Below are 57,671 nucleotides of genomic sequence, written 5' to 3'. Positions count from 1 at the left end.
TCGACGCAGGTGGCCGCATAGACCAGGCACGAGAGCACGCACACGGCGGTGAAGACGTGGGATGCGTAGGCGAGGCCGAGCGAGACGACGGGGTCGACGCCCGTGAGGTGGACGAGGGCGTCCATGGCGGTAAAGAGGAGGAAGACCACGAGCGCATAGCGGAAGACCCTGCGCTGGCGCTCGCGCAGCACGGACCCGTCGCGCGAGGCCACGGCCAGCACGATCATGATGCACGCGGAGATGGCGTCGACGGCCATCCACGTCTCGGGCACGAACATGTCTTCCACCTCCCTCGTCGTCTTCGCTCATGGGCGAGACACAAATACTCAGTTTTTTATTCTCGGCGTGGGTGGGCTTCGAGATGTGCGGCGAAGGTGACCGTTCGTGCCAAAAAGGTGCCGTTCGTGCCAGATTTCGGCACCGCTCGCGCCAGCAGGTCACAAAGATGCCAGAAAAGAACCAGAACCGTGCAGGCGACGCATGCGCAAACGCAAGCTCGAAGAGGGCAAGACGGCGCCTTGCATATAAAAGTTTTCCGTTGTGACGGAGTCCCTACGAGAGCGGCAGCAGGACGAAGGAACGGAAGAGCCCGCCCTCGCTCCCGAAGCGAGCGAAGCCGCCGGCCTGCTCGGCCAGGGCGATGACGCTCGCGGTGCCCACGCCGACGCCCTCATGCTTGGTCGAGAGGAGCCTCCCCTGCCCGTTTCGCAGGATCTTGCCGGCGTACGTGTTCTTCACGTCGAGGGTGAACTGGGAGTTGTCGCGAACGGAGATCACCACCGACATCGCAAGGCGCACGTCGCCCTCCCCCTTGGCATGCTCGAGGGCGGTGACCGCGTTCTCGAGCACGTTGCCGACGACGGTGGTGAGGGCGATCTCGGAGAGCGGGAGATCCTCGGGGACGGAGGCCTCGACCTTGACGTCGGCGCCGAGGGCACGGGCCTTGGAGACGTAGTGCCCGACAATGGCGTTCACGACCTGGTTCTCGCACCAGACCAGGGGGTCGTCGTCCGAGATGGCGTCGAGCTCGCCGAGATACTCCACGAGGCCGTCGAGGTCGCCCTCTCGCGCGTACATGCCGACGACCCCCCTGAAGTGGCGGAGGTCGTGGCGGGCGCGTCGTGCCTGCTCGATGCGGTCCTTCATGATCGAGTTCTGCTGCAGCTGCAGGCTCAGGAGGTGCTGGCGGTTGAGGTTCTCCTCGACGTCGCGGGCGCTGCGCATGAGCCGATACTCGAAGTCGACGATCGTGTAGTAGAGCAGCAGGAGGACGACCTGCAGGAACAGCGTCAACGCGAGCTGGCTGGCGCTCGCGATCTGGTCGGGCGCCGTGTCAAGGGCGAGCACGACGACGAGGTAGCAGGAAAAGGGAAGGAGCCAGCCGAAGCGCCACAGCGTATCGGGGGCGCGGCCGCTCTCGCAGTTCTCGATGATGAAGGAGATGCGCTCGATGAAGACCGGGCGGAACACGAGGGTGAACAGGATCAGCAGGGCCCACATGATGACATGGGCCTCCCACGAGGGGACCCCACCCTGATAGCTCGAGGGCCTCAGGCAGAAGCTTGCGATGCCGGCCAGGATCCTGACGGAGCAGATGAAGAACTCCGCGGTAAAGAAGATGTAGAGGATCGACCGCAGGCGTATCCTGCTCACCCGCACCAGGATGAGAAGCGACACGAGGCTCGACGAGACGAAGAGCGCGAGCCGAACGCTCGGCACGAGGGCGTAGGCGACGCCGCAGCCCACCCCGCCGACGACCGAGAGCGCCATGAGGAACGCGAACGCCTTGCCCGAGATCCACTCCGAGAAGCGCATGGGGGCGAGCGTCAGGTAGGCCGTCGGGACCATGACCAGCTCGGTGCTCACCGAAAGGAGGATGTTCGCAAGGCTCACCATGGCTAGATCGATCGCCCCTCGCGCCTGGCAACCCAGTCGGACCACGCGGCGCGCGCCTGCACGAGGTTGCGTCGGCTCACGGGCACACGCTCTCCTCCCCTAAGGACGAGGTCCGAGCCGTCCAGACGCTCGACCATGTCGAGGTTGACCAGGTAGCCGCGGGCGGGCGAGTAGAACTGCCTCAGACCCGTGAGCTCGCCCTCCGCCTGCGCGAACGTCGCCCTAACACGCTGGGGCTTGCCGTCGGTCGTATGGATGTCGAGGTAGTGCCCCGCCGAGCGGGCCCAGAGAAGCGTGCCCGGGTCGAAGGAGGCGCCGCCGAGCGTCACCTTCCTCCAGGGCGTGCGCTGGGCGAAGTAGCGGTCGAGCACCGCAGACAGCTCGTCGTAGGCGACCGGCTTGAGCAGGTACCCGTGCGCCTGGACCTCGTAGCTCTCGACGGCGAAGTCGCGGCTCGAGGTGATGAAGATGATGGCGCACTCGCCGTCGCGCTCGCGGATGGCACGGGCGGCGTCGAGGCCGGTCTTCGCGTCGGGGTCGGGCACCATCCCCGCCTCGTCGAGGTAGCAGTCGAGAAGAGCGAGGTCATAGCGCTGAGAGTCGAGCGTGGCGATGAAGTCGTCGGCGGTCCGGAACGCGTCGACAGTGGCAGCCACCCCGCGGACCGAAAGGAAGTGATCGAGCAAGGTCCGAAGGTCACGCATGTCGTACAGGTTGTCTTCTGCGATTGCGATTCTCATATCAGAAATGATAGCCAATCGATTGCCAGATGACACGTCGATTGTACGACCCGAAGCCCCACCGTGCACGCACGCAAGCAAACCGGCAACCGAGATGTGCGCTCCCGTACGCCAGGATGAAACAGAACGGTCACGCCACGACACGCGGGACGTGCAGACAGATGCCCGGCGTGGCCCACCCGGGTACTGGGCGAGTTCGCGCCGCAGGCGCGACGTTCGAGCCCAGCGCCCGGGCGGCCACGGCCGCAATGCGCCTACTCGCGCCTGCGCCTGCGCACCCCGATGACCGCGAGCGCGGCCCCCGCTAGCAGGAGCGCGAGCGGAGCGGCCAGCGTCGTGGGGTCGGAGGTCTTGGGCGTGTCGGAGCCGTCCTGCGCGTCGACGTCGGTGGGGACGGCGCGCGCGGGCAGGTTCCAGCGGGCGTAGAGCGTGATCGACTCGTTGGGCTTGGCGAGCATGGCGACGAGCTCGCCGTCGTCGAAGAACTCGCCGGTTCCGTCGGGTGCCGTGTTCCAGCCCTTGAAGGTCGCGCCCTCGAGCGTGAAGGTCGGCGCGTCGAGGTTGACGGCGTCGGCGTACTCGACGGTGCGCGAGTCCATGTGGCCCGAGGCGCCGTTGGGGTCGTAGTTGATGGTGTAGTAGCCGGCGGGCACGACGTCGTCGAGCGATGCCCACTCGGCCAGCGCCGTGGCGCGGGGCGCCTCCTCCACCTGCGGGGTCCAGTCGTGGACGGTCTCGGCGGGGTTGCCCATGCTCCACTTGTCGAAGTAGAAGTCGTCGCGCGTGAAGCCGTTGGGGGCGAGCACGAGCGCCGGCGTGGTGATGTCGCCCGAGACGTTGTAGCGCTGGGTGTCGAGCGAGGGCGCGGTCTCGCCAAAGCTCGCGCCGTTGCCGTCGTAGGCGAGCTCGACCTGGCGGGCGTGGCCGGCGTAGAAGGTCGCGACGTCGGTCGGGACGAAGGTCTCGCCCGCGAGCGCGACGCTCGCCGCGGTGGCCGAGGTCGAGGGCAGCCAACCGGCGGCGTCCCAGCCGTCGATCGCGGCGATCTGGGGCGCGGTGACGGACGTTGATCCGCTCGCGTCGCCGAGCTGGCGGATGGTGACGGCGTCCGTGGCGGCCTGGTCGGCCTGGGTGCGGATGCGACCGGCGTCGCCGGAGGGCGCGGCGGCCGACTCCGACGTGGGCGAAAGCTCGCCCTCGACGCCGCCGACGAAGGTCACGTCACGCTGCCAGAGCGCGTAGAGGTCGACCGTTCCCGCAGGCGCGTCGGTGAGGTTGACGACCTCCTCGGCGGCCTGGTAGGCGACCTCGAAGCCGCCCGGACGGCTCTCCCAGCCCGCGAAGGTCCAGCCCTCGCGCGTGGCGGTGAGCTCGTTGGCCGAGATCGTGCCCGGGCCCTGGCGCACGCCGGTCAGAAGCGGCGCCGCCGAGTCGTAGGTGAGGCTCCTCTCCCCCAGCGTGGCGTCGCCGTCGTGGAAGGCGACCTTGTAGGCGTTGGGCACCCACTTGGCGTAGAGGGTCTCGTTGGCGAGAGGAGCGTAGCGCCCGGCCTCGTCGCCGACGCGCGTGTCGAGGGTCGCGCCGCCGTCGGAGCTCGTGTACCAGCCGTCGAAGGTGTAGCCGGTGCGCGTGGCCTGCGGCAGCTGGACGGCACCCACGGTGTCGGTGACCTTCCACTGGGCGCAGAGCGTCGCCGCGGCGTTGGCCGCATATGCCGCGCCGGGCGCGAACGTGGTGCCGCCGCCCTTGCGCTCGGTGTTCCACGAGACGAAGTCATGGGTGCGCGTGATGACGGTGGCCATGTGGTCGCCGGCGACGCCGGTCGAGGCGCTCTGGCCCTCGCCGGGCGTGCAGTTGACGTCGAAGTCGAGAATCGGGCCCGGGTAGTACTCGAGTCCCCAGGTGGGTGCGTCGGTCGTGACCGCGAGGTCGACGTTGTGGCTCTTGACTCCCGGGGCGGGTGCTCCGACGCCGCCGTTGGCGTCGTAGGTCACCGGGTAGGTCGGCTTGTCCCACTGGGCATAGAGCGGCGTGGGCTCGACAGCCTCGGGATAGAAGGTGTCTCCCGGGAGCAGCGAGTCGCCCGAGCCGTCGGGAGCCGTGTTCCAGCCGATGTGGCGCAGGTACGGCACGCCGTCAATGAGGGGAAGCTTGACGCCCGGGTTCTCCCACTGCGCGAAGATGCGGTGCTCGCCGTCCCCCTCGAAGAGCGTGGTGGCGAAGGCGTCCTGCGCGACCGAGCCGCGATCGTCCACGAGCATGATGCCCGCCTGGGCGCGGTCGAAGTAGCCGAGGAACCGATAGTCGGCCGTGTCGGTCTGGCGCATGGCGCCGCCGTCCATGGTCGCATGCGAGGTGTCCGGCGCGAGCGTCTCGCCGTCGAGGACGGAGTCCAGGCGCCAGGCGACGGAGCGCGACTTGGCGGGGACGGAGACCGTGCCCTTCTCGGCGGTTTCCGTGGCGTGGTGCAGGGGATCCGCATAGGTGTAGGCGCCCTCGGTGCCGCTGCGCGTCTTCCAGACGTTGGTCGCGTACTCCTCGAAGACGGTGCCCGAGCCGCCCGCGCCGCCCGTGTCGTCAAGGGTCACGGGGTAGACCTTGGGCTGCCACAGTGCCGTCATCTTGAGGACGCCGTCGTCCTCGCGCAGGTTGCAAAGGGAGGTACCAGCCGGCGAGAGCCTGCCATTAGCCTTGGTGACCTCGAAGGTCGTGTCATGGGTCTTCTCGCCCTGGATGGTGTGCTCGATGTCGTCCATGTCCTCGATGCGCCACCCGATGAACTCGTAGCCGGGGCGCACGGGGTTGGGGACCGTGAAGGTGACGTTGTACTTGACGCCGGTGTCCTCCTCGCCGGTGGCAACGGCACCGGGCGGGTTGAAGCCGACGGCCTCCTCCACGCCGAAGTAGTCGATGGCGTAGGTGTTGATCTTCCAGTAGGCGTAGAGGGTCGCGTCCCCCGTGCCGCGGGACTCGTCGAAGACGGGCGTGTAGGACTGCCCCTCGCGCAGGAAGGTGAGGCTGCCCGAGGGCTGGGTGCCCCAGCCGGCGAACTTATGACCCTCCCAGTGAGCCATCTCGGGAAGGGTGACGCTGGACTGGTCCCACTGGGCGTGCAGGGTCGTGTCGGAGAGGAAGAGGTCTCCCGCCTTGAGGGCGTCCGTGAGCGCGGCACGGCCGCCGCCCTCGCAGCCGTCGATGAGCTTGGTGCCGCCCGACTCGGCCGTGAAGTAGCCCTTGAACGCATAGGAGGAGGTCTGGGCGGCAGGAAGGGCGGGCGACGGCGTGTCGGTGCCCGTCATGTGCTCGTAGCGCACCTGGTAGACCTGCTTGGGGGCGGTCACGGAGTCTATGGGCGAGCCAAGCGGCGCGCCCGAGGCGTCGCGTCCGTCCGCGTCGAGGATGTTCGTCGCATACTGTTCGAAGACGCTCCCCGTGCCCATGCCCGCGGCGTGTGCGGCGTCGTAGTCGGAGATTGCGCCGGACTGGCTGTCGTAGGCGCCGGCGTTGTCAAGGTCGACGCGATAGATGAGCGGCACCCAGCGGGCGTAGAGCGTGACGTCCGAGGAGGGCGTGTAGGGCTCCCCCGCGCCGCCGATGCGCTCGCCGAGGGTCGCGCCGCCATCGGAACTCGCGTACCACCCCTCGAAGGAGTAGCCGTCGCGCGTGGGTGCCGGCAGCGTGACGGAGCCGGACGTCCAGTCGGCATGCAGGGTCGCGCCCTCGTCGTAGATGGTGGTCACACCGAAGTCGCCCGTGGGGGCGCCCGCTGCGTCGATCATCTTCGTGCCGGCACCGCCCGCCTCGGTGTAGTAACCCTTGAAGGTGTACTCGGCCGTGAGCGAGGTTGAGGGAGTGCGTCCACCCGTGGGCTCGAAGGAGACATTGTAGGCGCGAACGGGCTTCGAGAACGACTCGGGCGCAAGCGCATGCTCGCACGAGGCGTCTGCGAAGAGGCCCGTGTCGAACTTCTCGAAGACCACCGACGTGCCGAGCTGGGTCGCGTCGGCGTTGTCGAGGGCAACCTCGTAGATGTTGGGCTCCCACTGCGCGTAGAGCACGATGTCGGAGGAGATGAGCATCGGCTCGCCCGTGTAGCTCTCTCCCGAGCCGTCGGGGGCCGTGTTCCAACCCGCGAAGGTGTAGCCAGGCCTCGAGTAGCCGCAGGTCTCGGGAGTGTCGCCGGGGATCGTGTAGGCCGCATAGTATGTGGTGCCTTCGTTGGACGTGACGTAGGTCTTGTCGCGGCTCTTGCCCTCACCCGTGGCACGAGTGGTGCCCTGGGAGTCATTGGCGTCGAAGGTCGTGTTCCACGCGAGGTGGGTGATCGTGGCATAGCCGGATCCCGAGCGCTGGCCGACCTTCATGGAGGCACCGATGAGCGCGTAGGAGGGGTCTACCAGGTAGGCGCCGCTCGCGGGGATGAGCTCGCTCATGTCCTGGCCAACGTAGGTGAAGCCGGAGCCTCCGCCACCGGCCGTTGCCTTGTACTTGCCGGCGTTCTTGGTGCCGCCGCCGCCAGAGCCGCCGCCCCACCAGCCGCCACCGCCGCCCGCGCCGGGCTTGCCGACGCTCGTGGGGGCCGCGGCCCCCTGTCCGAAGGTGCCGGCATATCCGTACTTCTTGGAACCCTGGCCACCTGCGCCGCCGGCGTACTGCGTGCCACCGCCGCCGCCCGGGTTTGCCCAGGCCACGGCACGGCCCTGCCCGCCGCTCTCGCCGCCGCCGTCGCCGCCGCGACCCTCGGTGCGACGGTGGTAGCCGCTCCAGTATCCGGCGTAACCGCGGAAGCTGCCGCCGCCTCCGCCTGCGACGATGAGGCGGTTGTAGAGGGTCTCTCCCCCGATGCGGACGTCGGTGGCGCCACCGCCTCCGCAACCGTACTGGTTGTACTTGACCTTGGTGCCGTAGTAGCCCTGTCCCCCGCCGTTCCAGCCGGCGGCGGGCGCGTTGCCCTGGCTTCCGACGTAGACGCTCAGGCCCATGCCGTCCTCGAGGCGCACGACGCCCTCGGCATAGCCGCCGTAGCCGCCCTTGGTGGCGTTCGAGTTGCCGCTGCCACCCTGGGCGCCATAGACCTGGAGCTTCCAGTAGCCGACGTCGTGCTCGGCACCCGTCTGGGCGTCACCCGACCAGTCGGCGGAGGCGTCCGCGACGAAGGGCTGCATCGCACCGGTGTAGCCGAAGTTGGTGACGTCGGAGCCCTCGGCGGCCTGCGGGAGGAGCCCCGAGCCGAACTCGCCCTGCGCAAGCGCCGCCGCAAGGCCAACGAAGTCTCCCTCCTCCTGCTCTGAGAGCTCGTCGGGACCCTCGGCGGCCGCGCCCGCGAGCGCGGGCCCGTCGCCCTCGGAGCCGTCGGCAAGCTCGCCGTTCTCGTCGGGAGCACCCCCCTGCGCAGACGCGACGCCCAGCTTGCTGGCGAGGTCCACCGAGGCGGGCTGAGCCCCGGAATCGGCGGGAGCCGAGGTGGCGTCGCCCTTCTCGGCGGGCTCGTCGAGGATGGGGCGGGCGGCCTCGGGGTCTGACGGCGCCTCCTCGGGGACGTACTCGGGCCCGTCCTCGGCGCCGAAGTGATAGCCCTCCTGGCCATTCTCGACCACGCGCGTCTCGCCCGTGGTCTGGTTGTTCTCGATCACGAAGTCGACGTCGAAGAGGGCCTTCTGCTCGGGCGTGAGTCGGTTCCAGGCGTCGATGTCGATCACGTAGGCGCCGAGCGACTCGTCGTAGCGCAGGATGTAGTCGGGCACCTCGCCGGGGGCGAAGGTGTCGTAGGTGCCTGCGGCGAGAGCCCGCGCGTCGGGCACGAGCGCAGCCGCAAGGACGACCGCGAGCGCACACGCAAGCGCCCGGCGGGCGCGCGCCCTAATCTGACGCACGTTGCGTGATGGAGTCATGCGTATCATTTCTCGCTACCTCCCCTGTCGGGCATCGCCGCGGCGGCGGCGACAACCTGCCCAGATCGAGAGCGTGGCCAGCCCGAGAAGGACGACCTGCACGGACTGCGTGGCGTCACCGGTCTTCGCGAGGGTCCCGCGCGCCATGCGACGAGAACCGTCCGCGTACACGAGGACCGAGCCATCGCCGAGCCCTTCCTCGCCGCGGCCGCCACGCGTGGCGAGGCTGATCGCCGCACGGTAGCGACGACCTCCGCCGTCGACGTTGGCCTGGACCACCACGAAGGTGCCGTCCTCCGTGTAGAACACGATGTCATAGGTGCCGCGCATCGGAGCGAGCGCCCCGACGTTCACGCCCATGGGCGCCACGGAGTTCCCGTTGGCATCGACCGCGCGGACGCCCGCGAGCGCGAGCAGCTTCGCAAACGCCCTGCCGTCACCCGTAAGCAGCGGCGCGACGTCGGCCGACGAAATGTCGAAGTGGTTGCCGTAGATGGCCGTGCCCGTCTCCTCGGACACCGCGCCCGCATCACAGACGACGCAGTCGATCGTGGCCGAGGGGTTGGCGTGGAAGGTGACGGGATAGACGCCCTTCTCGGCGCACAGGCCACCACGGTCGGTGACGCTGACGGGCAGCGCCTCGCCGCTCCAGACGTTGCGGGCGCGCGCATGGACGCGCTCGATGAGGCGCTGGTCCAGCCCCTCGCGCTCGTACTCGACCACCTCGGAGGTCGTGAGGCAGAGGACGTCGTCTGCGCAGATGACGTTGTCCGTCTCGTCGTCGAGCGAGACGGCGTCCATGACCGAGCAGGTGACGGTTGTCGTCGTGCCGCGAGAGGTGGTGAACGTCACCGGGTAGTCGCCCTTGCGCGCCTCAATGGCGCTCGTGTCGCAGGTGAAGGGCACCTCCTCGCCCCTGACGTTGGTGGCGCAAGCGCCGGCGAGATGGAGCACGCGTTCCTCGGAGACGCCCGACGCCTCGGAGAGCGAAAGCTGGAAGTCGAAGGCCCTCATGTCGAAGGTTATGTCCTCGTCGGCCGCGGGCGTCACGACGGGCGTGAGGGTGACGTCACCCATGGGCATCGGGAAGTCGTACTCCTGGTCGAGGCTGTCCGCCAGCAGCGTCGTGTCGGACGACTTCCAACCCTGCCAGACCCAGCCCTCGGCAACCTTCGCCACGACGCGCATGCCGCCGCCGTGTCGATAGGAGCCCGTGGCACTCGATCCGGTGGTGTCGACGCCCGAGGCGGAGCCAAGGGTAAAGGCATAGGGACTCGGCACCCACGTGGCAAAGAGGGTGACGTCGCCCGTCGGCACGTACTCCCCTCCCGCGGGCCAGGTCGCCTGAACGGAGAGGTGCTGGCGCACAGAGCCCGCAGGGGCATCCGACTGCCCGTCAAGGTCATCCTCGGGGGCGAAGCGATCGTTGAAGGACCACAGGGCGACGAGGAGGCCCTGCGTCGCCTCGTCGATCTCGGACTGCGAGGTGGACTGGCGCGAAACGACGTCGCGTGCCGTGGCGAGCGCGTCCTCGAGCGCGGGGCGCTCGTGCTCGGTGGCCGCGCGGTCCTCGGCGCTATCGTGCGCGTCGAGCGCGGCCTGGGCCTCGTCGATCACCTCGGAGAGGTACGCGAGGTCGCCCGCATAGGGGTTCTCGTCGCTCCAGCCGGCGAACTCGTATCCGGCGCGCGTCGGCGCGGGAAGCGTGACCGAGCCGAGGGTCTCCGCACCATAGGTCCACTTTGCGAACAGCGTGAGCGGCGCGTCATCAGAGTAGGTGCCGGAAGGGGTGAACTCCGTTAGGCCCGATCCGTCTGCCTCGGTGTTCCAGCTGTCGAAGGAAACGGAGCGGATCCTGTTGGCAACCAGCGTATCGGGACCGTCCAGCGTGCCCTCGCGCGGGTCGAGCCTGACGCGGTAGCCCGCGATGAGCTCATCGTCGTGAGTCGGCGTCTCGCCCGAGAGCGTGAGGTCGACCCCATGCATCTTGTCCTGCTGGGCGGGACCGCCAACACCGCCGTTGGCGTTGTAGGAGACGGGGTAGGTTATGACGCTCCACTGCGCATACAGCGTCACGTTGGCACTTGGCACGAGCGCGTCGCCAGCCGAGAAGGACGTGCCGCTTCCGTCGGCGGCCGTGTTCCAACCGAGGAAGACGTAACCCTCGCGCGGCTGGCCAGAGTCATCGACGGGCTGCGCCGCGATCGTCACCGACGCGGGCGTCCACCTGACATAGGCCTCGGAGGCGTTGGTGAAGAGGGTGCCGCCCTGAGCCGAAGCCGAGACGGACCCGTCAGGCGCGATGACCTGCGAGCCGCCGTCGCGCGCCGAGTAGAAGCCCTCGAAGGCGGAGGTGGCGGGCTGCGCGTCGGGCGCAACGATGCCCGAGCCAGCACCCGCGTTCACGTCATAGCTAACGGTAAAGACGCGCTCGGGGGGCTGAACCTTGTTTGCCGTGGAGGTCATCTTCGACTCGGGAGCGCACGAGGCGTCGAGATACATTCCGGCGCTATAGCGCTCGAAGACCTGCGTCGTGCCGGGTGTCGTCGCGGTCTGCGCGCCCGAGGCATCGGTCGTCGAGAGCGTGACGGGGTAGGTCTCGGCGGACCAGTGCGCAACGAGCGTCGCAGTATCCCCCGCCGCCGCAAGGTTGGTGAAGGTGGTGTCGCGTGTGAGCTCGCCGGCCCCGTTGACCTGCCAGCCCTCGAAGACGAAGTGGTCCATCACGGGGTTGGGGATGGTGACGGACTCGTCGCGGGCGGCCACGGTCGGGGCCGCGAAGGCCGCCGGGACACCGCTCACACCGTCAAAGGCGGGATAGGCGATCGCGTAGGTTGGCTTGTCGCCTTCCACCCATGCAGCCGTGAGCGTCACGTCGCCGGGCAGCGCATACGTTCCGGTGAGGCCGCTCGCGAGAACCTGCCCCGCGCCATCGGTGGCAGTCCAACCAAGGAACGTGTGGTTGTCCCAAGAAGGAGTCGGCAGCTCGACCGTGGCGGCGCCCCACTGGGCGTAGAGGCTGGCTGGCGCGAGGAACGTTGTCGCGGAGAGCGATGGGGCGGCCGAGCCGTCGGCCCCGACCATCTTCTCACCACCAGCCTCGGCAGTGAAGTAGCCGAGAAAGGCCGGACGCGCCGACCTCTGCTCATCGGTCGGCGAGACTGAGCCACCCGCCGCGTCATAAGACGCGCTCATCGCAGGCTTCTGCGGAATGGCCAGGGTAGCGCCGGCAATCAGGTTCCCCTCGAAGGTGGGTTCGGAGGCGGTTCCGCCCCTCGTGGTGTAGACGCCGTCGCCATAGCGCGCGAAAAGCCCCTCGGTGCGGGCGCCCTCGGCACCTGCGGCCTCGAGCGCCACCTCATAGACGTTCGGCTCCCACTGCGCGAAGAGCCTTACGCCCTTGTCCACGGTCGACCCGGGTGCCAGCAGATCGCCGGAACCGTCCGCCACCTCGCTCCAGCCCACGAGCGTGTAGCCCGTGCGCGCGAAGGCCTCGGGCCCGGGCAGCGTCACGTCGGCGCCGACCCACTGCGCGTGAAGCGTCGCGTTTGCGGTAAAGAAGTTCGCCGCCGCAAGGGCGCTGGAGAACGCGCCACGGTCGCCGATGACCTTCTCCCCCACCCCACCTGGTTCGGTGAAGTAGCCCGCGAACTCCCAAGTAGGCGTAAGCGAGCGCGTGGCGCCGGAGCCGTCGTTGGCATCAAGGGTAACCTCGTAGGTGCGCACGGGGACCTGCGGAAGCGAGCCGAGGCGCTCGGCGTCCTCGCACGAGGCTGCCGAGAAGAGCCCAGTTGCGTACTTCTGATAGATGACCGGGGTGCCAGGCGTGGTAGCCTCTCCGGCGTCAAGGGCGATCGCGAAGACCGCGGGCGTCCACTGGGCGAAGAGCGAGAGGTCTGACGCGGCGTCGAGTGCGTCTCCCGGCTGGTAGGAGTCACCGGTCCCGTCGGGCTTGGTGTTCCAGCCGATGAACGTAAGGCCCTCCTTCTCCGGGGCCTCGCGGACGACGAACTCCTCGCCCGACCAGCCGGCATAGAGCGTTGTCGCCTCGCTGAAGGCCTTTCCGTCGACGAACCCAGCCGTCACGTAGCCCTGGGGGTCGATGACCTGGTGGCCGGATCCGCCCGTCAGGCTGTAGAAGCCCGTGAACTGGAACGTGCGATTCGCGACCTCGAGCACGGCTCCCTGGCCGGCGTCTCCGGTGCCGTCGTTGGCACGATAGGTGACGCGCGCGACGCGCTCGGGAATGCCGATGGGGTTCTTGTCGGTCGTCATGCGCTTGCCGAAGGCCGAGTCGAGGAAGATGCCGAAGTTGCCCTCGTCGGGAGGAACGACCTCGCCCTCGGGGTCCTCGTCGGGCATGGGGTCGACATCGGGCGGCTCGACGTAGCTCGAGCCGTCGTCGTAGGCCTCATAGAGCACGGCCGGCGTCGCCTCGGTGGTCGCGCCCTGACCATCGAGGGTGAGGGGCACGTCGGTCTCGCTCCAGAGGGCCGTGAACGTGACGGTGTTTGCGTCACCCGAGCCCGAACCGTCATGGAGGTTTCTGAACTCGACGGCCTTCGTGGCGATCGTGAGGCCGGCCTCGCCCTCGTCGTCGTTGCCGAACGTGGTGCCCTCGCAGCGCTCGACGTCGTACTGGACCTGCCCGTTGCTGAGGACGCGCTTAGACCAGAGCTCGTGGGTGAGCCCTGCCGTCATGCCGGTGATGACCCAGCCGTCGAAGCGCCCGCCGACGCGCGAGGGGTTTGCGACCTCGAGCGAGCTCTCCGAGCCATCGACATAGACCGTGGAGGGAAGCGTGGAGAGGTAGCTGACGCTGAGCCCCTCGACGCCCTCGAAGCGGACCTGGAAGGAGCGCGAGCCGTTCGGCGCCCACTTGGCGTAGAGCGTGACGTCGTCAGAGGCAGTGTAGGTGCCCTTGAAGCCCGTTCCGTCGACGCCAGGCGACTCAGACCATCCCGCAAAGGTATAGCCAGCGCACGTTGGGGTGGGAAGCTCGATGGAGCCCGGCGTCCAACGGGCGTGAAGCGTGGTGTCCGACTTGAACGTCGTCGCCGAGATCTCGGAGGTCACCGCACCACTCGCGTCGATGGCCTTGATGCCTCCCGTGGGCGAGGTGAAGTAGCCCTCGAAGTCGAGCGGCACGCTCACCTGGGTCGGCTCCGACATCGTGGGCGACGTGGTGTCGGAGGGATCCTGCAGCGCAAAGGTCACCGTGCGGGACTTGGCATCGGGCGCGACGAGACGCGCGCCGTCGGCGATCATCGCCCCAGTATAGGTGGGCGTGGCGCCGTCGGTCCTGCCGGTGTAGACGTCGTCGCCGTAACGCGCGAAGAGCCTCTCGGTGCCCGTATTGGGCTGAGCCCCGTCGCCGCCGTCAAGGGCGACCTGGAAGACCGCGCTCTCCCACTGGGCCTCGAGCCTGAGGTCGCTTGTGGGCGTGATCGTGTCACCAGGCTGGTATAGCGTAGAGCCGCTCCTCCAGCCGACGAAGGTCTCGGCATCGCGCGAAGCGGGGATCGGCGCGCTCACGCTGCCGCCACGCCAGCTCGCGTAGTAAGAGCCGCTCGCACTGGCGGCGGTGCCGTCAGCCGAGACGAAGGTGCCTGTCGCGTCGACCAGCTGGGTGCCGGATCCGTCTCTGCCGCTGAAGTAGCCTCCGAACTCATAGGCGGAGGTGCGGGTCTGCTCAGACGAGCCGTCCGCAAAGGTGACGGCATAGGTCCGCTCGGGCACGACGACGCGAGCGAGGCGAGAAGAGACGGTCTTTTCCGCCGCATCCCCTTCGGCGAAGTAGCCCACGCCGTACTGCTCGAAGACGCGCGTCGTGTAACCGTCCGCCTGCTGCTGGTCGCTCGGTCCCGTGGCTCCATTGCCGTCAAGCGAGAGCTCGTAGACGTCAGGCGTCCACTTGGCGAAGAGCGTGAGGTCGAAGGGAACCGCGGTGCTCGTGAACGCCGTCGTAAGGTGGCCACTCGCATCGATCATCTGCGTGCCGCCTCCGTCGCGCTGCGTGTAGTAGCCACCGAATTCGCGACGGTCGTAGGTGGGCGGCGTGATGCCAGAAAGGGAGACCTCGCTCACGCAGGCACTGTCGGAATAGACGCCGAAGCCATACTTGGCCCAAAGAGCATCTGGACCACCCGTCCCACCACATCCATCGAGTGTGACCTGGGACACATTGGGGGTCCAATACGCGTAGAGGGTCACATCCTCGCCAACGGTCTTATAAAGCGGCACGTCTACGTCACTAGCCGCGACGAAGGACCCATCCCCATTGACGTAGCGGGTTCCCGCACCAGCGGACTCCGTAAAGTAACCCCGGAAGGTGTAGCCGGTGGCCTGAGGCGCGCGCACGCTTGCGAGCGTCGCCCCGTGGGTGGAGTCCGAGAAGTAGGAGGCGACGCCATAGTCCCAGAAGACGTCGGGCGTGCCCTGCGAGACGTCGGCCACGAGGCCGGGGTCGAGATGCGCGTGGTAAGCGCGCGGCGTCCACGTCGCCGTGAAGGTGACCGTGGCCGCGTCGGTTCCCGAGAGGCTCTTGAACGCGGTGGCGAACGTGGGCCCGAGGCTTGCGGCCGTGGTCGTCTGCGTGGGCTCGCCGTCGCCGTAGTAGTGGGTGACGCCCTCGTCCATGCCGCTGATCTGCCAGCCGGCGAAGTCGCACCCCTCGTGGGTGGGGTTGGCCACCGAGAAGGTCGTGCCGTACTCGGCCGACGTGGGCAGATCGCCGTGCGTGGCGCCCTCGAGGCCCTCGAAGGCGAGGATGTAGCTGGCGGGACGCCACTGGGCATAGAGCGTGGTGTCGGCGGCGTCCGCCCATGTGGCCGGCGTGCCCGGCGCGAACGCATGGCCGGACCCGTCAGCCGACGTGTTCCAGCCCGCAAACCCAAAGGTCACGCGCTTGAGGGCGCACGCGGGCGCCACGAAGTCCTGGTCGAAGGTCGCCGTGGCGGGCGCGGTCGGTAGATCGCCCACGGCCGGCTGCTCCGCGCTGTCGTTTCTGGCGTAGGAGACGTTGTAGGTGTTGGGCGTCCACTTCGCGAAGAGCTCGGTGTCCGTGGTCGGCGTGTAGCTTGCGCCGGCGTCGCCGACCTTGTCGGCATCGCCGCAGGCCGCGTCCTTGTACCAGCCCGCGAACGCATAGCCCTCGCGCGTCGGGGACGCGAGGGTGACGGCAGCGCCGTCACCCCACTGCGCGAAGATCGTCGAGGCCTCGGCAAACGTCGTGGGGGTGAACGTCGCCTCGTCGATATAGCCGGACTGCCCGATGTACTGGGTCCCCTCGCTCTCCTGCGAGAAGTACCCCTCGAACGTGGCCGCCGAGGTGGCCGTGGGACTGGCCGGGGCGCCTTCGTAGTTCTGGTTGTAGGTGACGGTGTAGTTGCGCGTCGGGACCGTGATGGGATTGGCACTCGCGGTCATCTTCTGCGTGAGGTCCAAATCGAGGTACACGCCGGCGTCCGTCCCCGCGTTCTTCGCATAGACCGTGTCAGTGCCGCCCGTGCCACCCTTCTTGTCGAGCGAGACGCCGAACGCATCGTTTTCCCATATGGCGTAGAACTTCGGCGCGTAGTAGGTGAAGCTGGGCTTGTCTCCAGGCTGGTAGCCCTTGCCCGTGCCATCGCTCGATGAGTTCCATTCCTTGAAGTGCTTGTGCGCGGGCGCGGTGTACGTGTTGGCCGGCATGGTATAAGGATTGGAATACCCGGCGGTGTACGCAGTCATACCCGGGCCGCTGCCGGAACCGCCGTTTCCATCAAACGCGACAGTTCCCGACTTGCCGACGGTTCCGAGGGAAGCAATGCGAAACGCGTCGGATGTCACCCCGTCGTATCCGCTCTTTGTGAAGGCAAAGCCCGAGCCATCGATGTCGACGTAATCGATGGTCACGTTGTATGAGAGAGTATCACCCGTGCCGCTCATCTTGATGCAGAACTGATGGGCGCCCTCCGAGGATCGTGTAAGGTAGATGTAGTAGTCACGGCCCGCAACACTTCTCTTGAGGCCGCTGGCGTAGTTGCTGGCAAAAGGAATGACCGTGTTTATCGGAATCGTGTCCGTGCTTCCCTTGTATCTGATGTCGCACGTTCCGGTCACCAGTATGTGCGGGTTGTCTGCAGCCGCCTTGAAGCCGTACTCGAGGTCGCGACGGAGTGCGGCGGCACCGCCTCCGCGCTGCGCAAGGCCCTGCGAGCCCTCAACTCCGCCTTCGCCCGCACGGCCATCGGTCGGGCCGCCCTGTCCGGCAGCGGGACCGGCTGGCTTCGCCGCAAACGCCGAACCCTCAGAGAAGGCCCCCTCCGCAACCGCGGACGCAACCCTCCCCTGCCAGTCCGAGCCGACCTCGTTCGCGGAGAGCCAGCCGCTCACGCGCGCGGCGGCCTCGGAGGTCGACCCCGCCTTTGCGAAGACGTCGACCGTCGAGCCATAGTTCGAGCCCGCGATGCGCGCGCCCGACTCGTCGCAGGCGCCGGCCACAAGCGCCTCCCCAACGCCGCCGGGGACGGTGAGCGAGGCATCCACGCCGTTGTTGCCGGCCGCGCCGACCACGATGATGCCGCGCGCCGCGGCGTCCGCGATGGCCGTGGCCACGACCTCGTTCTCGGCCGTGCGCCACGCGGACAGCGACAGGTTGATGACGTCGACGTGCGCCGCGATCGCGTACTCGATGCCGGCGTAGACCGACGAGACCGTGCCCACGCCCGATGCGTCGAGCACCTTGACCGACACGATGCGCGCATCGGCATCGGCCTCGCGCAGATAGGCGGCCATAGAAGAGCCGTGACCGTTGTCGTCCGCGGCGGAGTCGCCGAGCATGCTCGCCGAGTCCGCGACGCCCTCGCCGAGGTAGCCCGTGTCGAGAAGGGCCACGGTGTAGCCCGAGGCACCCATGCCAGAGGACATCTCCCGGTGCAGGTCGGCGAGCGGGTTCTCGTCCTCGCTCATGGGCGCGGCCGCGGATTCGCCGGGCGCCCCGTCGGCGGCGGAGATGGTGACGTCGGGCTCGACGAGGGCCGCCCCGAGGGCGCCCTTGTAGAAGAGGTAGGCGTTTTTGGCCTTGTCCGCGGAGTCGAACTGGGTGAGAAAGAGGCCCTTGTGCTCCGAGAGGACGCGCGTCGCCGGCGTGAGCTGCTCACGGGTGACGCCCGAGATCAGGAGGCGCTGGCTCGAGAAGTCCTTGCCGGCGGCAAGCGACTCGTCGACACCCTCGGGAGCGACCTCGAAGGAGTCACGACGAGCCTGCAGCTCGGCGCGGACGCGCTCCTCGGCCTCCTTGCGCGCACGCTCCTCCTCGGCGGCCTTGGCGGCCGCGTCCTGCGCCTGCGCCGCAGCGTCGACGGGCGCTGCGACCGGATCCTGTGCAGGGGCGGGAGCGGGTTCCTCGGCAGCCTCAGGTTGCGTCGGCGCCTGGCCCTCGAGGGGCTGGGCGGCCGGAGCGGCCTGCTCACCGGGGACCTCGGCAGGCGCGGCAGCCGCATCGCTGGCTGGCTCGGACTCAGCGGCGGGCTCTGCCGCTGCCTCCTGCCCAGGCTCTTCCTGAGACTGGGCCGCGGGCGCCGGCTCGAGGTCGAGCGCGCGGGCGATCTCGCTCGTGTGCAGCATCGAGCAGACCATGGCAACCGCAAGCACCCAGCTCAGGCACGCGCGAGCACGCGGGTTGAAGCCACGCAAGGCGCCGGCGACAAGGCGCGCGGCACTAACGCGCACGTCACGCGCAAGCGAAGCCAGGCGACGGACCGCCTTCGACCACAGCGCAAGGAGGGCCTGAAGAGCGGATCGAAGGAACCCCATGGCCCGCACGACGGCAATGGCAACAAGTTTCAAGATATATGCGAGCGTCCTGCCAACCATAGGACTCCCCCAACCTAGTCAGACATATTTGCATTATTGTACCCGCGAAGGGCACAATATGCCCATCTACCTGCGGACGAGCGGTGCGCAAAGTAGTTTGGCGGTCGCTCTCGCGGGGCGAGCGGCAGGAGACGAGCATGTGCCGACCACGACGCGCCGGGGCGGCACGCGTCGCGCGCACGCACGGGGCACCTGCGAGGCGGGCCCCTCGGGTGCTGGGCGAGTTCGCGCCGCAGGCGCGCTGCTCGAGCCCAGTGCCCGAGGGCCCGCGCCAGCGACGTCGCCCGCATGGTTGCGCGACGGGCGACGACCAGAGCGAGCCGCGCCCGCGGACGTGCTCTTCTCGCCCGCCAGCTGCGCCCCAAAGTCTTCACATCGGGCGAATCGGAGCAGCTATACTTTCGTAAACGAACCATCATGCGAAGCATCAACGCACCTGCGGCACGAAGGGACCAAACATGCCAGAATCGCGTGACAGTGACATGGACGAGCTCGCTCCGATTGCATCGTTTGAGCAGGTCGGTGGCGTGGACGCCGACGGGGCCGAGCAGGCTGGCGAGCCTGAGGCGAGCGCGGCCGGCGCCACGCAGGCCGCGCAGGCCGAAGGGGCCGACGCGAGCGGCGAGCCCGCGGCCGAGGGCGCGCGGGGCCAGCAGGACGAGAAGAGCGAGCCGGGCGAGCAGGGCGAGGGCGTCGCCGCGGCGCTGAGCTCGCTGAAGGAGGGGCTCGACGCAATCGGCGCGGTGCGCGACGCGGCCAAGCGCCACGCGGGCGCGCGCTCGCAGCTCAAGGAGCTCAAGCGCGAGCTCGAGAAGACGCAGGAGGTGCTTGACCACCGCGTCGAGATCGAGGCGTCGTTCGACCAGATCGTGCGCGACGAGACCGCAAACGCCGAGTCCGCGCGCGCCGAGATCGCGCAGGCGGAGGCCGACACCGCGCGCCTCGGCGCCGAGAGGGACGCGCTCGAGGAGCAGCTCAAGGCCATGCGCGAGGCCCACGAGACGGCCATCCGGCCGTACCGCGACCTCATGGAGTCGACGCGCGGGCGCTCCGACGACGCGGCCAAGTCGCTCGCCGAGATCCGCCGCGCCGTGAAGAGCGCCGACCAGCAGGTGGCCGACGCCGCGAAGCGACGCGAGCAGCGCATCGCCGACGCGAACCGATCGGTCGACAACGCCCAGGAGCGCCTGAGGCGCGTGGAGGGCGAGCTCGCGAGCATGCAGTCGAGCGGCGGCTCGCCGGCAGCCCTCTCGAAGATGCAGGCCGAGGTCGTCACCGAGCGCGCGCACCGCGACGCGGCCCGCTCCAACGTGGCGCGCGTGACCGCCGAGGGCCAGCAGCTCGTGGACAACGCGCAGACGCACCTCTGGACGCAGAAGCAGTCGCTCGAGACCATCGAGCGCCAGGCCGAAGAGGCCAAGCGCGAGGCCGACGAGCGCCGCGAGGAGTACGAGCGCCTCTACAACGCCAACCTGGCCGAGGAGAAGGCCCTCGAGGAGCAGGTCAACCAGCGCAAGAAGTCGCTCGAGGAGACCGCGCGCGCGAAGGCCGACGCAGAGGAGCGCGCCGGCGCGGCCGAGGCGGCCCTCGAGGAGGCGCGCGAGATCCACGCGACGCCCGAGGTCACCGAGCAGCTGCGCCACGGCATCCAGGAGGGCGAGAGCGCGCTGGCGCGCCAGCAGAGCGAGGTCGACTCGCTCGCCGACACCGAGCGCCGCCTGCGCGAGTCCACCCGCAGCAAGCGCTTCCTGTTCATTGGCGTGGCCGTCGCGATCGTGGTGATCGTCGTGCTCCTGGTGGTGCTGCTCACGCGCGGCGCATAAGGGAACAGCTTAGAACACGCCGGGAGTCTCTTGAGAGACAGGGCGCCCCGCACCTCGGTGCGGGGCGCCCTTTTGCGTGAGGCATGGCGCGGCCCCGCGCGGGGGCGCGTGCGACGCGAGGACCGCTAGAGGATGAGCATCGCGTCGCCGAACGAGAAGAAGCGGTAGTCGTGCTCGATGGCCTGCTGGTAGGCAGCCATGATCTGGTCGCGCGTGACGAAGGCCGAGACGAGCATCATGAGGGTCGAGCGCGGCACGTGGAAGTTGGTGATCATGGCGTCGACCACGTGGAACGTGGAGCCGGGCATGAGGTAGAGGCTCGTGGTGGCGTCGCGGCGCTCGACGATGTCGCCTGTGTGCGTGGTTGCGGCCGAGTCGGGCGCGGACTCGAAGCGGCGCGCGACGCAGGCGGGGTCGCTCGCGGGCGCGGCGGCGTCGAAGGCGCTCTCGAGCGAGCGGACCGACGTGGTGCCCACGGCGACGACGCGGTGGCCCGCGGCCTTGGTGGCGTGGACGGCGTGGACGACGTCCTGGGAGACGTGGTAGCGCTCGGTGTGCATGACGTGCTCGGTGGGGTCATCCTCCTCAACGAGGCGGAAGGTGTCGATGCCGACCTCGAGCTCGACGGTCTTGAAGGCGACGCCGTGGTCGGCGAGGCGGTCGATGAGCTCGGGCGTGAAGTGGAGGCCCGCCGTGGGGGCCGCGGCGGAATGCTCTTCTCGCATGGCGTAGACGGTCTGGTAGTTCTCGTCGTCACCCTGGTAGTCGGTGATGTAGGGCGGCAGCGGCGCGCGGCCCGCCTCGTGGATGGCCTCGTCGAGGGTGCGGCCCGCCGCCGGTTCGAAGCGCACGAGGCGCCCGCCGCGGTTGTCGTCCACGTAGTCGACGACCTCGCCGGTGAGGCAGACCTCGGAGGTGGGCGCCGCGTGGGCACCGCCGGGGCGGTAGTCGATGCGGGCGCCCTGCTTGAGGCGCTTGCCGGGCTTGACGAGGCACTCCCACACGTGGCCGAGGGGGTCGACGTCCTCGCGGCGGCGCAGCAGCAGGGTCTCGGCGAGGCCGCCGGTTTGGTGCTTGCGGCCGACGAGGCGCGCCGGCATGACGCGGGTCTTGTTGGCGACGAGCAGGTCGCCGGGCTCGAGGTAGTCGATCAGGTCAAAGAAGTGGCGATGTTCGACGGAGCCGTCCTCGCGGTCGAGGACGAGCATGTTGCAGTGGTCGCGCGGCTCGCAGGGGGCCTGCGCGATGAGTCGCTCGGGGAGGTCGTAGTCGAAGTCGTCTGTGCGCATGCTGGGCATTGTGGTCAGTCTTTCTGTCGCGGGGCGGGGCGACCCGCCCGGATTTGGTCCGCGACTGATTGTACGGCAAGGGGTTGGGGGCGCCGCGCCATGCACGCCGTCTCCACCTTGGGACGACGGGACGCGGCTAGCCGGGGAAGAAGTCCGGGCGCGGCGGCAGCTCGCGACCCTCGCGGCGGGCGGCCTTGGCGGCCTTTCGCCAGTCGCGCATGGTCTGGCGCTCGAGCGCGGCCTCGGCGGCGGAGAAGCGGCAGCCGCAGTAGTTCTGGCGATACATGCCAAGCTCGCGGGAGTCGGTGACGGACTCCGGGTAGTGGGGTCGGAAGTCGCGCCACACGGGCGTGAGGCCATTAGCGTTCGCGAGTCGGGCGAGCACGTCTCCGCAGGCGTCGAAGAGCTGGTAGGGCGAGACGGCGAGCGTGGTGGACACGTGGGTGAAGCCGCGCTCGCGCGCGACGCGGCAGCTCTCGGCGAGGCGCAGCGCGTAGCAGACGCGGCAGCGCGCCTCGCGGTCGAGGCCGGCCGGCGCGACCGTGCGCTCCCAGGCGTCGCGGTCGTCCGAGGCGACGATGACGTCGACGTGGGCGACGCGCTCCGCCCAGTCGAGCAGGACCTCGAGGCGTCGGTCGTGCTCGGCGACGGGCGCGATGTTGGGGTTGGTCCAGCAGATGGTGGGCTCGAAGCCCTCGAGCCTGAGGTACTTGACGGGCTCCAACGAGCAGGGCCCGCAGCAGGCATGGAGGAGCAGCGGGGTTCGCGGCGAGGAGGACGAGAGCACGCTCTTCTCGGCGTCGTTTGCCATGTCCCTCCCCCGCTCGCCCGTGTCGTGAATCGAACCATGCCCATGGTAGCAGTGCGCGCGATATCATCGACGGGACGAAAGGCTGCGCGAGGAGGGAGTCACATGGAGATTGGCATCGAGCTGGACGCGGACGGCTACCTGGGAGACCGCTATGCGAAGCACGCGGACGCGGCGCACCTGTACGCGGGGACGCCGACGCGCTCGTTCCCGTTCGAGCTGACGGGGATCCCCGAGGGCGCGGCGTCGATCGCGCTGGCGTTCTACGACCTGGACTCGATTCCCGTGTGCGGGTTCGCGTGGGTGCACTGGACGGCCGCGTGCATCGACGCGGGGCTCGCCGAGGGCGGGCGGCTGCGCTTCGTCGAGGACGCGTCGAACCTGGGCGCGCTCGGGATGGTGCAGGGGCGCAACTCCAGCGCGGGGCGGATGGCGGGCGGATCCGAGGACCCGCTGCTGTGCTGCCGCTACAACGGGCCGCAGCCGCCCGACTGCGACCACGAGTACACGCTGCGCGCGTGGGCGCTGGACTACATGCCCGAGCTCGCGGAGGGGTTCTGGGCGAACGAGCTCGTCTGGGCGACGCGCGGCCACGTGCTCGCGGAGGCGGGCGTCGACATTCCGGCGCGCGTGTAGGCGCGACGGGGACATACGACACGAAGACGCGCCCGTACGCCTGGTGGCATGCGGGCGCGACCCATGTCGGATGCGTCTGTCTGCGCCGGAGGGGCTAGGCGCGAGGGGTGTCGCCGCCCTCGGGCTTGGGGGCGCTGTTGGCGGTGAGCATCTGGTCGAAGATCGAGCTCGTGCGCTGGAAGTCGCTCGGCAGGACGACCGTGGAGGAACCCTTGGCGGCGTACTCCTCCATCATGCCGACCCACTGGGTGAACTCGAAGAGGCGGTTGGCCTCCTCGGAGGTCATCTCGGCACCCTTGATCGTGTCGATCGACTCCTTGATGCCCTTGGCGATCGCGACGCGCTGGTCGGCGATGCCGCGACCCTCGGCGGCCATGGCCTCGGCCTTGGCCTGCGCGGCGATGACCGTCTTGGCGCGGGACGCCTCGGCGTCGTTGCGGGCGCTCTCGAGGTTGTTCTTGGAGGCGATGATGTGGTTCATCGACTCCTGGACCTCCTTGGGCAGGCGGATCGAGGTGATGAGCGTGGTGACGAGCACGTAGCCGTAGCCAAGCATCTTGGAGGCGACGACCTCGTCGATGGCCTGCGCGATGGCGTCCTTCTCGGAGAAGACCTCGTCGAGGCTGCGGTTGGGGATCTGGGAGCGCAGGGCGTCGGCCAGGTAGTCCTTCATCTGGGCGACGGGGTCGGTCAGGGTGTAGAAGCTCTTCCAGACGCCGGACTCCGCGCCCGCGTTCATGTTGGTCGAGTCGACGTGGTACTGGATCGAGACGTCCAGCTCGATGGTCACGTTGTCGGAGGTCTTGGCGTCGAAGGTCATGTGCTGGTCCTCGGTCATGAGGTCGACGTCATGCGTGATGTCGAGGAAGGGGATCTTGACGTGGAAGCCCGCCCCCTTGATGGAGCTGAACTTGCCGAGTCGCTCGACGATGGCGACGTGCTGCTGGCGCACGACGTAACCCGTGGAGATCACCACGGCGCCGATGATGACGAGAAGGATGATGGTTCCGATCATTTAGTATCTCCAATCGTGACTTGACGTAGAGACGATGCTAGCAGAACGCCAAGACCACAATCGTGCGTTGCGAGACCGTCGTCACGCATAGCGTCCATCGGGAGGACGTCCGCTGGTGCCGAGCGCCTCACGCAGGGTCTCCGCAGCATCGCTGACCTCGTCGGGCACGTCCACATGCTCGAGAAAGTCCCTGCCGCAGGGACCGTAACCGCCCTCGTCGTCAGTCAGCCGCGCGACCTCGCCCGAGAGGAGCTCGACGTACCTGTCGACGGGCCAGATTCCCCTCGGCGCGCGCCGCCAGCCCAGGCAGCCGTCGCGCCACTCGAGCTCCGCCTGGTAGGCCGCCCAGCACACGACCTTGGTCCGCGCGAAGCCCTCGCGCTCCCGAGCCTGCCTCCACCAGGTGGCCCCCATCCGGCGCTGCATGACGGCATCCTGGCAAAGGACGACGCTCGCAGGGGTCGCGCCCTCGCCCTCGAGGAGGTCCATGAGGTGGGAGATGTTGTTCCCACAGTTCGTGGAGCGCGTCTCGAGCACGTCGGCGCGCATCCCGTAACGCGAGCGCAGGAGGGCGTCGAGCATTTCGGCCTCGCTGTCCACACCCGCACGAGGTAACGCGGCAGGCGTGCCGCCGGCATCGGGAAGCTCGCACTCGAAGGAGCGGTCGAGCAGGTACGTCGCATGACCGCGACCGCCCACGATGGCATAGCGCCTGGCAAGGCCGGCCTCCATCGCGCGCGCGAGCTCGTCCACGATGCCAGACACCCCGCCACCGAAGAGGACGAAGAGGTCGGACATGCCGCCCTCGAACCCCGCCTCGTCGAGAAGCGCCTCCCGCGAGAGCGAGCTCACATCACGCTCCGCACACCAGCAGGCGATTTCATTGGCGCACCCCGCGATCTTCTCGCCGCGCATGCCCTTCTCCTCTCCCCTCACGACTCTGTCAGGCGATCCTCTGCCGCCTCGCGCACGACCTGGTATGCCTCGACGAGTCGTTCGAGGCTCCAGGCGGCGTTGGCGGGGCTGGGCGACGGGAGGCGCGTCGCGGGCATCCCCAGGCGCTGCTCGTGGAGGCGCCCGTAGAGGCGGTGCGAGGTGGCCCCGGTGCAGAAGACGCGCGCGATGGGCGCGACGTCGAGCACGCGCGAGCGCAGGTCCATGGGCTCGGGGTCGCGGATCGAGGCGTCGGATGCGCCGACGATGGTGCAGCTCGCGAGCACGTCGTCGAGGGCGATGCGGTGGCGCGCGCAGAAGTCGCGGCGGGCGGGCACGTCAGCGGGCAGGTCCTCGTCCCAGAGGGCGGCAAGGATGCGCCAGAAGCGGTTCTGCGGGTTGGCGTAGTGGTAGCCGCGCTCGCGGGAGAGCGGGCTCGGCATGGTGCCGAGGATGAGGACGCGACTCTGGGCGTCGACGACTGGATCGAGCGGGGACTGGACGCGGCGCTGCTCGCCCACGCTACTCGCCCTCGAGGATGGGCTCGTAGAACTCCACCTCGTCGTCGAGGCGGAGCAGCAGGATGTTGCCGAAGCCCGCGCCGCCGGCGGCGCCGCAGTCGATGTCCCAGCGGTCGGCCACGCCGTAGGTCTCCGCACAGGCACCGACCTTGACCATGCGCCCGAGGCCGTTCTCGTCCAGGGGAAGGCGGTCGGGGCGGTCGGCCATGTTGGCCAGGTAGGGCGTGGGCGTGTGCCCCGCGATGACGATGGGGCCCTGGCCGCGCTCGTCGAGGAGGCCCGTGGGCCTGCCCCAGAAGGCGTCGCGGATCCAGAGGAGGTCGTCGGTGTCCTGCACCGCGAGGAGGGCCTGCAGGTCGAGCTCGCTCCAGCCCATGATGAGCGGGGGGCGGTCGGACTCGTCGGCTGTGCCGTCCGCCCCGTCGGGCGCCGGGACGCCGAGCACGGCGGTCTCGTCGGGAGAGGCACCCTCCCCCGCTCCCGCGGGCTCGGCCTGAGCCGTGGCCTCGGGCGCGGTCGCGTCGGCCGAGTCGCGAACGCCTGCGGCGTCGGCGCCGTCGCCGGCAGCGGCGTCGGAGGCGTTGTCGGTCGCCTCGGGCGCGGGCGCCGAGGGGACGGTGGCCGCGGTCGAGCGCTCCCCTGCCGAGGAGGCGTCCGGCGCGCCGGCGACGCCGGCGCGGATGCCGGCGTGGACCATGATGTAGGGACGGCCCTCCGCCACGGCGTAGGCATACAGGGGAAGGTTGTCCACCCAGTCGAGGAGGTCGATCTTCTCGGCGGCGGGAAGGGCGTCGAGGCCCTCGAGCGTCGTGGAGCCACCGTTCATGAGCCAGGTGCCCGCGGCCACGCCCGTGAGGTCCTTGGAGGTCTCGTAGAAGTCGAGCATGAGGTCCTCGTGGTTGCCGAGCAGGACGCAGCCGCCCGCCTCGGAGAGGGCGCGGCAGGTCTTAAGGACCGAGACCGGGTCGGGGCCGCGGTCGATCATGTCGCCGAGCATGAAGATGCGGTCGTCGGCGCCGGGGGACACGCGCTCGAGCAGCCTGTCCAGGGTCACGGCGTGACCATGCACATCTGAGAACACGTAGGTTGCCATGCAGTCCTCCAACGACGGGGCGCGGCGCGACGGGCGCGGGGCGCGTATGAACCTAGTCTAGCGTCGGGCGCGGGCGCGTGCGCGAGTTCTCGACACACGGAGCTTCCAGGGGGCGGCCGAGCCGACCTCGACGACGCGGCCGCCAAGGGACCCGCCGAGCGCCTCGGCGCGGCGGATCTCGCGGACGAGGGAGGCCATCGTGGCGTCGAAGGAGTCGCGGGCGAGCGCGCACTCCCACACGACGAGCACGGTCCAGCCGTCGGTGGCGAGCAGGCGCTGATCGCGCTCGTCCCGGGCGCGGTTGCGGGCGAACTTCGCCTGCCAGAAGTCGACGTTGGACTTGGGCAGCGGCAGCGCGCAGTGGGGACAGCGGTGCCAGAAGCAGCCGTTGACGAAGATCGCGACGCGGCGGCCCGGGTAGCAGATGTCGGGCTTGCCGGGCGCCTTCTTCCAGTGCAGGCGGTAGCCGACGAGGCCCGCGTCGCGCAGGGCGGCACGGACGCGCAGCTCGGGCTTGGTGTTCTTGCTCTTGTTGGCCTGCATGACGTGGCGGGTCGCCACGCTGACCGCAGGCGCCTCGGGTGCGGCCACTAGGCCTGCTCCCCCGCGTCAGGCGTGGCGCCGGGCGCGGCCTCCTCGGGCATGGCCTCGGGGTTGACCGTGCGGCCGCTGAAGTTGAGGTTGGCGGTGAGCGCCTCGGCCGCGGCCTCGTCGAAGTCGTCGGCGAGCACGGCGCGGACGTAGTCGGAGGCGTTGCCGAGCGCGTCCTCGTAGAGGTCCCAGAAGGACTCGGTCGAGGGCTCGTCGGTGAAGGGGTTCGTCCATTCACGGTGGTCGTGGTTGGCGAAGGGCGAGCTCTTCTCGGCACGAACGCGGTGGGTCATGGCGAGAAGCAGCGAGAAGCGTCGGTGGCCGACGGTGCGCTCGACGGTGCCGAGGACGCGGGCCTTGACGAGGCGCGGGCTGTAGAAGAGCCACTGGACGCGGCGGAAGGAGCGGACGGCACGGGTGGCGACGTCGACGTCGATCGTGCGGCCGTAGGCGCGCAGCGCCATGTAGAAGAAGAGCTTGTCGACGACGGCGAGGGTCTGGGGCGTGGCGCCAAGGACCTCGCGGTAGGGTCGGTAGCGCTCGACGGTCTTGCCGGTCTTGGTGAAGAGGACCATCTCGTCGAGGTCGCGCTCGATCTCGGCGTGGACCTCGGAGCCGACGGACATGTCGAGCCCCTCGACGCCGGCGGAGCAGAGCGCGTACTCGTTCGCGTACACGAGCGGGTGGACGGCGCGGTCGAGCAGGTAGTGGCAGACGAAGCCCGCGGCGTAGGCCTCGCCCAGGCGGCGCTCGCGCGGCGAGAGCATGTCGAGCGCGTCGTGCAGCGCATGGAGCAGGCGGGCCGGGCGCGCGTCGTGCATGAGCTCGCCGACGCGGTCGCGGGCGGGCGCGAGCGGGTCTGCGATGAGGTAGAACAGCGGGTCGGGACCCTGGTTGCCGAGAAGGAAGGCATCGAGGTCATCGAGGGTGGTGAAGCCGAAGGCCGACGCCACCTCGGGGTAGGCGTCGCGGCCGAAGAAGTCGTGGGTCAGAATTGCGGGCATGGTCTCTCCTTTGGGTGAGCGTGGCTCAGAGTATGGCAGAAATTGCCAGCGCGGGCTCGCATTGGCGCGCCCGTGGTTTCAGCCGTGCAACGAACGCGCGCGAGGCGGCCGCCGTGCGTACAATCGAAGGGTCGAACAAGGGAGGACGCATGGCAGACGAGCAGGCGGCGCAGAAGAAGGCGACGCGCACGAAGATGACCAAGGCCGAGAAGAGCTGGATTGCCTATGACGTGGGCAACTCGGCTTTGGTGCTGCTTGCCACCAGCGTGATCCCCATCTACTTCAACTCGCTCGCCAGCGGGTCGGCGCTCACGGCGTGGAGCTTCGCCGAGACCATCGCGTCCCTCGTGATCGCGCTGCTCATGCCCATCCTCGGCAGCATCGCCGACATGCAGGGCATGAAGAAGAAGTTCGTGCTCGGCACCGTGTGCACCGGCGTCGTGGCCACGGTCGCGATGGGATTCCCCACGAGCGCAATGGCCTTCCTCGTGATCTACGTCATCTCCGAGATCGCGCTCGACGCGTCGATGGTCTTCTACGACGCGCTGCTCGTGGACGCGACCACCGACGAGCGCATGGACGAGGTCTCGAGCGCGGGATTTGCCTGGGGCTACATCGGCAGCTGTGTGCCCTTCATCGCATGCCTCGCCGTGGTGCTCGTCAGGCCCTTCGGCATCACGATGCAGACCGCCATGCAGATCGCCTTCGTGATCACCGCGGCCTGGTGGGCCCTGTTCACGATCCCCCTGATGAAGAACGTCCAGCAGACCCACTACAAGCCGCTCGAGCGCCACGCGGTCTCGAAGGCCATCCGCGGCATCGGCTCCACGGTCAAGGCCATCTGGGCAGACAAGACGCTGCGCTACTTCCTCATCGCATACTTCTTCTACATCGACGGCGTCCACTCCGTCATCAAGCTCTCTACGAGCTATGGCGCGGACCTGGGGATCGAGGGCACCCAGCTCGTGCTCGCTCTTCTCGTCACGCAGTTCGTGGCCTTCCCCGCCGCCATCGCCTACGGCAAGCTCGGCCGCAGGTTCGGCACGAGGCCGATGCTGCTGGTGGGCATCGCGGCCTACACGTTCATCACGTTCTTCGCGGCGTTCTTCCTCAAGAGCGCCACGGAGTTCTGGTTCCTGGCGATCATGGTCGGCCTCTTCCAGGGCGGCATCCAGGCGCTCTCGCGCTCGCAGTTCGGCAAGCTCTGCCCCAAGGACCACGCCAACGAGTACTTCGGGTTCTTCAGCATCTTCGGCAAGTACGCCGCGATCATCGGCACCTTCCTCGTGGGCACCACCACGGCGCTCACGGGATCGGGCTCGCTCGGCGTCCTGTCGCTCGTAATCCTCTTCGCGCTCGGCTTCGCAGTGATGCTCAAGGTGCCGAAGGAGGGCGCGGCGCGCTAGGCCAGCAGGCCGTCCAGCGCGGCGAGGTCGCCCGACGCGGCCGCAAGCGCCTCCATCACGCGGGCCGGGGCGTCGTCCTCGGCGCTGCCGATGACGTAGCGAGCCGCGCGGCGTGCCGCCTCGCTTCCGCTCGAGACGGCAAACGAGCAGGGAATCGCCTCGAGCATGGCGAGGTCATTCTCGGAGTCGCCAAAATAGGCGATCTCGCTACGGTCGATCCCAAGCTCGCGCTCGACGATCGGCAGCGCACTCGCCTTGGTCCAGCCGCTCGGCAGGATGTCGAGGAAGCTCGGCGCGGGCTGCGCGAAGTCCAGGTCGGGACAGATGCGCTCGAGGGCGGCACGCACCTGGGCGATTCGAGTCGCGTCGATGCAGGCGAACCCCGCCGTGATGATCTGCGCATCGGGAACGCACCCACGCTCCATGGGCGGAAGCATTCCCCGGGAGAGCCTCATGAGCCGCTCGGCCTTCGCCTCGTCGACGCCCGAGACGAGAACGCGCGTCGTCGCTCCCTCGCGCACGTAGGTGATGAGGGCGCAGTCGGCGTCCTCGGCCGCGAACGCCTCGACGCGCCTCAGCGCGTCCACGTCGAGCGCGACGGTCTTCACGCGCCGGCCGTCGACGTCGACGATCTTCCCGTTGGCCATGATGCCGGTCTCATAGAGCGACTCGTCGCCGGAGAAGAAGGTCTTGAGGTCGATGGGCTCGCGACCCGAGGCCGGCCCGAAGCGTACGCCCGCATGCACGAGCGAGCGAATCGCCGCAAGTGTGCGGTCGGAGACGCGCTCGGCACCGAACGGCACGAGCGTACCGTCCATGTCGCATAGGACAAGCTTGATCATGTGGCCTCCGACCTCTGCTTCCTCAAGCGGCGACTAGCTCAGCGAGCCGCCGCGGAGAAGAGCATAGGCCATACTCCCCTGCCGTATCAGAGGCGCGGTCCAATTCGCAGAAACTCACGACCGCGTGGCCGCGAGCGCGAACGCCGTCGGGAGCGCTAACCAGCAGCACCAGGGGGCCTCGGGCGACCTAGCCGATGGCGTACCAGCCGACGCCCTCGTCCCTCCAGCCGATGTCCACGAGGCTGTCGCGCTCGTAGGCCGAGGTGGTGTAGTTGTGGGTTCCGACATCGGCATAGGGGTTGTACTGGCGATACACCGGCACCGAGTGGGTGTCGTCGGAGTACCACCCAATCCCCTCGTCATTCCAGCCGACCTCGATCAGGTGGTCGCGCTCGAGGGGGCTCGTCGTGTAGTGGTGGTCGCCGGCATAGGGGTTGTACAGGCGATAGACCGGGGTCAGCGAGACCATCGGGGCGACCCAGCCGAGCCCCTCGTACTCCCATCCCTCAACGACGAGCATGCAGACCTCGGCGACGTGACCCGTGTAGAAGTGCTCGCCCGAGTAGGGGTTGTACAGGCGATACATCGAGCCGTCCTCGGCAAGCTCCTCAGCAAGCTCGTCGGCATACGCCTCGCGCTCGGCGCGGGCCTGCGCCGCCTCGGCAGCGGCGACCTCCTCGTAGGTCATGCCGCCGCCCGACAGATAGATGTAGGTGACCTCGCCCTCGAAGGCGTAGCTCAGCGGGATGTAGTTGAAGACGACGCCCTCGGCGCCCGGCCACTCGTCGGCGATCGTGTAGCCCGACTGCGAGACGTACGGGACGGAACCGCTCGTGTCCTCGACGACAGCCACGTGCCGGGAGCCCGTCCAGCTCGTCCCGACCGCCAGCGCGCCCACGGCGGGCACGGGACCCGTGGGGATCCCGTTGGCCTGGGCGACCGCGACCATGTCGTCGGGCCCACCCGAGCCGATGGCGGGCGCATGCCCCAGGAGCTCGGCAGCACGGCCCCAGGCGTACCAGGTGCAGTTGCCGATCACGTACTTGCCGTCCTCGAGCGGGGTGCCCGTGGGCGCCAGCGAGGGGTAGTTGAAATACGGGTTCGCACCCGAGTAGAACCAGGGGTTCGAGGCGCTCGGCGCCGTCGTGCGCGACGAGAAGTACGACTGCTCCTCCAGGTAGTAGCCCTCGTCCTCCTCGTCTTCCAGGGCCAGGGCGCTCGTGGCGGGCAGCGCGCCGGAGAGCGCCAGCGCAAAGGCGAGGCCGGCGGACACTACCGCAGCGGCGCGACGGCCGCGGGAAAGGGGCCGGCTCTTCTCCGCCGCCTCATTCATGCGTGAGTCGAGGTTCTGCATCATTATCACTCCGTAAGTTATACCGACACCTCGTCGGGTCCGTGTCAGAGCGTGCTGCGAACTCGCACGTTCGTGCATTGTTCCACTAAACGCCACCGGACGCATGCCACATCGCGAGACAAATGGGCCGTACGGGCGCTATGACGCTGTGGGCGCGACCCGAAGGCCCCGCAGATGCGCCTCAACGCAAAAAAGGGGCCGGCCCGAAGGCCAGCCCCAAGAGGTCGGTCTGTGTGAGCGACGACGCTCGGCTTACTCCCAGCCCTTGCCGGTGGAGCCGAAGTCAGCCATGAGCTCCTTGGTGCGCTCGACGATGGCCTCGCGACCAGGCTTGAGGAGCTTGCGCGGGTCGTAGCCCTTGCCCTGCTCGTCGGCGCCGGACTCGATGTAGGCGCGGGTGGCCTTGGCGAAGGCGACCTGAAGGTCGGTGTTGACGTTGATCTTGGAGATGCCCAGGGAGATGGCCTTCTGGACCTGCTCCAGAGGAATGCCGGTGCCGCCGTGGAGGACGAGGGGCAGGTCGCCGGTGAGGTCCTTGATCTCCTGGAGACGATCGAAGGAGAGGCCAGCCCAGTTGTCGGGGTAGAGGCCGTGGATGTTGCCGATGCCGCACGCGAGGAAGTCGACGCCCAGGTCGGCGATGGCCTTGCACTCCTGGGGATCGGCGAGCTCGCCGTTGGAGGCAACGCCGTCCTCGACGCCGCCGATGCCGCCGACCTCGGCCTCGATGGAGATGCCGCGATTGTGGGCGATCTTCACGAGCTCAGCCGTGCGGTCGAGGTTGATCTGGAAGGTCTCCTCGTGGGAGCCGTCGTACATGATGGAGGTGAAGCCAGCCTCCATGGCCGCGAAGCAGTCCTCGTAGGTGCCGTGGTCGAGGTGAAGGGCCACGGGCACGGTGATGTCCTTGACCTCGAGGAGGTTGCGGACGATGTCAGCGCAGACCTTGAAGCCGCCCTGCCACTTTGCGGCGCCGGCGGTGCACTGGATGATCAGCGGCGACTGAACCTCCTCGGCGGCATCGAGGATGGAGTGTGCCCACTCCAGGTTGTTGGTGTTGAAGGCACCAATGCCGTAGTGACCCTTGGCAGCGGACTGGAGCATAGCGGTTGCGTTGACTAGCATGAAGACCTCCATATGGTTGAGATTAGCCTCAACAAGCAATTCTAACGCGACTGTTTACACTTTGTTCGGAATACGCCGAGATGTATGGAGATTGTGGTTTACACACATAGTTGAGAGGCGCTCCCGCCCGTCGACCGCCCCATCGATGGCACGCACAGCGAAGGCGAGGAGAAGAGCGTGCCTCTCGGCTTGCGCCCCTCCCCTCGCCTCTGATCTCTCGTGCCTGCACCCGCGCGATCGGGCGCGCACGTCAGGCCTAGGCCTTGGTGGCGACCCCGTACCAGGCGATGCCCTCGTCGGACCAGCCGAGGCTCACGAGCGTGTCCCTCTCGAACCCGCTGGTCGTGTAGTTGTGGGCGCCGGCCTGGGCGTTCGGGTTGTACTGGCGGTACAGCGGCACGCCCTCGGCGTCATCGGAGTACCAGCCGATGCCCTCGTCGGACCAGCCGAGCGAGACGAGGTGGTCGCGCTCAACCTCGCTCGTCGTGTAGTGATGGTCACCGGCATAGGGGTTGTACACGCGGTAGACGGGCGTGTTGGAGAAGCTGGGAGCCGTCCAGCCGCTGCCCTCGTAGAGCCAGCCGAGCTGCACGTTGGCCATCATCTCGTCGAAGCTGGCCGTGTAGAAGTGCTCGCCGGTGTAGGGGTTGTACAGGCGGTACATCGTGCCCGTCTCCAGCGGCTCGGGCTTCTCCGACACGGTGACGACCGCCGCGTCGGAGGTGACGGAGTAGCCAAGCTCGTTGGTCACCACGACGCGGTAGCTCGTGGCGCCGACCTCGCTCGTCTGCGGGACGTAGGTGTTGTTGGTGCCGCAGTCGACCCACTTCTCGCCGTCGGTTGACATCTGCCAGACGTAGGTCGCGCCGTCGGTCGCGCCCTTGACGGAGACGGAGAGCGCCGCGGTGGGCTCGCCGGCGAAGGCCGTGGTCGAGGCCGGCTGGCGGTCGATCGCGGGCTCGAAGGCGTGGTCGTAGCCCAGCGGCTCGACGAGCGTGCCCTCCTCGGAGAGGTCGGACGCGGCGAACGGCGTCGAGAAGTCACCGGCGCGCAGGTAGGCGCGGACCTCCTCGAGCAGCGCGTGGCACTTCTCGAACGTGGCCCTCGACGCGACGGCATGCGCCCTGTTGGCGAGCTTGGTGCGCGTCGCCGTGTCGGGCGTGGCGGCCATGACCTCGTCGATGGCGGCCTGCTCGGAGATGAGGTCCTTCTGCACCACGTCGAGGTAGGCACGGGCGCCCGTGGCCACGGTGTCGCGGTGGTTGTAGCAGAGGGTGTTGAGATCCATCAGCGTGCTGTCGAGCGTGACCTCCTCGCCGTCGGCCATGGCGACCTTCTCGTTGTTGGCGATCTTCTCGGGGTCGTTGCGCTCGCTCTGGATGCCCACGTGCGTGATGTCGAACTCGTGCTCGAGCGGGTAGATGTCCTGGTCGACCTCGGTCAGCAGGTTGGAATAGGACGGTACGAAGACGCTGAACTCGCTGCGGGACAGCCCCTCCCACTGGAGGGTCGCGATCTCGGGGTCATCCGCAGCGTACTCGTCACGCACCTGGAACATGTGGCTCTCGGTGTTGCGGTTGGTGCCGATGGCGTAGAAGAAGGGGTTGACGTTCGCGTCGACGTCGGTTCCCTCGCCGCGGGCAGCAAGGGCGCGCAGGGCCGTGAACGTGTCGATCTGGGTGTTGGTCGGCGAGAAGAACAGGCGGTTGTTCTCGATGGACGTCACGCCCCTCGCCTCGTCGACGACGTAGCTGCCCAGTGCCTCGTCGCCGAAGTACTTGTGGCCCTGGACGTAGCGGATGTTGCAGCTACCGCCCTGCGCCTCGGACGTGCCACCATAGGACGCGGCGACGTTGAAGCGCCCTTCGGTCACGACGTCAGATCCGGCCTCCTCGGCCTTGCTCACGAGGCCCTCGGAGTGGATGCAGCTATCGGGATCGTTGATGTCGACGTCGAACTGGAGGTTGTCCATGTTGGGGTTGACGGAGACCATGTCAGCCGGCGCCTTGACGGCGCACCACTGGTGGCCGGAGAGCTGCATGAAGACCCAGGTCTCGGTGGCGTCGCCGATGAGGATCTGGTTGCAGTCCTGCGAGCCCTTCTCGTCGATGACGGCACCCAGGAGCCGGACGCCCTCGCGGGCGGTGGAGGCCTGCGAGAGGACGAAGTCAGCGATCGAGTACTCGCCGATGCCCGTGGCGACGGTGTCGTCAACGGTCCTGATCTTCCCGTTCATGTCGGTGGTGAGGGTGGACGAGACGCTCACGCCCTTCTCGTTGGTGCCCGCCTCGGAGTAGGCCTTGGCGGCGGGGTCGTAGTCGTGCGTCCAGTTGTCAGGCGTGTCGCGGACGTAGGTGTAACGGAACGTGGGACCCTCGATCGTGTAGCTGAACGACGCCGTGGGGTCCTCGCCGTTCTCGTAGCTCTGGATGACCTTGCCGCTGGTCGTGGCGGGCTCGATGCCAAAGCACTTGCCGTAGCGGTTGGCGTAGTCCTCCGAGCGACCGAAGTAGGTGTCGCCCGTGGAGGTGAGCTCAGAGCCGATGGTGACCTGCGTGCAGGCGAGCGCCTGGACGGCGGGCAGGCCCGCCATGACCGCCGCGAGAGCCGTCGAGGTGACGACGCGCGCGACCGTTCCCTTCTTCAACATTCCGATCTCCTTTCGGCGAATAAAGTATTCGCCACCGTGCATAGCAGAAACGTTCGGAATCGTAGTGGAGGGAATCTGGCAGCGCGTTGCGAATCTTGCAAGCGTGCGGTTCGCGTCGCCAGGCGTAACAAGATAGTCTTCGTTGCGAAACACAACGTCAATGTCTATATTTAGATATTTATTCGCGCGATGCGGCCATGGGAGGAAGCGTTGTCGCAGCTAGATTGCACGCTCCAGAAAACGCATGGCGCCAGGGATGGTCGACATTGGACACAATTGGATATTTGTCGCAATTGATACCATTCTATAAGCATATTGGGACGACGACCGGAGGGCCGCGCTCCCCTTCAGCTTGTTTTGTCTTCGTGGAGTTGCCGTCGCCGCGACAGGCGCGCCTATAGTGGGGTACCCGATAGGCAGGAGGACTCCTCACGCATGGCCTCGCCATGCGCAGACCCAAGGGAGAGATTCGTTCGTGTCACCTCAGCCCAACCAGGGCGCGCCGAGCACCGACGAGCCCATGACCCAACAGCAGACCAGCGTCATCGACGCGCAGCCGACCGTTGCCGCACACGCGGACGCGACGACGATGCGCACGCAGCACCCCAACCCCAACCCCGCGGCGCAAGCCCCGACCCGGCAGACCCAGGCCCGGCCGCAGGCCGCACAGGGCCAGGCCCCGCGGGCCACAACGACACCTGGCGAAACGGGCGAGCCGCAGGAGAGGCGCGGGATCTTCTCGGAGGTCTCCGTCACCTCCGCCATCGCGAGCGCGCTTGCCGCAGCGACGTCGTTCGCCCTGCAGAGCCAGATCGGACTCGCCGGCTCGATCATCGGCGTGTTCGTGGCCGGCGCCGCGACCGCCATCGCGACGCAGGTCTACAAGGGCATGCTCGCCGCCTCCGCCGAGAAGATCCGCGCCATTCCTGACCAGGAGCTCTTCTCCCCCGCCACCACGCGCCCGAGCGACGGTGCCCGGCAGGCGGACCCCTTCGGCGGCGACGCCTGCGTGCCGGCCGAGACCGCGCGCGGCGAGGCGTCCTACGTCGACCCCGTCACCGGACGAAGCGTCTCCGCGCAGGACGTCGACGCCGACCACACCTTCGTCCGGAGGTTCCCGGACGCGCCCCAGGCCGTGGACGCGCAGGGCGCGGGCGACCAGGCGGAGGGCGGCGCCGCGCAGGCCGAAGGCGGCACGCGCATCGCGCCCGAGTACATGACGCGCGCCGCGGCCAAGCGCAGGCACGCGCGCATCAAGCGCAACGCGGCCATCGCGGTGTTCGCGATCGTGCTCGGCGCGGTGCTCGCCTATGCGGGCATCGTGACCTGGGCGACGGCCGGCCGCGGCATCGGGCCGACTACGACCGAGACGCAGACGCAGCAGGAGGAGGCGGACGAGGCCGCAAGCACGGGGACGTCCACGCACGGCACGCGCGTGAGGGGCACCCAGACCGAGTCCGGCAGCGAGGCCGAGGGCGACTCCGCGCAGACGACCACCACCGAGGCCACGCCTACCGCCACGCCGACCACGACGCAGACGCCGAGCCAGACGACGTCGGGCACCACGGGCGGCAGCGCCACGGGAACCACGGGAGGCGCGAGCGGCTCGGGCTCCGGCGGCTCCGGGCAGTCGGGCTCGGCGTCCGGCTCGGGCTCGTCCACGGGCAGCGGCACGTCCTCCGGCGAGTCGTCTTCGTCCAGCTCGTCGGGCACGTCGTCAGGCTCTACCTCCAGCTCACAGACCACGGGAGGCACCTCGGGCTCGACTAGCTCCACAGGGTCAACATCTGGCACGGCCCAAGCCCCTCGCCACACCTCAAGTTAAGTAGACTTAACTCATACCAAACCAAGGGCGCGGCCGGCACTCGTCGGCCGCGCCGAACGTTGCAGGCGAGTCGGGCACGCCCCGACGACGCCGATACGAGAAGGGAAGTTCGCATGGAACGTCCGAACGCTTGGAAGGACTACTCTCCCGAGAAGGTCGACGAGCTTAACGAGTTCGCCGAGAACTACCGCCAGTTCATCTCCGAGAACAAGATCGAGCGCGAGATCTGCGCCGCCTCCATCGAGATGGCGCGCGAGGCGGGCTACCGCGACCTCGCCGAGCTCGTCGCCGCAGGCGAGAAGCTCTCCGCCGGCGACAAGGTCTATGCCTCCAACCACGGCAAGGCTCTTCTCCTCGTGGAGCTGGGCAAGAAGCCGCTCGCCGAGGGTCTCAACATCCTGGGCGCGCACATCGACTCGCCGCGCCTCGACGTCAAGCAGAACCCGCTGGACGAGAAGAACGAGATCGTCACCCTCGACACGCACTACTACGGCGGCGTGAAGAAGTACCAGTGGGTTACCATCCCGCTGGCCATCCACGGCGTGGTGTGCAAGAAGGATGGCACGACGGTGCCCGTCACGATCGGCGAGGCGGCCGACGACCCCGTCTTCTGCGTCTCCGACCTGCTTATCCACCTCTCCAAGGAGCAGCTGACCAAGACCGCCTCCGACGTCATCGAGGGCGAGCTGCTCGACGTCATCGTGGGCAACCGCCCCGTCACGTTCGACGACGAGAAGAAGGACAAGACGCCCGTGAAGTCCGCGATCGTCGACCTTCTCGCCAGCGAGCTGGGCATCGAGGAGGAGGACCTGCTCTCCGCCGAGCTCGAGGTCGTTCCCGCCGGCCCCGCCCGTGACCTCGGCCTCGACCGCTCGATGATCCTGGGCTACGGCCACGACGACAGCTCCTGCGCCTACCCGAGCCTCGTCGCGCAGCTCGAGTGCGAGGCGCCCGAGAAGACCGCCGTCACGATCCTGGTCGACAAGGAGGAGATCGGCTCCGTCGGCGCCACGGGCATGACGAGCCGCTTCTTCGAGGACGTCATGGCCGAGATCCTCGCGCTTGCCGGCGAGGAGGGCCAGCTCGCCCTCAGGCGCTGCCTCAGGAACTCGCGCATGCTCTCGAGCGACGTCTCCGCAGGCTTCGACCCGAGCTACGCGTCGGTCTTCGAGCCCAAGAACTCCTGCTACCTCGGCCACGGCCTGACCTTCAACAAGTACACCGGCTCGAGGGGCAAGAGCGGCTCCAACGACGCCGACGCCGAGTACGTCGCCGAGATCCGCGCGTGCATGGACGGCGCGGGCGTGCACTTCCAGACCGCCGAGCTCGGCAAGGTCGACGCCGGTGGCGGCGGCACCATCGCCTACATCCTCGCGGAGTACGGCATGAACGTCATCGACTGCGGCGTGCCCGTGCTCAGCATGCACGCGCCGTGGGAGGTCATCAGCAAGGCCGACGTCTATGAGGCGTACCGCGGCTACAAGGCCTTCCTGAAGCTCGCGTAGGCCTCGCGCCCGCACGAACTCACACCTGACGAGGGGCGTCGCCCGCACGGGCGGCGCCCCTCTTTCGCATGGACTACAATGGAGCGTCGCGAACACTGAACGAACGGCGGCACGGGCGTGCTGCCCGCACCCAGCACGGAGGATTGACCACATGGACCTTGGACGGACGGCCTGCGCCCTCGCGCCCCTCGCGGGGGCCGCTCTTCTCGTCTTCTGCATTGTCAGGCAGGCGCGACGCGCCGACGGACGCGGGCTTGCCGCGCGACTGGGAACCGGCGCGTGGGTGGGCGTCTTCGCCCTGCTCGAGGTCGTGGTGCTGGCGCTCGTGGCAAGCGGCATCTATCGCGGGCAGGCGGGCTCGGTCGTGGCGTTCTCCGCGGTGTGCGCCGCGGCGGGCGTCGCGGCCTCGCAGCGCGACCGCGTCTTCTCGCGCGTGCTCGCGGCCGGCGGTCGCGGCCTGCCCATGGGCGCGCTCGTGTTCGCAGTCGACCTCGTGCTCGTGCTTGTGGCCTCCTACCTCGCGTTCTTCTCGGTCGAGCTTCCCTGGAACGATGCCCTGGCTGACATCGCGCCGCTCTCGGCAGCCAGCGAGCAAGCCGTAATCGCGCTCGCGATGCTCGCCGCGTGGTTCGTGGTCTGCCGTCGCAACTGGGCCTGCTCCGTCCTTCTGGTCGTGCTGCAGGTCATCGGCCTCGCCCAGTACTTCGTGGTCGTGCTCAAGGGCAGCGTCATCATGCCGGGCGACCTCCTGGCCCTCGGCACGGCAGCCGCGGTCGGGTCGAACCTGCGCTTCCAGATGGCTGCGCCCGCGCTCGACGCAATGACGATCACCTGCGTCGGGCTCGCTCTTCTCGCCTACGTGATGCCCGTGCGCGCGCAGCTGCGCTGCGTCGACGAGGCGGCGAGGGCCAAGGCGGACGCCGTCGAGGGCGGGAGCGGCGGCCGGCTCGCGACGCGCGTGCCCGGCTGGATTGCGAAGGCCCTCGAGATCGCGTGCTGCGCGGCGTTGGCGTGCGCCTACGTCGGCGTGGCGCGCGACACGTCCGTGCGGTGCGCCGAGCGCCTCGCGGAGGAGGAGGTCAAGTTCTGGGAGCCCACGAGCACCTATCGCGAGCACGGATTCCTGACGAGCTTCCTCACGATCGCCCACGACATGCCGATCGACGCGCCCGCGGGCTACAGCGAGGGCGCGGCGCGCGAGGTCGAGCGCACGTGGGGCGAGCACGCCGAGGGCTCGGGCGAGTGGGCCAACCACCAGGCGGCGCGGGCGCAGTTCGACGAGGTGCGCCCCTCCGTCGTCTGCATCATGAACGAGACCTTCGCCGACCTGCGCGTCCTTGGTGACTTTGGCTACCCGGGACCGAGGTTCTTCTCGTCCGTCGACGACTGCCTCTCGCGCGGCCACCTCTTCGTCTCGGTGCTCGGCGGCAGCACCTGCAACAGCGAGTTCGAGTTCCTCACGGGCAACTCGATGGCGTTCGTGGGGCCAGGCAAGTACCCGTACAACCTCTACGACCTCAGCCGCTGCGCCGCGCTGCCGCAGCAGATGCGACAGCTGGGCTACGCGACCCACGCGATCCACCCCAACCTCGCGAGCAACTGGAAGCGCGACAAGGTCTACGAGCAGTTCGGCTTCGACGAGTTCCTGGACATCGAGGACTTCGAGGGGGCGCCGGAGTTCCACTCCGGCGTGACCGACGCCGCGACCTACGACAGGGTGCTCGAGCTGCTCGAGGGCGACCGCCCGCAGTTCGTGTTCGACGTGACGATGCAGAACCACACGGGCTACGACCAGTTCAACATCCCCGAGGACAAGCTGGAGCACTACGACATCAAGGGCCAGAGCGACTACGACAACGCGCAGCTCAGCGAGTACGTCAGCTGCATCGAGGAGTCGGACCGCGCGCTCGAGGCGTTCCTGGGGAGGCTGCGGGCGCTCGACCGGCCCGTGATCGTGGTCTTCTTCGGCGACCACCAGCCCAACATCTCGCCGTGGGAGAACGACCGCCTCTCCCCCGAGGCCGACCACGCGAGCCTCGACCACATCATGAAGACCTACCAGACGAACTACCTCGTATGGGCCAACTACGACGTGGCGGGCAGCGATCAGGTCAGCGAGGAGCGCGACCTGAGCCTCAACTACCTCGGCACGCTCATGGGGCTCGAGGCGGGCCTGCCGCTGACGGACTACCAGCGCGCCCAGGCGGGCCTCATGCAGGCGCTCCCCGTCGTGACGCCGATCGCGTCGCGCGAGCAGGGCGGCCCCTGGCACAAGACGGACGATGCGGCCGCACCCTTCGCAGGCACGGTTCGCGACCTCTCGTACCTCAACTACCTTGAGTTCGGCTCCAGGGTCTAGCCGCACGGGGCTCAACGCGCGCAAAAGCACCCCTTCGTGGAAAGATTTTCAATTTCGACGTGCAGTTTTGCTGCTGCGTGGCAAGATGTTTTGCCGCGTGAGGGAGCCCGAGGCGCTGGTTCTGCATCAGAAAAGACAAATCCCCAGTTGCGTGTTCTACTCTATTCACATAAGAGATGCAACCGAAGGCAGTGGGCCGCCAAGACCTTGCCACAGGGGCTCGTTTTTGCGATCGACTCGGCGCATCTTGTACACGGAGGGTGGGTTTTGCGCAAACGGTGGCCGCCGAGGCAGATCGCAACCGTCAGCGCAGAATGGCCTCGACGGCATTTCACGCTGAGCGGTCGCGCCCTCGAGGCCAGTTTGAGCTGCAAGCGTGCTAGAGCGTGCGGAGCGCGTCCACCAGCGCCGTCTTGTCGGCGGTCTTCTCGTCCTTCATCTTGATGACCTTGGCGGGGCATCCCGCGACGACCGCGCCGGCGGGAACGTCGTCGACCACGACGGCGCCGGCCGCGACCACGGCCCCCTTGCCCACGCGGACGCCCTCGATGACCACGGCGTTCGCGCCGAGCATGACGTCGTCCTCGATGACGACGGGCGTCGCGCTGGCGGGCTCGACCACGCCGGCGAGCACGGTGCCCGCGCCGACGTGGCACCTCTTGCCGACGATGGCGCGCCCTCCCAGGACCGCGCCCATGTCGATCATGGTGCCCTCGCCGATGACGGCGCCGATGTTGATGACCGCACCCATCATGATGACGGCGTTGTCGCCGATCTCAACCTTCTCGCGAATGAGGGCGCCGGGCTCGATGCGCGCGTTGACGCCCTTGAGGTCGAGCAGCGGCACGCCGGAGTTGCGGCGGTCGTTCTCGATCACGATGTCGTCGATGGCGTCGGCGTTCGCGGAGACGATGGGCCCGAGCTCGTCCCAGTTGCCGAACACGACCACGTCGCCGTCGCCGAACACGTGCGCGTCGCCCCAGTCGACGGTCGCTCCCACGGCCAGCTTGACGTACAGCTTGACCGGGGTCTTCTTGGGGGCGGTGGCGATGTAGTTGATGATCTCCTGTGCGTCCACGGTTCCTCCTTTGCGTCTGGCGAGAGGAGCGTGCCCCTCCGCCCGGTCCGTGCCTGGGTCCCGGCCGGGTCGCTGCCCCGGCCGCATCGGTGCGTGCCTAGCCCTCGCCGAACATGAGCTCGTCGAAGGTGTAGAAGCCGGGCTTGGCGCCCGCGATGCGCCGCGCGCAGGCGACCGCGCCGTTCACGAAGATCTGCCTGCTGGTGGCGCGGTGCGTGAGGCAGACCTCCTCGTCGGGGCCGAAGAAGTGCACGTCGTGCGTGCCGGCGACGGTGCCGCCGCGCAGGCTGTGCATGCCGATCTCGCGAGCGGGCCGGGCCCCGACCATGCCCTCGCGCCCGTAGGTCACGCTCTTCTCGCCCGCGGGATCCACCGCCGAGAGCAGGATGTTGGCGGTGCCGGACGGGGCGTCGGCCTTCTGGTTGTGGTGCGTCTCGACGATCTCGATGTCGAAGTCGGCGAGGGCGCGCGCGGCCTGCGCGGCCAGGCGGCGCAGGACCGCAACGCCGAGCGAGTAGTTGGCCGAGTGGATGACGGCGCTGGCGTCGCCGAGGGCCCGGAGCTCGCCAATCTCGTCGGCGGTGTAGCCGGTCGTGCCGCTCACGAGGGCGCAGCCGCTGCGGCGAACGTAGGCGCAGACGTGGGGCAGCGCGGCCTTGTTGGAGAAGTCGACGGCGAGGTCCGCGGCGGGCGCGGCGGCGTCCAGCTCGTCGATGTTGTTCTCGTCGTAGACGCCCATGATGTCGAATCCGCCCTGCGCCTCCATCGTGGACGCGATGAGGGCGCCCATGCGGCCGCCGCCCACGAGGACGACGGAGATGGCTGAGCCGCTTGCGTTCGCGTTCGTGTCAGTCATGCACATCCCTCCTATCCGACGAGGCCGGCCGCGCGCATCGCGTCCACCAGGCGGACGCGCGTGGCGTCGGCCATGGGCCAGAGCGGCTGGCGGTACTTCTCCTGGATGAGGCCCATCTCGGCGAGGGCCGCCTTGACCGGAATGGGGTTGACCTCCGAGAAGAGCGCGTGCACGAGGTCGAGGTTCTTGAGCTGGGTCGCGAGCGCCGCGTCGTGGTCGCCCGCGAGCCAGGAGGCGACCATGCCGTGCACGTCGGCCGGGGCGACGTTGGCCCAGACCGAGATCACGCCCGAGCCGCCGAGCGACAGGATCGGCACGACCATGTCGTCGTTTCCGGAGTACATGCGGAAGTCGTCGGAGAGGTAGCGCGCGACGGTCGTCGCGTAGGAGATGTTGCCCGAGGCCTCCTTGATGCCGCAGACGTTGGGGTGCGTCGAGAGGCGCGCCACGTTCCTCTCGCTGATCGAGCAGCCCGTGCGACCGGGGATGTTGTAGAGGATGCAGGGCACGTCGACCTTGTCGAGCACGCTCGTGAAGTGGCGGTAGATGCCCTCCTCGTTGCTCTTGTTGTAGTACGGCGTGATGAGGAGGAGCCCGTCGATGCCGCGACGCTGCAGGCCGAGGCTCTTCTTGAGCGACTCCTCGGTGCAGTTCGAGCCCGCGCCGCCGATGACGGGGATGCGCCCGGCCACGCGGCTGATGACGCACTCGGCGACGGCGTAGTCCTCGCCGTCGGTCATGGTCGACGACTCGCCGGTGGTGCCGAGCACGAGGATCGCGTCGGTGCCGCCCTCGAGGTGGAAGTCGACGAGGCGCTCGAGCGCGTCGAAGTCGACCTTGCCGTCGGCGTCGAACGGGGTGACGAGGGCGACGACCGATCCCGTGAGATTCGTGATGTCCATGCTATCCAGCTCCCTTCGGGCTGATGCCCGTTTGCGCGCATGCTCGCCTGCGAGCATGCGCGCGTTCGTGTCTGCAACAACCAGGTGCCGGCCGCGCACGGACGGCACGCGCCCCTTACGGACGCCCGGGCTTGTGACGGCGGCCCGGCGAGCCGCCAGGCACGCTCTTCTCGCCCGATGGCGCTTCGTGCTCCTCGGAGAGCTCCGCGAGCCGGCCCGACACGCCCAGCACGTCGAGGGTCGCGAAGTAGTCGCTCGGCCGCTCGGCGCGGCGGATGACGTCGCAGGTGCCGTCCTCGCGCAGCAGCAGCTCCGCCGAGCGCAGACGACCGTTGTAGTTGTAGCCCATGGAGTGGCCGTGGGCACCCACGTCGTGGATGAACAGCAGGTCGCCGACGTGGGTCTCGGGCAGGGCGCGCGCCGTGGCCAGGCGGTCGCTGTTCTCGCACAGCATGCCGACGACGTCGTAGGTGTGGTCGGCGGGCGCGTCCTCGCGGCCCATGACCGTGATGTGGTGGTAGGCGTCGTAGAGCATCGGCCGCATGAGGTTGGCCGCGCAGGCGTCAACGCCCAGGTAGTCGCGGTAGGTGTGCTTCTCGTGCGTGACGCGGCAGACGAGGCCCGCGAACGGCGCCAGCATGAAGCGGCCCAGCTCGCAGGCGATGTCCACGTCGCCCATGCCCGCGGGCACGAGGACCTCCTCGAACGCGCGGCGCACGCCCTCGCCGATGGCGGCGATGTCGTTGGGCGTCTCCTCCGGCCGGTACGCCACGCCCACGCCACCCGACAGGTTCACGAGGCTCACGCGCACGCCGCACTCGCGCCGGATGCGCACGGCGAGGCCGAACAGCAGCCGCGCGAGCGCCGGGAAGTACTCGTTGGTCACGGTGTTGCTGGCGAGAAGAGCGTGGATTCCCAGCTCGCGGACGCCTCGGCGCGACAGCTCGCGCGCGGCCTCGAGCATCTGGGGCTCGGTGAGGCCGAACTTGGCGCGCTCCGGCGAGTCGAAAATGCCGTTGGTGAAGTCGAAGTCTCCGCCGGGGTTGAAGCGCAGGCTCATGAAGGAGGGGAACTCCCCCACGGAACGCTCCCAGGCGTCGATGTGGGTGATGTCGTCGAGGTTGACGCGCGCGCCCAGGCGCGCGGCGTAGGCGAACTCGGAGTCGGGCGTGTCGTTGGAGGAGAACATGATCTCCTCTCCCCTAAAGCCGAGCGCCTCGGCGAGCATGAGCTCGCACTCGCTGGAGCAGTCGAGGCCGAAGCCGTACTCGCGCAGGATGGAGAGGATGGCGGGGTTGGGCGTTGCCTTGACGGCGAAGTACTCCTTGAAGCCGGGGCACCACGCGAAGGCGTCGACGAGCTGCTGGGCGCGCTCGCGGATGCCGCGCTCGTCGTAGAGGTAGAACGGGGTCGGGTGCTCGGCGCAGATGGCCTCGAGCTCGTCGAGGCTGACGAACGGTCGCTTCTGCTGGGCCACGGGACCTCCCCTCCCTCGCATGCCGGCATGGTATCCGAACCTTTGGGCTAGTGTACGGGGGCGCGCGAGGGGCGGGCGAAGGTCGCCGCCCAACGTAACAGAATGGATTCAAAGCACGGCGTCGTGCCGCGCCTCGGCGTGCGTTGGCTAGAATCGCGCTAACGACAGGCGTCGCGCGAGGCGGCGCCGGCGATTCGGCGAGGAGTTGGCATGACTGACGGCGAGCAGACGGTCTCTGCAGGCGAGCTGGACGAGGCGGGAGAGCCCACGCTGGCCTACCTCACGCGCGTGAGGCGCGACCTGCACCGCATCCCCGAGATCGACTTCGACCTGCCGAAGACCGTGGCCTACGTGACGCGCGAGCTCGAGCAGGTGAGGGCCGCTTTGAATCGGCGCGGCCAGGCCTGCGAGATCCTCACGCCCTGCAAGTCCACCGTGTGCCTGTGGGTCGACCGCAAAAGCGAGCACGCGACGGCGTTTCGCTCCGACATGGACGCCCTGCCCGTGAGCGAGCAGACCGGCCGCGAGTTCGCCTCGACCCACGAGAGGCGCATGCACGCCTGCGGGCACGACGGCCACATGGCGATGGCGCTCGGCCTCGCCTGGCACGTGGCGGCGCACGCCGACGAGCTGCCGCGCTCGGTCCTGATCGTGTTCCAGCCCGCCGAGGAGACCACGGGAGGAGCGCGCATCGTCTGCGAGACGGGGCTCTTCGAGCGACTCCGCGTCGATCGGATCTTTGGCTTCCACCTGTGGCCGGACCTCGAAGAGGGCGTGGTCGCGAGCCGCGCCGGCGCTCTTCTCGCCGCCTCGTTCGAGACCGAGGTCGAGATCAGCGGCCTGGCATCGCACGTCGCCAAGGCCGACGAGGGGCACGACTCGCTCGCCGCCGGCTGCCGCTTCCTCTGCGACGCCTACGACCTCATGCGCGAGGCCGAGCGCGAGGAGCCGTGCCTGCTCAAGTTCGGCAAGATGGCCTCGGGCGACGTGCGCAACCAGATCTCGGCGCACACGCTGCTGCAGGGCAGCCTGAGGACCTTCTCCGACAAGATGTGCGACCACCTGCGCGGCGAGGTCAGGCGCATCGCCGACGAGGCCGCGGCGCGCGAGGGCTGCACGGCGAGCGTCGCCTTCTCCGACGGCTACCCGCCCGTCACCAACGACGCCGGCCTGCTCGAGCTCGCGCGCGAGGCGGTGCCCGAGATGGGCCGCATCGACGAGCCGCTGCTCATCACCGAGGACTTCGCCTGGTACCAGCAGTACCTGCCCGGCGTCTTCATGCTGCTGGGGACGGGTACGCCCGCCCCGCTGCACGCGTCGACCTTCGACTTCGACGAGCGCGTGCTCATGGTCGGCCTCGACTGCTACCGCCGCCTCGTCCGCATCCCCTAGCGCGGCCAGGCCGGCCCCGGGAGCGGCCGGCCCGCGCGACGGCTACCCGCGCCTGAGCGCCCCGACGAAGCGGCCCAGCCTCACGAGGGCCTCCTCCAGCTCGGCGTCCGCGCAGGCATAGCTCAGGCGCACGTGGCCCTCCCCGCCGAAGAGCGCCCCGGGCACCATCGCCACGCCCGCCTCGCGGATCGCGCGGGTGCAGAACTCCTCGGAGCTCATGCCGAACTCCTCGATCGACGGGAACGCGTAGAACGCGCCGCCGGGCTCGGGCGTGGGCAGCCCCGTCGCGGCGAGCGCCTGCGTCACCAGGTCGCGGCGCGCACGGTAGCGCTCGCGCATGGGCACCACGTCGCTCGCCAGCGCGCGAACGGCCGCGCGCTGCGTGAACGACACCGCGCTCGACACGGCATACTGGTGGACCTTGGCGACCTGCTCTACGAGCTCGGCCGGCGCCGCGAGCCAGCCCAGGCGCCACCCGGTCATCGCATACGGCTTCGAGAAGCTGTTCACCACGATGGTGCGGTCGCGCAGCTCGGGATGCCTCTGCGCGAACCCCTCGTACCCGTCGACGTAGACCAGCTGGTCGTACACGTCGTCGCAGATCACGTAGAAGTCGCGCTCGGCCGCAAGCTCCGCCACGGCGTCGAGGCTCTCGGCGGACAGCACGCAGCCCGTGGGGTTGTTGGGCGACGTCAGCACGATGGCCTTGGTCCGCTCGCCCACGACCTCGCCCAGCGCGTCGGGCGCGATCTGGTAGCCGTGCGGCGCCGTGTCAAGCTCGACCACGCTCCCGCGGTTCAGCGTCACGAGCGACTGGTACAGCAAAAACGCCGGCATCGGCACGATGACCTCGTCACCGGGGTTGAGCAGGGCCTCCATCGCCGAGAAGAGCGCCTCCGTGGCCCCGCTCGTCACGATGACCTCGTCGGCGCCAAACGAGAGGCCCCGCCCCGACAGGTGCGACGCGATGGCGTCTCGAAGCGCCTCCGTGCCCGCGTTGGGCGGGTAGTGGGTCTCCCCGTCCGCCAGGGCGCGCGCCACCTCGGCACAGATGTCCTGCGGCGTGTCCTCACCAGGCTCGCCCAGCGTGAGCGAGATGCAGCCCTCCGTCTCGCGCGCGAGCGCGGCAAACCGACGGATCCCCGACGGCTTGAGGCCGGAGAGTGCTTCGTTGAGGTCAAGCGGCATGGCGACTCCTTGGACGCGGCGTTTTCCGTGTCCATTCTAGCGTCCGGAGCGACGACCGCGCCCGACGCCGCCCGTCCGCCGCGACCTCCGCGCCCGACGCCGCCCGCTACCCCACGCCCAGCGCCGAGAGCACCTCGCGCTTCGCCGTCAAAAACTCCGGCGTGAGCCCAAAGTCTCCCGCGTCCGCGCCCGCCGCGCGCCCGACCTCGACCTCGTCCGAGATCCGCGCCGGCTCGCCCGGACCCTCGCCCGCCGACAGCACGTAGATGCGACTCGCCATGGACACGGCCTCGTCCACGTCGTGCGTGATCATGAGCGTCGACAGCCCCAGCTCGCGCGCGGCGCCCAGGTACCAGTCGCGCAGGTCCGCCCGCGTCAGCGCGTCGAGCGCCGAGAACGGCTCGTCCAGCAGCACCACGTCGTTGCCCATGAGGTACGTCCGCAGGAACGCCGCGCGCTGGCGCATGCCGCCCGAGAGCTCGCTGGGCCACTTCCCCTCGCAGCCCGCAAGCCCAAAGCGGCCGAGAAGAGCCTGCGCCCTCTCTCGCGCCTCCGCCTTGGGAACGCCCGCCAGCGTGAGCGGCAGGCAGACGTTGTCGACGACGCGCTTGTTGGGCAGCAGCAGGTCCTTCTGGAACATGTAGCTGACCTGCCCCGCGAGCCCCGTCACGTCGCGGCCGCGCAGGAGCACCTGGCCCGAAAGCGGTCGCGTGAGCCCCGCCAGCGCGTGCAAAAGCGTCGTCTTCCCGCAGCCCGAGCGCCCCACCAGGCACACGAGCTCGCCCTCGCGCACCTCGAGCGCGTCCACCCGCACGCACGTGCTCGCACCCTCGTCCCACGAGAGCGCGAGCCCGCGCGCCTCGAGCACGACGCCGCCTGCTCCGCCCGCGCCGACGCCGGCCGCGTCGACGCCCGCCATCGCCTCATCCTCCCCCACGCTAGCGCTCCAGGTAGTCCATGGTCCAGCCGGCGTTCACGTCGAGCTTCGACGACACGAGGCCGCCGTCGTTCAGCCACTGGAAGAAGCGGCTCCAGCGCGCGCCGTCGATCACGCCCCAGCTCGGCGCGTCGGCCGTGTACTGCCCCGCGAGGAACTGCTGGCTCTGGAGGGCGAGTGCGCGGTCGAGCTCCGGCACGGCCGAGCAGAGCACGTCCGCGGCCGCCGCCGGGTCGTCGATCGCGAACTGGTACCCCCTCTTGGCCGCGCGCAGGAACGCGCGCACCTGCTCAGGGTGCTCCTTGGCAAAGGTCGTGTTCGCCGCGATGACCGGCGTGTAGTAGTCGAACACGTCATCCATCGAGATGAAGCTGAAGTAGTTCACGTCGTAGCCCTGTACCGCGGCGTTCTGCACGGCCCATCCCTCGTAGACCCACACCGTGTCGAAGAGGTTGCCCTTGAGGCCCGCCACCTCGTCGTCCACGTTGTACGGCACGAGCCTCACCTTCGAAAAGTCGCCGCCGTCGGACTCGACCACGCGCTTGATCGTCGCCTGCTCGATGGGCATGTCCCACGTGGCGTAGGTGTGGTCCTGCATGTGGCTCGCCGAGGTGATGCCGTCGCCCTTGCGGCTCATGATGCCCGACGTGTTGTGCTGGATGATCGCCGCGACCGCCGCGATCGGCATAGTCGCGTCGGCGGCCAGGGCGTTGGCGATGTAGTCCTGGTACGAGACGCCCAGCTGCGCCTGGCCCGATCCGATCAGCGCCTCGGCGGAGTCCTCCGCGGGCTGCACGATCTCGACCTCGAGCCCCTCCTCGGCGAAGTAGCCCTTGTCGCGTGCCACGTAGATGCCCGTGTGGTTCGTGTTGGGCGTGTAGTCCAGGCAGAACGTGAGCTTGGTCTTGCCCGTGCCGCCCGCGCCCTGGCCGGCGCGCGAGGCGTCGTACGCGCCGCAGCCGGATAGCGCGAGGCCGGCCGTCGCGGCGGCACCCATGGCCGCGCCCACGAAGGCACGGCGCGAGATCGAGGCGTCAAAGGCGTTGGAGTTGCTAGTCATGGTTGGAGTTCCCTTCTGCCCTCTTCCAGGGCATGGCGATGTGTTGAATGAGGTCCACGAGGCCCATCAGCGCCAGCGACAGCACCGAGATGAGCACGATGACCGCGAACATGCGGTCGTAGGAGAAGGACTTGCGCACGCGCGTCATGTACACGCCCAGGCCGGCAAACCCGCCCAGCCACTCGGCAATCACGGCGCCCACGATGGCGTAGGTCGCCGAGATCCTCAGCCCGCTGAAGAACTGGTCGAGCGCGGCCGGCATCTTCGCCTGCCAGAAGATCTGCCAGCGCGAGGCGCCCATGGTGCGCATCAGGTCGATCAGGTCGGAATCGACGGAGCTCAGCCCCGCATACAGCGACACGGTGATCGGGAAGAACGTGGAGATGATCACGAGCACCACCTTCGGCAGCAGCCCGTAGCCAAACCACAGCACCAGAAGCGGCGCGATGGCGATCGTGGGAATCGTCTGCGACACGGTCACGAGCGGCCGCAGCGCCAGCGCGACGCCCTCGAAGCGGTCCATCGCGACGGCCACGAGCGAGCCCACCACGACCCCGATCACGAGGCCGAGAAGAGCCTCGACCACGGTCGACGCGCTGTGCTGGGCGAGAAGTCCGGCGTCCTCCACGATGGCGGACACCACCTGCGTGGGGCTCGGCAGCAGGAAGTTCGGCACGATGCCGAACACCACCACGAGCTGCCATGCCACCAGCACGAGCGCGGCCGTGGCGAGCGGCACAAGCACGTCCCGCCGGCGCAGCCTCACGCCCCACTCCGCCTTTCCCGTGCGCGCCACGCTAGGCCACCGCGCCCGCGCGGCCGGAAAGCCCCGAGTCCGAAAACTCCGAGTCCGTGGGGTGGTACTTGCCGATCTTGTGGTCGGTCGACATGACGTCGCCGCCGGGCCTGAAGTCGATCTTGGCGTACGTCATCATGTGGGCGCACCCGGCCTCGGCGGCCACAAGCTGGCAGCCCTTGAGGCACTCCATGCAGGCGTCGTAGTCGCCCTCGATCGCGGTCTCGAAGGGGCCGACGAAGTAGTCGAGCCCCGTCGAGTCGATGTAGTCGATCACGCGGTCGACCGCGTCGCAGGTCTCCGCGTCATCCTTCGCGTCCAGGGGCAAAAACTGGATTGCAACCGAACAGTTCAAGCTTCCTCTCTCTCCGCGGGACAAAAAAAGTCCCGCCATCGGCGGGACTACACAGGCGAGAAAAGCGCTTGTCATGGTCCCTACGCTGGCATTACCCAGATCAGGTTCTCGGGTCAGGGCCGCGATGGGCCCAATCTCAGCCGGCGTGCGCCAGCTCCCCTATCGACTTGAAATGGTAGCGCAACGCGGCGTTGACGTCCATGTGCGTCAACCTCGCGCGCGAGAGCCGCAAAGCGGCTCCGCGTGTGAGCACTCATCCTCTCTGCCACGGCCTCACTTGCATGGTGGAAACGATATTGCCGCAAAGGTCGTACGCACGACGTCGTGGGCGCCCCAACAACTTGCGCTAAGTTGCTCTAAGCCGCTCGTCCACAAATCCTTCATGAAGCAGCAGAGACGAACTGGGGTCCGCCCATCTCAAGCGCACACAGATGGCCTGAAGAGGCGAGCAGAAACCCGACATGCGCCCATCATCGCATTGCCAAGCACGTCGATAGGCAGCGTTGGACTCTATTTGTCCCGCGCAGCCTACGCGCCCTTCGAGTAGTGCACGTGCGCGAGCTTCCAGCCGCGTTCGGTGCGCCGCATGACCTGCGTCTCGGTGCCCTTGATACCGTAGGGCTCGCCGGTCTCGGCGCGCACACACTCGGTATGATATCGGAAGACCACCACGCACACGTCGTCGGCGAGCGGTCGCACGCTCGGCTCGTCGTCAGCAACGAGCGCGATGTAACGGTACATGCGGTGCAGGCCGTTCGTGTAGAAGTCCTTGCAGATGGCCTCCTGCCCGCGGTAGTCCTTGTTGATGGAGATCATCGTGTCGTCGTCGCGTCCGCACCACAGCGCCGCGAAGCGCTCCTCGTCTGCCGCATGGATGGACTCCACATAGGCGTTGACCAGCGCCAATACCTCAATTCTGTCCCGCTCGTTCATGTGTTACTCCTCCTCGACGAAAGTCCCGTTGGTGGCAATGATGCGCCGGTAGGCGTAGGAGCTGTCCTTGCGCGTGCGCGCCAACGGGCCGCGCCCCTCGTCATCCTTGTCCACGCATATGAAACCAAAGCGCTTGACGAGCTGCCCGTGCCAGCGATGGCGATGTCGATGAACTTATGGGAGGTCCAACCGTCCTAGCGGGCATGAGGTTGCAGAACGTCTCAGATTCTGCGTAAAGTCATTATGGTGTTTTGGTAGCATTACAGCAGCTCAAACCTAGGATGAGGCGGTGGCGCATGGTAGGCAAGGAGAACATTCGAAGTGCGTTCTTGTCGCTTCTGGAGACCGAGCCGTACGCAAGGATTACCGTCAAGGAGATTACGGCCAAGGCCGGAATTAGCCGTACGACCTTCTATCGTCACTACGAGACGCGCGAGGACGTGCTCGTGGACATCATCGATTCCGTCACTGCCGGAATCGAGCAGATAAGGCCCCGATTCGCCTCGACTCCCGCTGGCGACGAACTTGACCGGCGCGCCCTGATGTATCAGGTACTTCAGTACGTGGAAGAGAACAAGGACGCCATCAAGGTCATAATGGATAATCCCGGAGCTTGCGATTACCTCTTCAGTCGGGTCCAGCGCTACCTGCTTGACACCCTAACCACAGATGACGCCGAACCCTCATCGCGGAGGGAGAGGAAGCTGCAGGCGCGCGTGCGGCACTACCACGCTGACGGCATCATTGCGGTCGTGACCGACTGGGTGGGCCATGGCTGCGACGATTCCATCTCCGACCTGGTCGACTTCATCCTTTCGTGTGGCCGCGGAGAGGCGTTGCGCGTCAAGATGTAGGGCGGCCGCGGAAAGCAATTCCGCAGTCGCCCGTCGTAGAAGCTAAACGAACCTGACGCGAGCTACGCGAGATTCTCGCCGTTGCTTGCGATGACCTTCTTGTACCACTCGAAGGAGTCCTTCTTCCTGCGCTCGAAGGTGCCGTTGCCCTCGTCATCGCAGTCCACGTAGATCATGCCGTAGCGCTTGGACATCTGGATAGTGCCGCTGGAGACCACGTCGATGATGCCCCACATGGTGTAGCCGAGCAGGTCCACGCCGTCCTTGATGGCCTCCTTCATGGCCAGGAAGTGGTCGCGCAGGTAGTCGACGCGGTACGGGTCGTGGATGGAGCCGTCCTCCTCGACCACATCCTTGGCGCCGAGGCCGTTCTCGGCGATGAAGAGCGGCTTCTGGTAGCGGTCCCACAGCAGGTTGAGGGAGATGCGCAGCCCGATGGGGTCCTTCTGCCAGCCCCACTCGCTCTTCTCCAGATAGGGGTTAGCCTTGGCGGCAGTCAGGTTGCCGTCGGTGGTCTCCCAGGTGTCATCGGTTGCGCTGATGGACGAGAAGTAGTAGCTGAACGAGACCACGTCCACGGGGTAGGCAGCGATGAGGTCGAGGTCGCCGTCCTCCATACGCACCTCGATGCCGTTCTCGGTGAAGTAACGGTCCATGTAGCCGGGGTAGGTGCCACGTGCCATCACGTCGGTGAAGAAGAAGTTATCACGCTGCTGGTCCTGCAGGGCGAGCAGGACGTTCTCGGGATGGCAGGTGCCAGGATAGGGCATGAACCGGGCGATCATGCAGCTCACCTTGATGGAGGGATCGATCTCGTGGGCCATCTTCACCGTGAGCGCGTTGGCCACGAACTGGTTGTGGATGCCCGTGTAGATGTCGCTCTTCACGTTGCGGAAGGGGTCGTCCCAGGTGGCGCACTCGTCGTCCACCACGATTCCGACGCCGTTATAGGGATGGAACACGCCGGAGTTGACCTCGTTGAAGGGGAGCCAGATTTCTACGTCGTCGTGGAACTCCTCGAGCAGGACCTTCGCGTAGCGACAGAAGAGCTCGATGACGTGACGGTCTTTCCATCCGCCGTACTTGTTGACGAGGTTCACCGGCATGGAGTAGTGCACCATGGTGCCATAGATCTTGATGCCGTGAGCGCGGCAGGCGCCGATAACCTTGCGGTAGTAATCAAGACCTGCCTGGTTGGGCTCGGTTTCCTCACCGGTCGGGAAGATGCGGCTCCAGGCGAAGGACAGGCGGTAGATCTTGAGTCCCATCTCGGCGAACAGCTCGACGTCCTCCTCCCAGTGGTGATACTCGTCAGCACCCCAGCGGAAGGGGTAGTCGCCCAGGCCCTCGGTGGCCAGCGCCTGCTCGTACATGGAGCGAGTCTCAATCTTCATGAAGCGGTTCGCTTGCTCGGGACCATACTTGGTGGAGGTGAGGCGGCAGTCCGAGGTGTCCATGCCCTTGCCGTCCTCCATGAAGCCGCCCTCTACCTGATGCGCTGCCGTTGCGCCGCCCCAGAGGAAGTCAGTGGGAAACGTGGTCTTCATTGTCGTTCTCCTTATCTGCGCTCTGCGCGTCGTCTCGCTTTGATGAGTCTTGAGTCTTGCGAGGTTCGGCGCGGGGCACGTTCGCCCCGCGCCAGGGAAGGAAGGGCCTACTGCTTCTGCTCGGCGTCGTCGAAGCCGAGGATGTAGGAGACCGCGACTGTGACCACGAGTGCTACCGCCACGCTGATCAGCATCTTAACGCCGGTGTCACCGAACGCGGGGAACGAGATCCAGCTCGGCATGGCCGGGGCATAGAGGCGCACGTCGAGGACGGAGGCCACCGCACCACCCGCGGCGCCGCCGGCGCACAGGGCTATGAGCTGCTTGCGGAAGCGGAACGCGAGACCGTAGAGCGCAGGCTCGGTGATTCCGATGAAGGCAGACACGAAGAAGGAGAAGTAGCTTTCCTTGCTGTCGCGGTCCTTGGTCCTGAGGAAGGCGCCGAGGCACATGCCGGCGGCAGCCATGGTGGCGGCAGTGTGCACCGAGGAGAGGTAGTCGTATCCGAGCACGGCGAGGTTGTTCATCATGATGGGTGTGAAGACGGACTGCATGCCGGTGAAGATCACGAAGGGGCGAATGGCGCCGAGGATAGCGCCGCCGAGCGCGGGTGCGAAGTCGAACACGGTCTGGATCACCTGGGCAAGCACGAGGCCGAAGTAGTAGCCCAGGGGTCCGACCACGCCCAGGCAGACGAGCGTCATGACCAGCAGGGTGATGGAGGGCGTGAGGATGATCTTGAGCACGTCGGGCACGAACTTGTCGACGAAGCGGTACACCTTGGACATGATCCAGATCGAGATGACGACGGGGAACACGGTGGAGGAGTAGTTGAGGATGTGCATCGGAAGCCCGAGCACGCTGATGTCGGTGCCAGCCAGCGCAACGATGGTGGGATGGATGAACAGGCAGCCGATGACAGCGCCAAGGACCTGGTCCACGTTGAACTTCTTGGAAGCACCGATGGCCGCGAGAACGGGCAGGAAGTAGAACGGGGCATCGGAGATCGCGCTGAGGACCGTATAGATGCCAGTGTCGGTGGCGAGGACGCCGCAGGAGGACAGGGCAAGCAGGGTGCCCTTAATGATGCCGGCGCCGCACATTGCGGGGATGATGGGCACGATGCAGGCAGAGAGCGTCGCGAAGAGGTTGTTGATGCTGAAGCCCTTCTTCTCGTCTTCGGCTGGCGCGTCGGCTTCCTCTTCCTCGACGGCGGGCCTGCTCTCGATGCCCGAGCGCTCCACGATGGTGTCGTACACGTTCCCCACGGCCGGTCCGATGATCACCTGCAGCTGGTCGCCCGACCAAAGGGCACCAATCGTCCCCGGGAGGTCTGCCAGCGCGTCCACCTCGGCAAGGTTCTTGTCCTTGAGGTTGAAACGCAGCCTCGTGATGCAGTGCGTGAAGTAGGTGACGTTCTCTGCGCCGCCCACGAGCTCGACCACCTGGTCAGCAAGCTCCGAGTAGTCCTTTGCCATTTCCTTTGTCTCCTTCGCTCTTGACCCTCTGATACTGCTCGGGTGGCCAGCTCACCCTCTTGACGATTACAAGTCTATGGGGCAACGGCTGAACTGGGCAGGTATCAAAAACGCAAAGACGTAGACCAGGGGCGTGACACTTCTTTGATTGTGTCGCGGTCTTATCGAAAGCTTGAGGCAGTGCCATCGTGGCATAGGAAATGGGCCGTGCATCCACTGGATGGCACGGCCCAAGAGTCAGAGTTGCCACAGGTCAGAAAGACTAGTCCAAGCATTTGCCGTTCGAAGCAATGATGCGCTGGTAGGCGTAGAAGCTGTCCTTGCGCGTGCGCGCCAGCGTGCCGTGTCCCTCGTCGTCCTTGTCCACATAAATGAAACCATAGCGCTTGGACATCTGGAAGGTGCCCGCGCCGACGATGTCGATCAGCCCCCACCAGGTATAGCCCATCACGTCCACACCGTCGCGGATGGCCTCGCGCATGGCCGCCACGTGCCTGTGCAGGTAGTCGATGCGGTACGGGTCGTGGATGGAGCCGTCCGCCTCCACGGTGTCGTGTGCGCCCAACCCGTTCTCCACCGGGAACAGCGGCACCTCGTAGCGGTCCCAGAGCTCGTTGAGGGTGAAGCGCAGGCCCATCGGGTCAATCTGCCAGCCCCAGGCGCTCGTCTCCAGGTAGGGGTTGGGAGCGGTGGTGACTAAGGACGTGCCACCCATGACCGTGGTCGCGGGCGTCCCCGCGCGCGTCATCAAGGAGATCGAAGACGACCTCGAGGGCTGGGTCGAGGGCGACCTGCTGCGATAGGGCATGCCGGGGCTCCTCGGCCCTGGGCGCCTCGTCCCTCTGCTGCCGCGACTGATGAATCCCGCCGCCTGGACAAATCGCAAACGCATCTCTCAATGCACCGTTCGCCGATTCGCCGCCCCGGGAGCCGGGGCGGCGAAGGCCGTCAGTACCGTTTTGGTCCCCGATTTGGGAGTCGTCTGGATTGGGCACAAAAAACGCCGCTCTACCTGCGGCTCGTTTACATCTATGGGTAACGCTCGTTACCCAGATCAGGTTCTCGGGTCAGGGCCGCGGTGGGCCCAGTCTCAGCCAGCGTGCGCCAGCTCCCCGTTTCGGACGCAATTGTAGCGCAAATCTAGAGAACGAAAGCGACCCTGAGACCAAAACGTTCGACACGATGCCCCAGCCGCGGACCGCCGCCTTACCCTCAACCAGATGCCGTCCCCACCCCGGCCACGCGCCTCCATGTCCGCACGACCTCCGCCTTGAGAAAGGCCTTCAGGGGCTCGAGGTCGCGCTCGGCATCCCATGCCTCCAGGGCACCAAAGTAGGCGGCCCTGTCGTCCTCGAACACCACAACGGGAGGGTGGTTGTGCATGAGCAGCAGGTAGTTCATGAGCTCCCTGCCACAACGACCGTTCCCGTCGGAAAAGGGGTGGATGTTCTCAAAGACCGCATGAAAGTACGCCGCGACGGTGAGCGCCTTGCCCTGGGGGGCTCGAGTGACCTCCGATACCAGGGATGCCATTTCCCCGCGAACCTCGGCTGGAGTCGCGCCCACGTCTCCCACGCCGACTATGTAGTCCCCCAGCTTATACGTTCCGGGACGCTCGCCCGCAGCCCATCTCCTGTTGTCATAGGTGCCTTGG

The 57,671-nt window shown here is 67.9% G+C and carries 38 protein-coding genes, 1 pseudogene and 1 riboswitch (2 of these 40 cut by a window edge); of the genes and pseudogenes, 8 read left to right on the top strand and 31 right to left on the bottom strand.

From position 1 onward, the window contains the following. The 5 genes from M5D76_RS05290 to M5D76_RS05270 form a co-directional block, all read right to left on the bottom strand. A protein-coding gene (locus tag M5D76_RS05290; protein WP_248922332.1) for a GGDEF domain-containing protein crosses the window boundary here: on the bottom strand, window positions 1-278 show its beginning. The gene continues 880 nt to the left of window position 1, outside the view; the window shows 278 of its 1,158 coding nt (coding positions 1-278); it begins with the start codon at window positions 276-278; its stop codon lies beyond the left edge, outside the window. A 274-nt stretch (window positions 279-552) separates the two neighbouring features. Beyond that, window positions 553-1,896, bottom strand: coding sequence for a sensor histidine kinase (locus tag M5D76_RS05285; protein WP_248922331.1), 1,344 nt, complete (start codon window positions 1,894-1,896; stop codon window positions 553-555). Window positions 1,897-1,898: 2 nt separating this feature from the next. After that, complete coding sequence (locus M5D76_RS05280; protein WP_248922330.1) at window positions 1,899-2,600, bottom strand: LytR/AlgR family response regulator transcription factor; 702 nt, start codon at window positions 2,598-2,600, stop codon at window positions 1,899-1,901. Between the two features lie 290 nt (window positions 2,601-2,890). Next, on the bottom strand, window positions 2,891-8,527 hold the full coding sequence (locus M5D76_RS05275; protein WP_248922329.1) for an InlB B-repeat-containing protein: 5,637 nt from the start codon (window positions 8,525-8,527) through the stop codon (window positions 2,891-2,893). 15 nt (window positions 8,528-8,542) lie between these two features. Beyond that, the gene (locus M5D76_RS05270) at window positions 8,543-18,325 is read right to left on the bottom strand and encodes an InlB B-repeat-containing protein (RefSeq protein WP_248922328.1); all 9,783 of its coding nucleotides are present in this window, start codon (window positions 18,323-18,325) and stop codon (window positions 8,543-8,545) included. 518 nt (window positions 18,326-18,843) lie between these two features. Here M5D76_RS05270 and M5D76_RS05265 point away from each other — a divergent pair. Beyond that, on the top strand, window positions 18,844-20,208 hold the full coding sequence (locus M5D76_RS05265; protein ID WP_248922327.1) for a coiled-coil domain-containing protein: 1,365 nt from the start codon (window positions 18,844-18,846) through the stop codon (window positions 20,206-20,208). 125 nt (window positions 20,209-20,333) lie between these two features. Here the strand turns inward: M5D76_RS05265 and queA are convergent, their stop codons facing one another. Continuing rightward, the gene (queA, locus tag M5D76_RS05260) at window positions 20,334-21,497 is read right to left on the bottom strand and encodes a tRNA preQ1(34) S-adenosylmethionine ribosyltransferase-isomerase QueA (protein WP_248922363.1); all 1,164 of its coding nucleotides are present in this window, start codon (window positions 21,495-21,497) and stop codon (window positions 20,334-20,336) included. Between the two features lie 136 nt (window positions 21,498-21,633). Then, window positions 21,634-22,308: an epoxyqueuosine reductase QueH gene (locus tag M5D76_RS05255; protein WP_248922326.1), complete on the bottom strand. Its 675-nt coding sequence runs from the start codon at window positions 22,306-22,308 to the stop codon at window positions 21,634-21,636. A 102-nt stretch (window positions 22,309-22,410) separates the two neighbouring features. Between M5D76_RS05255 and M5D76_RS05250 the strand changes: the two genes are divergently transcribed. After that, a complete protein-coding gene (locus tag M5D76_RS05250) occupies window positions 22,411-22,941 on the top strand; it encodes a YbhB/YbcL family Raf kinase inhibitor-like protein (protein WP_248922325.1) in 531 nt (176 codons plus the stop codon). 94 nt (window positions 22,942-23,035) lie between these two features. On the opposite strand, the gene M5D76_RS05245 is transcribed toward M5D76_RS05250, so the two are convergent. From M5D76_RS05245 to M5D76_RS05220, 6 genes are all read right to left on the bottom strand, one after another. Beyond that, window positions 23,036-23,956, bottom strand: coding sequence for an SPFH domain-containing protein (locus M5D76_RS05245; RefSeq protein ID WP_248922324.1), 921 nt, complete (start codon window positions 23,954-23,956; stop codon window positions 23,036-23,038). Window positions 23,957-24,037: 81 nt separating this feature from the next. Next, window positions 24,038-24,871: a hypothetical protein gene (locus tag M5D76_RS05240; RefSeq protein WP_248922323.1), complete on the bottom strand. Its 834-nt coding sequence runs from the start codon at window positions 24,869-24,871 to the stop codon at window positions 24,038-24,040. A 17-nt stretch (window positions 24,872-24,888) separates the two neighbouring features. Continuing rightward, on the bottom strand, window positions 24,889-25,410 hold the full coding sequence (locus tag M5D76_RS05235; protein ID WP_248922322.1) for a DNA-deoxyinosine glycosylase: 522 nt from the start codon (window positions 25,408-25,410) through the stop codon (window positions 24,889-24,891). A 1-nt stretch (window position 25,411) separates the two neighbouring features. Next, window positions 25,412-26,503, bottom strand: a complete 1,092-nt coding sequence (locus M5D76_RS05230) for a metallophosphoesterase (RefSeq protein WP_248922321.1) — start codon at window positions 26,501-26,503, stop codon at window positions 25,412-25,414. Window positions 26,504-26,560: 57 nt separating this feature from the next. Continuing rightward, window positions 26,561-27,094 carry a very short patch repair endonuclease gene (locus M5D76_RS05225; protein WP_248922320.1) on the bottom strand — a complete coding sequence of 178 codons (534 nt, stop codon included), beginning with the start codon at window positions 27,092-27,094 and terminating at the stop codon, window positions 26,561-26,563. Next, a complete protein-coding gene (locus tag M5D76_RS05220; RefSeq protein ID WP_248922319.1) occupies window positions 27,094-28,098 on the bottom strand; it encodes a hypothetical protein in 1,005 nt (334 codons plus the stop codon). Before M5D76_RS05220 ends, M5D76_RS05225 begins: the two co-directional genes overlap by 1 nt. 149 nt (window positions 28,099-28,247) lie before the next feature. On the opposite strand from M5D76_RS05220, the gene M5D76_RS05215 reads away from it, so the two are divergent. Further along, complete coding sequence (locus M5D76_RS05215) at window positions 28,248-29,504, top strand: MFS transporter (protein ID WP_248922318.1); 1,257 nt, start codon at window positions 28,248-28,250, stop codon at window positions 29,502-29,504. On the opposite strand, the gene M5D76_RS05210 is transcribed toward M5D76_RS05215, so the two are convergent. From M5D76_RS05210 to M5D76_RS05195, 4 genes are all read right to left on the bottom strand, one after another. Then, a complete protein-coding gene (locus M5D76_RS05210) occupies window positions 29,501-30,346 on the bottom strand; it encodes an HAD family hydrolase (protein ID WP_248922317.1) in 846 nt (281 codons plus the stop codon). The two genes, M5D76_RS05215 and M5D76_RS05210, sit on opposite strands and share 4 nt — an antisense overlap. Window positions 30,347-30,533: 187 nt before the next feature. After that, window positions 30,534-31,703, bottom strand: coding sequence for a CHAP domain-containing protein (locus M5D76_RS05205; RefSeq protein WP_248922316.1), 1,170 nt, complete (start codon window positions 31,701-31,703; stop codon window positions 30,534-30,536). 249 nt (window positions 31,704-31,952) lie between these two features. Next, entirely contained in the window at window positions 31,953-32,825 is an 873-nt protein-coding gene (gene fba / locus M5D76_RS05200; RefSeq protein ID WP_248922315.1) for a class II fructose-1,6-bisphosphate aldolase, read from the bottom strand. Between the two features lie 256 nt (window positions 32,826-33,081). Continuing rightward, entirely contained in the window at window positions 33,082-35,475 is a 2,394-nt protein-coding gene (locus tag M5D76_RS05195; protein ID WP_248922314.1) for a C69 family dipeptidase, read from the bottom strand. 475 nt (window positions 35,476-35,950) lie between these two features. Between M5D76_RS05195 and M5D76_RS05190 the strand changes: the two genes are divergently transcribed. The 3 genes from M5D76_RS05190 (at window position 35,951) to M5D76_RS05180 (ending at window position 41,164) form a co-directional block, all read left to right on the top strand. Then, a complete protein-coding gene (locus M5D76_RS05190) occupies window positions 35,951-37,300 on the top strand; it encodes a hypothetical protein (protein WP_248922313.1) in 1,350 nt (449 codons plus the stop codon). A gap of 113 nt (window positions 37,301-37,413) precedes the next feature. Beyond that, a complete protein-coding gene (locus tag M5D76_RS05185) occupies window positions 37,414-38,805 on the top strand; it encodes an aminopeptidase (protein WP_248922312.1) in 1,392 nt (463 codons plus the stop codon). Between the two features lie 151 nt (window positions 38,806-38,956). Beyond that, window positions 38,957-41,164, top strand: coding sequence for an LTA synthase family protein (locus M5D76_RS05180; protein WP_248922311.1), 2,208 nt, complete (start codon window positions 38,957-38,959; stop codon window positions 41,162-41,164). Between the two features lie 379 nt (window positions 41,165-41,543). On the opposite strand, the gene dapD is transcribed toward M5D76_RS05180, so the two are convergent. The 4 genes from dapD to M5D76_RS05160 all read right to left on the bottom strand — a co-directional run bounded on the left by dapD (window position 41,544) and on the right by M5D76_RS05160 (window position 45,477). Continuing rightward, window positions 41,544-42,242, bottom strand: a complete 699-nt coding sequence (dapD, locus tag M5D76_RS05175) for a 2,3,4,5-tetrahydropyridine-2,6-dicarboxylate N-acetyltransferase (protein WP_248922310.1) — start codon at window positions 42,240-42,242, stop codon at window positions 41,544-41,546. 97 nt (window positions 42,243-42,339) lie between these two features. Further along, window positions 42,340-43,098, bottom strand: a complete 759-nt coding sequence (gene dapB, locus M5D76_RS05170) for a 4-hydroxy-tetrahydrodipicolinate reductase (RefSeq protein WP_248922309.1) — start codon at window positions 43,096-43,098, stop codon at window positions 42,340-42,342. Window positions 43,099-43,109: 11 nt separating this feature from the next. Continuing rightward, complete coding sequence (gene dapA, locus M5D76_RS05165; protein ID WP_248922308.1) at window positions 43,110-44,000, bottom strand: 4-hydroxy-tetrahydrodipicolinate synthase; 891 nt, start codon at window positions 43,998-44,000, stop codon at window positions 43,110-43,112. 115 nt (window positions 44,001-44,115) lie between these two features. Next, on the bottom strand, window positions 44,116-45,477 hold the full coding sequence (locus M5D76_RS05160) for a diaminopimelate decarboxylase (protein WP_248922307.1): 1,362 nt from the start codon (window positions 45,475-45,477) through the stop codon (window positions 44,116-44,118). Between the two features lie 210 nt (window positions 45,478-45,687). On the opposite strand from M5D76_RS05160, the gene M5D76_RS05155 reads away from it, so the two are divergent. Beyond that, entirely contained in the window at window positions 45,688-46,869 is a 1,182-nt protein-coding gene (locus M5D76_RS05155; RefSeq protein ID WP_248922306.1) for an amidohydrolase, read from the top strand. 42 nt (window positions 46,870-46,911) lie between these two features. On the opposite strand, the gene M5D76_RS05150 is transcribed toward M5D76_RS05155, so the two are convergent. The 6 genes from M5D76_RS05150 to M5D76_RS05125 form a co-directional block, all read right to left on the bottom strand. Then, entirely contained in the window at window positions 46,912-48,057 is a 1,146-nt protein-coding gene (locus M5D76_RS05150; RefSeq protein WP_248922305.1) for a pyridoxal phosphate-dependent aminotransferase, read from the bottom strand. A gap of 106 nt (window positions 48,058-48,163) precedes the next feature. Beyond that, entirely contained in the window at window positions 48,164-48,994 is an 831-nt protein-coding gene (locus M5D76_RS05145) for an ABC transporter ATP-binding protein (RefSeq protein WP_346348397.1), read from the bottom strand. Between the two features lies 1 nt (window position 48,995). Beyond that, on the bottom strand, window positions 48,996-50,054 hold the full coding sequence (locus M5D76_RS05140) for an ABC transporter substrate-binding protein (RefSeq protein WP_248922304.1): 1,059 nt from the start codon (window positions 50,052-50,054) through the stop codon (window positions 48,996-48,998). Then, window positions 50,047-50,850 (bottom strand): ABC transporter permease, encoded by an 804-nt coding sequence (locus tag M5D76_RS05135; RefSeq protein WP_428847220.1) that lies wholly within the window; start codon window positions 50,848-50,850, stop codon window positions 50,047-50,049. Before M5D76_RS05135 ends, M5D76_RS05140 begins: the two co-directional genes overlap by 8 nt. Window position 50,851: 1 nt before the next feature. After that, the gene (locus M5D76_RS05130; protein ID WP_248922303.1) at window positions 50,852-51,205 is read right to left on the bottom strand and encodes a thiamine-binding protein; all 354 of its coding nucleotides are present in this window, start codon (window positions 51,203-51,205) and stop codon (window positions 50,852-50,854) included. A 59-nt stretch (window positions 51,206-51,264) separates the two neighbouring features. Then, window positions 51,265-51,376, bottom strand: a riboswitch (TPP riboswitch). 357 nt (window positions 51,377-51,733) lie between these two features. Beyond that, on the bottom strand, window positions 51,734-52,138 hold the full coding sequence (locus M5D76_RS05125; RefSeq protein ID WP_248922302.1) for a YybH family protein: 405 nt from the start codon (window positions 52,136-52,138) through the stop codon (window positions 51,734-51,736). A gap of 296 nt (window positions 52,139-52,434) precedes the next feature. Between M5D76_RS05125 and M5D76_RS05120 the strand changes: the two genes are divergently transcribed. Continuing rightward, window positions 52,435-52,992, top strand: coding sequence for a TetR/AcrR family transcriptional regulator (locus M5D76_RS05120; protein ID WP_248922301.1), 558 nt, complete (start codon window positions 52,435-52,437; stop codon window positions 52,990-52,992). Between the two features lie 62 nt (window positions 52,993-53,054). Here M5D76_RS05120 and M5D76_RS05115 read toward each other — a convergent pair whose 3' ends face one another. The 4 genes and pseudogenes from M5D76_RS05115 to M5D76_RS05100 form a co-directional block, all read right to left on the bottom strand. After that, entirely contained in the window at window positions 53,055-54,539 is a 1,485-nt protein-coding gene (locus M5D76_RS05115; RefSeq protein ID WP_248922300.1) for a glycoside hydrolase family 1 protein, read from the bottom strand. A gap of 107 nt (window positions 54,540-54,646) precedes the next feature. Beyond that, the gene (locus tag M5D76_RS05110; RefSeq protein WP_248922299.1) at window positions 54,647-56,017 is read right to left on the bottom strand and encodes a PTS transporter subunit EIIC; all 1,371 of its coding nucleotides are present in this window, start codon (window positions 56,015-56,017) and stop codon (window positions 54,647-54,649) included. 262 nt (window positions 56,018-56,279) lie between these two features. Continuing rightward, window positions 56,280-56,705, bottom strand: a pseudogene (locus M5D76_RS05105) (family 1 glycosylhydrolase); the annotation flags it as partial. Between the two features lie 524 nt (window positions 56,706-57,229). Continuing rightward, window positions 57,230-57,671, bottom strand: the 3' portion of a protein-coding gene (locus tag M5D76_RS05100; RefSeq protein WP_248922298.1) for a Fic family protein. The gene runs 338 nt beyond the window's last position; 442 of the gene's 780 nt are visible here — the last part of the coding sequence; its start codon lies beyond the right edge, outside the window; the stop codon is at window positions 57,230-57,232.

Source organism: Olsenella intestinalis, from assembly GCF_023276655.1.
In the GTDB taxonomy this organism is placed as follows: domain Bacteria; phylum Actinomycetota; class Coriobacteriia; order Coriobacteriales; family Atopobiaceae; genus Olsenella_J; species Olsenella_J intestinalis.
Note: the sequence above shows the minus strand (reverse complement) of the source record. Positions and strands in the feature narration are given on the sequence as shown.

Coding starts and splice junctions, on each gene's coding strand:
- M5D76_RS05285 (WP_248922331.1), bottom strand. CDS start 1,896: ATGGTGAGCCTTGCGAACATCCTCCTTTCGGTGAGCACCGAGCTGGTC.
- M5D76_RS05280 (WP_248922330.1), bottom strand. CDS start 2,600: ATGCGTGACCTTCGGACCTTGCTCGATCACTTCCTTTCGGTCCGCGGG.
- M5D76_RS05275 (WP_248922329.1), bottom strand. CDS start 8,527: ATGACTCCATCACGCAACGTGCGTCAGATTAGGGCGCGCGCCCGCCGG.
- M5D76_RS05270 (WP_248922328.1), bottom strand. CDS start 18,325: ATGGGGTTCCTTCGATCCGCTCTTCAGGCCCTCCTTGCGCTGTGGTCG.
- M5D76_RS05265 (WP_248922327.1), top strand. CDS start 18,844: ATGCCAGAATCGCGTGACAGTGACATGGACGAGCTCGCTCCGATTGCA.
- queA (WP_248922363.1), bottom strand. CDS start 21,497: ATGCGCACAGACGACTTCGACTACGACCTCCCCGAGCGACTCATCGCG.
- M5D76_RS05255 (WP_248922326.1), bottom strand. CDS start 22,308: ATGGCAAACGACGCCGAGAAGAGCGTGCTCTCGTCCTCCTCGCCGCGA.
- M5D76_RS05250 (WP_248922325.1), top strand. CDS start 22,411: ATGGAGATTGGCATCGAGCTGGACGCGGACGGCTACCTGGGAGACCGC.
- M5D76_RS05245 (WP_248922324.1), bottom strand. CDS start 23,956: ATGATCGGAACCATCATCCTTCTCGTCATCATCGGCGCCGTGGTGATC.
- M5D76_RS05240 (WP_248922323.1), bottom strand. CDS start 24,871: ATGCGCGGCGAGAAGATCGCGGGGTGCGCCAATGAAATCGCCTGCTGG.
- M5D76_RS05230 (WP_248922321.1), bottom strand. CDS start 26,503: ATGGCAACCTACGTGTTCTCAGATGTGCATGGTCACGCCGTGACCCTG.
- M5D76_RS05220 (WP_248922319.1), bottom strand. CDS start 28,098: ATGCCCGCAATTCTGACCCACGACTTCTTCGGCCGCGACGCCTACCCC.
- M5D76_RS05215 (WP_248922318.1), top strand. CDS start 28,248: ATGGCAGACGAGCAGGCGGCGCAGAAGAAGGCGACGCGCACGAAGATG.
- M5D76_RS05210 (WP_248922317.1), bottom strand. CDS start 30,346: ATGATCAAGCTTGTCCTATGCGACATGGACGGTACGCTCGTGCCGTTC.
- M5D76_RS05205 (WP_248922316.1), bottom strand. CDS start 31,703: ATGATGCAGAACCTCGACTCACGCATGAATGAGGCGGCGGAGAAGAGC.
- fba (WP_248922315.1), bottom strand. CDS start 32,825: ATGCTAGTCAACGCAACCGCTATGCTCCAGTCCGCTGCCAAGGGTCAC.
- M5D76_RS05195 (WP_248922314.1), bottom strand. CDS start 35,475: ATGTTGAAGAAGGGAACGGTCGCGCGCGTCGTCACCTCGACGGCTCTC.
- M5D76_RS05185 (WP_248922312.1), top strand. CDS start 37,414: ATGGAACGTCCGAACGCTTGGAAGGACTACTCTCCCGAGAAGGTCGAC.
- M5D76_RS05180 (WP_248922311.1), top strand. CDS start 38,957: ATGGACCTTGGACGGACGGCCTGCGCCCTCGCGCCCCTCGCGGGGGCC.
- dapB (WP_248922309.1), bottom strand. CDS start 43,098: ATGACTGACACGAACGCGAACGCAAGCGGCTCAGCCATCTCCGTCGTC.
- dapA (WP_248922308.1), bottom strand. CDS start 44,000: ATGGACATCACGAATCTCACGGGATCGGTCGTCGCCCTCGTCACCCCG.
- M5D76_RS05155 (WP_248922306.1), top strand. CDS start 45,688: ATGACTGACGGCGAGCAGACGGTCTCTGCAGGCGAGCTGGACGAGGCG.
- M5D76_RS05150 (WP_248922305.1), bottom strand. CDS start 48,057: ATGCCGCTTGACCTCAACGAAGCACTCTCCGGCCTCAAGCCGTCGGGG.
- M5D76_RS05140 (WP_248922304.1), bottom strand. CDS start 50,054: ATGACTAGCAACTCCAACGCCTTTGACGCCTCGATCTCGCGCCGTGCC.
- M5D76_RS05125 (WP_248922302.1), bottom strand. CDS start 52,138: ATGAACGAGCGGGACAGAATTGAGGTATTGGCGCTGGTCAACGCCTAT.
- M5D76_RS05120 (WP_248922301.1), top strand. CDS start 52,435: ATGGTAGGCAAGGAGAACATTCGAAGTGCGTTCTTGTCGCTTCTGGAG.
- M5D76_RS05115 (WP_248922300.1), bottom strand. CDS start 54,539: ATGAAGACCACGTTTCCCACTGACTTCCTCTGGGGCGGCGCAACGGCA.
- M5D76_RS05110 (WP_248922299.1), bottom strand. CDS start 56,017: ATGGCAAAGGACTACTCGGAGCTTGCTGACCAGGTGGTCGAGCTCGTG.